General features: G+C 72.2%; 50 protein-coding genes, 1 tRNA gene and 1 pseudogene (1 of these 52 only partly in view). 29 read left to right on the forward strand and 23 right to left on the reverse strand.

Going from position 1 to position 56,946, the window contains the following annotated elements; translation table 11 throughout:
* Window positions 1-156: 156 nt before the first annotated feature.
* From HHX33_RS36640 to HHX33_RS36650, 5 genes and pseudogenes are all read left to right on the forward strand, one after another.
* Window positions 157-315, forward strand: a complete 159-nt coding sequence (locus HHX33_RS36640; protein WP_259402974.1) for a hypothetical protein — start codon at window positions 157-159, stop codon at window positions 313-315.
* A gap of 8 nt (window positions 316-323) precedes the next feature.
* Entirely contained in the window at window positions 324-620 is a 297-nt protein-coding gene (locus HHX33_RS36645) for an ROK family protein (protein WP_310741571.1), read from the forward strand.
* A gap of 388 nt (window positions 621-1,008) precedes the next feature.
* Window positions 1,009-4,767 (forward strand): ThuA domain-containing protein, encoded by a 3,759-nt coding sequence (locus HHX33_RS28930; RefSeq protein ID WP_182877375.1) that lies wholly within the window; start codon window positions 1,009-1,011, stop codon window positions 4,765-4,767.
* 199 nt (window positions 4,768-4,966) lie between these two features.
* Window positions 4,967-5,560 carry an OmpL47-type beta-barrel domain-containing protein gene (locus HHX33_RS28935; protein ID WP_182877376.1) on the forward strand — a complete coding sequence of 198 codons (594 nt, stop codon included), beginning with the start codon at window positions 4,967-4,969 and terminating at the stop codon, window positions 5,558-5,560.
* Between the two features lie 89 nt (window positions 5,561-5,649).
* Window positions 5,650-6,711: pseudogene (locus tag HHX33_RS36650) on the forward strand (ThuA domain-containing protein).
* A gap of 170 nt (window positions 6,712-6,881) precedes the next feature.
* Here HHX33_RS36650 and HHX33_RS28950 read toward each other — a convergent pair.
* A tRNA-Pro gene (locus HHX33_RS28950) sits at window positions 6,882-6,955 on the reverse strand.
* A gap of 89 nt (window positions 6,956-7,044) precedes the next feature.
* Here HHX33_RS28950 and HHX33_RS28955 point away from each other — a divergent pair.
* A complete protein-coding gene (locus HHX33_RS28955; RefSeq protein WP_182877379.1) occupies window positions 7,045-7,491 on the forward strand; it encodes a hypothetical protein in 447 nt (148 codons plus the stop codon).
* Window positions 7,492-7,587: 96 nt separating this feature from the next.
* On the opposite strand, the gene HHX33_RS28960 is transcribed toward HHX33_RS28955, so the two are convergent.
* The gene (locus tag HHX33_RS28960) at window positions 7,588-7,929 is read right to left on the reverse strand and encodes a DUF6458 family protein (RefSeq protein WP_111700664.1); all 342 of its coding nucleotides are present in this window, start codon (window positions 7,927-7,929) and stop codon (window positions 7,588-7,590) included.
* Window positions 7,930-8,047: 118 nt separating this feature from the next.
* On the opposite strand from HHX33_RS28960, the gene HHX33_RS28965 reads away from it, so the two are divergent.
* The 5 genes from HHX33_RS28965 to HHX33_RS28985 all read left to right on the forward strand — a co-directional run bounded on the left by HHX33_RS28965 (window position 8,048) and on the right by HHX33_RS28985 (window position 13,958).
* Window positions 8,048-8,749, forward strand: coding sequence for a hypothetical protein (locus tag HHX33_RS28965; RefSeq protein ID WP_220502329.1), 702 nt, complete (start codon window positions 8,048-8,050; stop codon window positions 8,747-8,749).
* Complete coding sequence (locus HHX33_RS28970) at window positions 8,746-9,753, forward strand: hypothetical protein (RefSeq protein WP_182877380.1); 1,008 nt, start codon at window positions 8,746-8,748, stop codon at window positions 9,751-9,753. Before HHX33_RS28965 ends, HHX33_RS28970 begins: the two co-directional genes overlap by 4 nt.
* A 7-nt stretch (window positions 9,754-9,760) precedes the next feature.
* On the forward strand, window positions 9,761-9,955 hold the full coding sequence (locus tag HHX33_RS28975; protein ID WP_111700666.1) for a hypothetical protein: 195 nt from the start codon (window positions 9,761-9,763) through the stop codon (window positions 9,953-9,955).
* A 284-nt stretch (window positions 9,956-10,239) separates the two neighbouring features.
* Window positions 10,240-11,973: an ABC transporter ATP-binding protein gene (locus tag HHX33_RS28980; protein WP_182877381.1), complete on the forward strand. Its 1,734-nt coding sequence runs from the start codon at window positions 10,240-10,242 to the stop codon at window positions 11,971-11,973.
* Window positions 11,970-13,958, forward strand: a complete 1,989-nt coding sequence (locus tag HHX33_RS28985; protein ID WP_182877382.1) for an ABC transporter ATP-binding protein — start codon at window positions 11,970-11,972, stop codon at window positions 13,956-13,958. The genes HHX33_RS28980 and HHX33_RS28985 overlap by 4 nt, the downstream gene beginning before the upstream one ends.
* A 28-nt stretch (window positions 13,959-13,986) precedes the next feature.
* On the opposite strand, the gene HHX33_RS28990 is transcribed toward HHX33_RS28985, so the two are convergent.
* The 7 genes from HHX33_RS28990 to HHX33_RS29020 form a co-directional block, all read right to left on the reverse strand.
* Window positions 13,987-15,261: an MFS transporter gene (locus HHX33_RS28990; protein ID WP_182877383.1), complete on the reverse strand. Its 1,275-nt coding sequence runs from the start codon at window positions 15,259-15,261 to the stop codon at window positions 13,987-13,989.
* On the reverse strand, window positions 15,258-16,592 hold the full coding sequence (locus HHX33_RS28995; RefSeq protein WP_182877384.1) for a glycosyltransferase: 1,335 nt from the start codon (window positions 16,590-16,592) through the stop codon (window positions 15,258-15,260). Before HHX33_RS28995 ends, HHX33_RS28990 begins: the two co-directional genes overlap by 4 nt.
* Window positions 16,589-18,895 (reverse strand): prolyl oligopeptidase family serine peptidase, encoded by a 2,307-nt coding sequence (locus HHX33_RS29000; RefSeq protein WP_182877385.1) that lies wholly within the window; start codon window positions 18,893-18,895, stop codon window positions 16,589-16,591. Before HHX33_RS29000 ends, HHX33_RS28995 begins: the two co-directional genes overlap by 4 nt.
* Window positions 18,892-19,689: a 4Fe-4S cluster-binding domain-containing protein gene (locus tag HHX33_RS29005; protein ID WP_220502330.1), complete on the reverse strand. Its 798-nt coding sequence runs from the start codon at window positions 19,687-19,689 to the stop codon at window positions 18,892-18,894. The genes HHX33_RS29000 and HHX33_RS29005 overlap by 4 nt, the downstream gene beginning before the upstream one ends.
* Window positions 19,690-20,099: 410 nt before the next feature.
* Window positions 20,100-21,398, reverse strand: coding sequence for an NAD(P)/FAD-dependent oxidoreductase (locus tag HHX33_RS29010; RefSeq protein ID WP_182877386.1), 1,299 nt, complete (start codon window positions 21,396-21,398; stop codon window positions 20,100-20,102).
* Window positions 21,399-21,413: 15 nt separating this feature from the next.
* Window positions 21,414-21,830 (reverse strand): ATP-binding protein, encoded by a 417-nt coding sequence (locus HHX33_RS29015; RefSeq protein WP_225311330.1) that lies wholly within the window; start codon window positions 21,828-21,830, stop codon window positions 21,414-21,416.
* A 122-nt stretch (window positions 21,831-21,952) separates the two neighbouring features.
* Window positions 21,953-22,732 (reverse strand): SigB/SigF/SigG family RNA polymerase sigma factor, encoded by a 780-nt coding sequence (locus HHX33_RS29020; protein WP_117409372.1) that lies wholly within the window; start codon window positions 22,730-22,732, stop codon window positions 21,953-21,955.
* A 189-nt stretch (window positions 22,733-22,921) separates the two neighbouring features.
* Between HHX33_RS29020 and HHX33_RS29025 the strand changes: the two genes are divergently transcribed.
* Complete coding sequence (locus HHX33_RS29025; RefSeq protein ID WP_310737877.1) at window positions 22,922-23,278, forward strand: STAS domain-containing protein; 357 nt, start codon at window positions 22,922-22,924, stop codon at window positions 23,276-23,278.
* A gap of 120 nt (window positions 23,279-23,398) precedes the next feature.
* Here HHX33_RS29025 and HHX33_RS29030 read toward each other — a convergent pair whose 3' ends face one another.
* Window positions 23,399-24,109 carry a GAF and ANTAR domain-containing protein gene (locus tag HHX33_RS29030; RefSeq protein WP_117409374.1) on the reverse strand — a complete coding sequence of 237 codons (711 nt, stop codon included), beginning with the start codon at window positions 24,107-24,109 and terminating at the stop codon, window positions 23,399-23,401.
* A 122-nt stretch (window positions 24,110-24,231) separates the two neighbouring features.
* Between HHX33_RS29030 and HHX33_RS29035 the strand changes: the two genes are divergently transcribed.
* The 4 genes from HHX33_RS29035 (at window position 24,232) to HHX33_RS29050 (ending at window position 28,796) form a co-directional block, all read left to right on the forward strand.
* Window positions 24,232-24,405, forward strand: a complete 174-nt coding sequence (locus HHX33_RS29035; RefSeq protein ID WP_182877388.1) for a type II toxin-antitoxin system Phd/YefM family antitoxin — start codon at window positions 24,232-24,234, stop codon at window positions 24,403-24,405.
* A 129-nt stretch (window positions 24,406-24,534) separates the two neighbouring features.
* A complete protein-coding gene (locus HHX33_RS29040) occupies window positions 24,535-26,340 on the forward strand; it encodes a SpoIIE family protein phosphatase (RefSeq protein ID WP_259402977.1) in 1,806 nt (601 codons plus the stop codon).
* Window positions 26,341-26,488: 148 nt separating this feature from the next.
* Complete coding sequence (locus HHX33_RS29045; protein ID WP_182877389.1) at window positions 26,489-27,541, forward strand: glycosyltransferase; 1,053 nt, start codon at window positions 26,489-26,491, stop codon at window positions 27,539-27,541.
* A 103-nt stretch (window positions 27,542-27,644) separates the two neighbouring features.
* Window positions 27,645-28,796 (forward strand): glycoside hydrolase family 16 protein, encoded by a 1,152-nt coding sequence (locus HHX33_RS29050; RefSeq protein ID WP_182877390.1) that lies wholly within the window; start codon window positions 27,645-27,647, stop codon window positions 28,794-28,796.
* A gap of 166 nt (window positions 28,797-28,962) precedes the next feature.
* Here the strand turns inward: HHX33_RS29050 and HHX33_RS36655 are convergent, their stop codons facing one another.
* On the reverse strand, window positions 28,963-30,192 hold the full coding sequence (locus tag HHX33_RS36655) for a PucR family transcriptional regulator (protein WP_182877391.1): 1,230 nt from the start codon (window positions 30,190-30,192) through the stop codon (window positions 28,963-28,965).
* An 83-nt stretch (window positions 30,193-30,275) separates the two neighbouring features.
* Between HHX33_RS36655 and HHX33_RS29060 the strand changes: the two genes are divergently transcribed.
* The 5 genes from HHX33_RS29060 to HHX33_RS29080 all read left to right on the forward strand — a co-directional run bounded on the left by HHX33_RS29060 (window position 30,276) and on the right by HHX33_RS29080 (window position 34,193).
* Complete coding sequence (locus tag HHX33_RS29060; RefSeq protein WP_117409389.1) at window positions 30,276-31,187, forward strand: proline dehydrogenase family protein; 912 nt, start codon at window positions 30,276-30,278, stop codon at window positions 31,185-31,187.
* Window positions 31,187-32,860: an L-glutamate gamma-semialdehyde dehydrogenase gene (gene pruA, locus HHX33_RS29065; protein ID WP_182877433.1), complete on the forward strand. Its 1,674-nt coding sequence runs from the start codon at window positions 31,187-31,189 to the stop codon at window positions 32,858-32,860. The genes HHX33_RS29060 and pruA overlap by 1 nt, the downstream gene beginning before the upstream one ends.
* Before the next feature lie 112 nt (window positions 32,861-32,972).
* Window positions 32,973-33,260 carry a type II toxin-antitoxin system Phd/YefM family antitoxin gene (locus tag HHX33_RS29070; protein ID WP_182877392.1) on the forward strand — a complete coding sequence of 96 codons (288 nt, stop codon included), beginning with the start codon at window positions 32,973-32,975 and terminating at the stop codon, window positions 33,258-33,260.
* Window positions 33,257-33,529, forward strand: coding sequence for a type II toxin-antitoxin system RelE family toxin (locus HHX33_RS37475; RefSeq protein WP_182877393.1), 273 nt, complete (start codon window positions 33,257-33,259; stop codon window positions 33,527-33,529). Before HHX33_RS29070 ends, HHX33_RS37475 begins: the two co-directional genes overlap by 4 nt.
* Before the next feature lie 94 nt (window positions 33,530-33,623).
* Window positions 33,624-34,193: a hypothetical protein gene (locus HHX33_RS29080; protein WP_182877394.1), complete on the forward strand. Its 570-nt coding sequence runs from the start codon at window positions 33,624-33,626 to the stop codon at window positions 34,191-34,193.
* 4 nt (window positions 34,194-34,197) lie between these two features.
* Here the strand turns inward: HHX33_RS29080 and HHX33_RS29085 are convergent, their stop codons facing one another.
* The 3 genes from HHX33_RS29085 to HHX33_RS29095 are packed head-to-tail and all read right to left on the reverse strand — an operon-like array spanning window position 34,198 to window position 36,806.
* Window positions 34,198-35,247 carry a hypothetical protein gene (locus HHX33_RS29085; RefSeq protein ID WP_182877395.1) on the reverse strand — a complete coding sequence of 350 codons (1,050 nt, stop codon included), beginning with the start codon at window positions 35,245-35,247 and terminating at the stop codon, window positions 34,198-34,200.
* Between the two features lie 35 nt (window positions 35,248-35,282).
* Window positions 35,283-36,014 (reverse strand): SpoIIE family protein phosphatase, encoded by a 732-nt coding sequence (locus HHX33_RS29090; RefSeq protein ID WP_182877396.1) that lies wholly within the window; start codon window positions 36,012-36,014, stop codon window positions 35,283-35,285.
* On the reverse strand, window positions 36,015-36,806 hold the full coding sequence (locus HHX33_RS29095; protein ID WP_182877397.1) for an alpha/beta fold hydrolase: 792 nt from the start codon (window positions 36,804-36,806) through the stop codon (window positions 36,015-36,017). It lies immediately after the preceding gene.
* 103 nt (window positions 36,807-36,909) lie between these two features.
* Between HHX33_RS29095 and HHX33_RS29100 the strand changes: the two genes are divergently transcribed.
* Complete coding sequence (locus tag HHX33_RS29100; RefSeq protein ID WP_182877398.1) at window positions 36,910-37,359, forward strand: DUF4383 domain-containing protein; 450 nt, start codon at window positions 36,910-36,912, stop codon at window positions 37,357-37,359.
* A gap of 72 nt (window positions 37,360-37,431) precedes the next feature.
* A complete protein-coding gene (locus HHX33_RS29105; protein WP_117409384.1) occupies window positions 37,432-37,848 on the forward strand; it encodes a CBS domain-containing protein in 417 nt (138 codons plus the stop codon).
* A 120-nt stretch (window positions 37,849-37,968) separates the two neighbouring features.
* Here HHX33_RS29105 and HHX33_RS29110 read toward each other — a convergent pair whose 3' ends face one another.
* From HHX33_RS29110 to HHX33_RS29120, 3 genes are all read right to left on the reverse strand, one after another.
* Window positions 37,969-39,069: an ROK family protein gene (locus HHX33_RS29110; protein ID WP_244302276.1), complete on the reverse strand. Its 1,101-nt coding sequence runs from the start codon at window positions 39,067-39,069 to the stop codon at window positions 37,969-37,971.
* Window positions 39,070-39,262: 193 nt separating this feature from the next.
* Complete coding sequence (locus HHX33_RS29115; protein ID WP_182877399.1) at window positions 39,263-39,784, reverse strand: hypothetical protein; 522 nt, start codon at window positions 39,782-39,784, stop codon at window positions 39,263-39,265.
* A gap of 74 nt (window positions 39,785-39,858) precedes the next feature.
* On the reverse strand, window positions 39,859-42,252 hold the full coding sequence (locus HHX33_RS29120) for a ThuA domain-containing protein (RefSeq protein WP_182877400.1): 2,394 nt from the start codon (window positions 42,250-42,252) through the stop codon (window positions 39,859-39,861).
* Between the two features lie 366 nt (window positions 42,253-42,618).
* Between HHX33_RS29120 and HHX33_RS29125 the strand changes: the two genes are divergently transcribed.
* Genes HHX33_RS29125 through HHX33_RS29135 form a run of 3 tightly spaced genes read left to right on the forward strand, consistent with a single transcriptional unit; the run spans window position 42,619 to window position 44,334 of the window.
* Window positions 42,619-43,029, forward strand: coding sequence for a hypothetical protein (locus HHX33_RS29125; protein WP_182877401.1), 411 nt, complete (start codon window positions 42,619-42,621; stop codon window positions 43,027-43,029).
* A 22-nt stretch (window positions 43,030-43,051) separates the two neighbouring features.
* Window positions 43,052-43,522: a DUF6789 family protein gene (locus HHX33_RS29130; RefSeq protein WP_182877402.1), complete on the forward strand. Its 471-nt coding sequence runs from the start codon at window positions 43,052-43,054 to the stop codon at window positions 43,520-43,522.
* The gene (locus tag HHX33_RS29135) at window positions 43,519-44,334 is read left to right on the forward strand and encodes an SDR family NAD(P)-dependent oxidoreductase (RefSeq protein WP_182877403.1); all 816 of its coding nucleotides are present in this window, start codon (window positions 43,519-43,521) and stop codon (window positions 44,332-44,334) included. The genes HHX33_RS29130 and HHX33_RS29135 overlap by 4 nt, the downstream gene beginning before the upstream one ends.
* A gap of 136 nt (window positions 44,335-44,470) precedes the next feature.
* On the opposite strand, the gene HHX33_RS29140 is transcribed toward HHX33_RS29135, so the two are convergent.
* Entirely contained in the window at window positions 44,471-45,343 is an 873-nt protein-coding gene (locus tag HHX33_RS29140) for an LLM class F420-dependent oxidoreductase (RefSeq protein ID WP_182877404.1), read from the reverse strand.
* A gap of 101 nt (window positions 45,344-45,444) precedes the next feature.
* Window positions 45,445-45,870 carry a PPOX class F420-dependent oxidoreductase gene (locus HHX33_RS29145; protein ID WP_182877405.1) on the reverse strand — a complete coding sequence of 142 codons (426 nt, stop codon included), beginning with the start codon at window positions 45,868-45,870 and terminating at the stop codon, window positions 45,445-45,447.
* Between the two features lie 532 nt (window positions 45,871-46,402).
* On the opposite strand from HHX33_RS29145, the gene HHX33_RS29150 reads away from it, so the two are divergent.
* Window positions 46,403-48,634 carry a M4 family metallopeptidase gene (locus tag HHX33_RS29150; RefSeq protein ID WP_182877406.1) on the forward strand — a complete coding sequence of 744 codons (2,232 nt, stop codon included), beginning with the start codon at window positions 46,403-46,405 and terminating at the stop codon, window positions 48,632-48,634.
* 107 nt (window positions 48,635-48,741) lie between these two features.
* On the opposite strand, the gene HHX33_RS29155 is transcribed toward HHX33_RS29150, so the two are convergent.
* From HHX33_RS29155 to HHX33_RS29170, 4 genes are all read right to left on the reverse strand, one after another.
* Window positions 48,742-51,558, reverse strand: coding sequence for an ATP-binding protein (locus HHX33_RS29155; protein WP_182877407.1), 2,817 nt, complete (start codon window positions 51,556-51,558; stop codon window positions 48,742-48,744).
* Window positions 51,559-51,721: 163 nt separating this feature from the next.
* Entirely contained in the window at window positions 51,722-52,459 is a 738-nt protein-coding gene (locus HHX33_RS29160; RefSeq protein WP_182877408.1) for a lysophospholipid acyltransferase family protein, read from the reverse strand.
* Window positions 52,460-52,536: 77 nt separating this feature from the next.
* Entirely contained in the window at window positions 52,537-54,303 is a 1,767-nt protein-coding gene (locus tag HHX33_RS37480; RefSeq protein WP_182877409.1) for a thiamine pyrophosphate-binding protein, read from the reverse strand.
* Complete coding sequence (locus HHX33_RS29170) at window positions 54,300-55,073, reverse strand: cyclase family protein (protein WP_182877410.1); 774 nt, start codon at window positions 55,071-55,073, stop codon at window positions 54,300-54,302. Before HHX33_RS29170 ends, HHX33_RS37480 begins: the two co-directional genes overlap by 4 nt.
* A gap of 200 nt (window positions 55,074-55,273) precedes the next feature.
* On the opposite strand from HHX33_RS29170, the gene dhaK reads away from it, so the two are divergent.
* Both dhaK and dhaL read left to right on the forward strand, forming a co-directional pair.
* Entirely contained in the window at window positions 55,274-56,266 is a 993-nt protein-coding gene (gene dhaK / locus HHX33_RS29175) for a dihydroxyacetone kinase subunit DhaK (protein ID WP_182877411.1), read from the forward strand.
* A 98-nt stretch (window positions 56,267-56,364) separates the two neighbouring features.
* Window positions 56,365-56,946, forward strand: partial view of a dihydroxyacetone kinase subunit DhaL gene (gene dhaL, locus HHX33_RS29180; RefSeq protein WP_117409035.1) — the 5' portion only. Its footprint extends 45 nt past the window's final position; only the first 582 of its 627 coding nucleotides appear in the window; its start codon is at window positions 56,365-56,367; the stop codon falls past the right edge of the window.

Raw genomic sequence — 56,946 nt, forward strand, 5'->3', positions numbered from 1 at the left:
CGGGCGCGACGGTCATCGACGCTCCCGACGTCGTGGACGGAAACCTCGTCTCCTGCCGCGGCTGGCCCGACATGCCGCAGTTCGGCCGGGTGATGATGGAGGTCTTCTCGAAGTCCGTCAACTCCGCCTCGGCATGAGCACACCTGGCCTGTTCCGGTGACGACTCTTCGGACCGTCACAGTCGACGGCTCCCCCGTCCACGTCCTGGAGAGCGGCACCGGGCCCGCGGTGCTGATGCTGCACGGCTCCGGACCCGGTACGACCGGATCCGGAGCCTGGGCCACGACCGCACAGGCGCTGGCGACCGGCGCATGATGCAGGCGGTGGCGCAGGTCGGCCAATGGCTCGGGCTCGGCGGCTCGATCGTGGCCAACCTGTTCAACCCGCGACTGATCGTCATCGGGGGCTACTTCGCCTCGCTGGCGGAGTGGCTGCTGCCCCACGCGCAGGATCAGCTGCAGCGGCTCGTGGTGGCCGCCCCCGCCGCCCAGTGCCGATTCGTCGCCTCCACGCTCGGCTTCGGCGCCGCTTCCCGCGGCGCCGCGAGCATGGTGGTCAACCGGATCATCGACGACCCGACCACGATCATGGATTCACTACCCCGGCCGACAGCCTACTGACGGCCCCCACAGACCTGGAGGCGGCACCTCTCCAGCAACCCCTCGTATCCACAACCAACGCCAACAAGCGGCAACAAGCGCGGCGGCGCGCGCCTTGCCTGACGTCCCCCCGGTCAGGAAAGGGTTTCCCATGTCACCACGTCATCGAACGTGGGCCAGGCTGCTCGACGCAGCCCTGCCAGAAAACGGACGACGCCCGAGACGTCGCACCGCGACCACGATGGCCTTAGCCCTCACCGCCCCTTTCATCACGCTCCTCGCGACGCCGGTGAGCGCCGAGGCCCCCACGGCGGCTGAGCCCGCTTTCAGCGCTGCAGCGGCGCTGCTGCAGCCGTCCGCGTCTGCCGCCAAGGCCGCACCACCAGACGCCGGCTTCAAGGTACTCGTGGTGCGCAGCACCCAGGACGCGGTGTCGTCGGCCGGCCTGGCCGCGATCCGGGATGCGGCCAGGCCCGGTGATTTCACGGTCGTGGCGCCCGAGCCCGCTGACGTGGGCGACCATTTCACGAAGAAGAAGCTGAAGCAGTACCGCGCGGTCGTGTTCTTGGACACGGGTCACGCGAGCCCGCTCACGGACGCGCAACGCGCGAACTTCGAGAGCTACTTCCGCGACGGCGGCGGCTTCGTCGGCGTCGGCTCGGCGGTCGAGACCGACGAGTCCTGGTCGTTCCTGACTGACCTCCTGGGGACGCGTGCGTCCGGCAGGACCGACGTGCAATCGGGTGACGTGAAGGTCGCCGACCGCGTCCACGACGCGACCAAGGATCTGCCGCAGCTCTGGTCGCGGACCGATAACTGGTACAACTTCACGAAGAACGTCCGCGGTGTGTCACACGTCCTCGACACCGTCGTCGAGGACCCGTTCGGGCCGCAGCCGCAGGGCGCCAACCTCGACGGGATCGCCGGGGGCACGATGGGCGCCGATCACCCGGTCTCGTGGTGTAAGGACTTCCAGGGCGGCCGCTCGTTCTACACCGGCCTGGGCAACACGGCCGCGAGCTTCGACGCCGGCCTCACCAAGCACCTCAAGGGCGCGATCGGCTGGGCCGCGGGCCAGGCCGACCCGGTCTACAGCGATTGCGGCGCGACCGTGCTGGCCAACTACCAGCAGACGAAGATCGGCTCGCCGCCGAACCTGCAGGAGCCGATCGGCTTCGACCAGCTGCCGGACGGCCGCGTTCTGCAGACGGACCGCCTCGGCTCGCTGCGCATGCACGACTCGACCACGGGCGTCACCACGGTCGTCGCCAACTTCGCCGATCCGAGCCTGCCGATGACGCAGCAGATCTACTCCGCGGGCGAGGACGGGCTCTATGGCCCGGCGGTCGACGCCAACTTCGCGACCAACAAGTGGGTCTACCTCTACTACTCGGCGAAGGAGGTCACCGACGTCAAGCTGAGCGACGGATCGGTCGTCACCCAGATCACGCCGAACACCACCCCGCCGAACGTGGCGGCGTCCAAGACCGCGTGGGATCCGTACGTGGGCTATTTCCAGCTCAGCCGCTTCAAGTTCGTCGACGCCACCGACAGCGCACCGGCGCACCTCGACATGGGCTCCGAGCAGCAGATCATGCGCGTGCCGGTCAACCGCCAGGAGTGCTGCCACGTCGGGGGCGACATCGACTTCGACAAGCACGGCAACCTCTGGATGGTCACCGGCGATGACACGCCCGCAGGCGGCATCAACGCCGGCGGCTACGGGCCGTACAACTCGCAGAAGACCGACGAGCAGCAGACCGTGCGCGTCACCAACGCGACGGGCGGCACGTTCACGCTGACCTTCGAGGGCCAGACGACGGAGCCGATCGCGTGGAACGCGGATCGCGATGCGATCGACGCGGCGCTCGAGGCGCTCTCGAACATCGAGGCGGATGAGATCCAGACCAGCGGCGGCCCGGTCAACACGTCGAACGTCAACGTGTTCTTCCGCCGCGGCAAGCAGCAGTCCGATCAGCCGCAGATCACCGCCGACGGCGCCGGCCTGACCGGCACCGCCACGCCGGCGATCGCCACCAACACGGCGCAGGCGGGCGGCTGGTACCAGCGGCTCACCGGTGACTCGCGCCGCACCGCGCTGAACACCAACGACCTGCGCGGCAAGGTGCTGCGGATCAAGGTCAAGGACGGCGACATCTCCGCCGCCGACGCCAACAAGGCCGACTTCGGCTCCGGCACGGGTGCCTACTCGATCCCGTCGGGCAACCTGTTCCCGCTGGTCGCGGGCGCGCCGCAGGAAAAGACGCGGCCGGAGGTCTACGCGATGGGTTTCCGCAACCCGTTCCGGATCCAGGTCGACGAGAACGACGTGGCCTACGTCGGCGACTACTCGCCCGACGCCCAGACACCGCAGCGCTCGCACGGCCCGGCGGGCACCGGCCGCTACGAGATCGTGCGCAAGCCGTCCAACTACGGCTGGCCGACGTGCTACAAGCGCGACCTCGCGCACTACGAGTGGAACTTCCACGAGTTCGCGCCCGGCACCACCACCGCGGGCACGCCGCTGAACAACCCGCCTAAGAAGTTCGACTGCGACGGGCCGACGCAGCGCAACGACTCGCTGTGGAACATTGAGGGCGGTCCGACGGTCGAGCCGGGCCTGAGGGACGTCCCGCCGGTCACCGACCCGGACATCTGGTACTCCTACCGCGACAACAACACGAGCGCGCCGCTTGGCACCCCGTGCGAGGCCCAGTACGCGCCGACCCCGGGCCCGATCGCGCCCGGCTCGACGACCGAATGCCCGCGGCTGTTCCCCGAGCTGTACACCGGCGGCGTCGGTCCGCACGGGGTCACGAAGTACCACTACGACCCGGAGAACCCGAACCCTCACAAGTTCCCGCCGTACTACGACGACTCGGTGATCATCAGCGAGTGGACGCAGGACACGCTGCGCGAGGTCAAGCTCGACAAGCAGAACAACCACGTCCAGAAGATCAACAACTTCCTGGATTGCGGTAGCCGTGCGAACGCCGGGGCAGGCAGGTTCCGGTTCGAGTGCGACAACCCGATGGACTTGCAGTTCGGTTCTGACGGCGCGTTCTACCTGCTGACCTACGGCAACGGGTTCAACGTCATCAGCCCCGACGCGGGCATGTACAAGTGGGAGTACGTCAAGGGCAAGCGCGCGCCGAAGGCCGTGCTCACCACGGACCGCACCGACGGCTCAACGCCGCTGACCGTGAACTTCTCCAGCGCCGGCTCGCTGGATGAGGATCCCGGCGACTCGATCCGCTACGAGTGGAACTTCGGCGACGGCTCGGCGATCGAGACCGACCCGAACCCGACACACACCTACACGCGGTCCGGCCGCTACACGGCCGTGCTGACCGTGCTCGACTCGTCCGGCAAGCAAACCTCGACCAGCACCGTGATCACCGTGGGCAACACGAGCCCGACGGTGGTCGTCAATACGCCGGTGGAGGGCGGGACGTTCGCGTTCGGCGACGACATCCCGTTCTCGGTCACGGTCACCGACCCCGAGGACGGGACGGTGAATTGCTCCGAGGTGCAGGTGACGTTCGTGCTCGGCCACGACGCGCACGGCCACGCCGAGGAGTCCGTCAACGGCTGCTCGGGCGTGCTCCACACGGAGGCCGACGACGTCTCGCACGGCGGCAACGTCTCCGGCGTGATCCAGGCGCGCTACACCGACCACGGCGGTCCGGGCGGCGTTCCGCAGCTGACCACGACCGGCCAGCACCAGATCCGCCAGAAGCACCAGGAGGTGGAGTTCGTCGTCAACCAGTCCGGCACCAACACGGCGAACAACACCGACGGCGGCGCCGGCGTGCACCGCGGCAGCCTGGGCTCGGGCGACTGGCTCCAGCTCAACGGCCCATTCAACCTGACCAACATCGATTCGATCACGTTCCGCGTTGCGGACGCGGCGACCGGCCGCACGCCCGGGTCGCCGCTGGCGGCAATCGAGGTCCGTCAGGACTCGATCACCGGGCCGATCCTGACGACGGCCAACCTCGTGTCCACCGGCGGGACGGGAACCTGGACAAGCCAGACGTTCCCAGTCTCGATGTCCGGGACGCATGAGCTGTTCCTGGTGTTCCGCTCGGTCACGGGTGGCGCCACGGGCGGCAACCTGTTCAACCTCAACTGGGCCGAGTTCGTCGGCGCGGGCATCGGCACCTAGCGAACACGCCCGTGCCGACGAACCCGAGTTCGTCGGCACGGGCATCCGCACCTAGCGAACCCGCCCGTGTAGCGGCAAGAGGGAAGACACTCATGCGAAGAATATTTCGCACATCGGCAGTGGCACCTTCCTGACGGCGGCCGCACTCATCCCCGCGGCACCGTCGTGGGCACAGAAGACGACACCGCCGACGATCAACGTGGCGACGCTGTCGCCCTCTGCGCCGACCGGCCAGAACAACTGGTACCGCGGCCCGGTGACGCTGAACGTGTCCGCGACCGACGACGTCGGCATCGCCAAGTTCCAGTACTCGCTCAACGGCGGCACCGCCTACATCGACGTGCCCGTCGAGGGGGCACCGGCGTCGGCCACTGCGTCGGCGGTGATCACGCAGGAGGGCAACACCAGCGTCCGGTACCGCGCGGTCGACACGGCCGGAAACGTCGCGGCGTTCCGCTCGATCTCGGTCCGGATCGACACGCGCGCGCCGGCTGCATCGTACCCGGCGATCACCGACGGTCACGTCGGTCACGTCGCCACGCTTATCCCGACGCGCACGGACCCCGCCCCCGGCTCGGGCGGAGGGGCTGTGCTGAACATGTACCTCGACGGCAAGCTGGTCCCGCCGTTGCCGGTGCAGACCTCCGACCTGTCGCTCGGCGTGCACACGCTCGCGACGCCGGTTCGGCCAAGCGCGCGAGCCAGGTCCTGCACGAGTTCGTCTCGATCGCCGGCGACCAGATCGCGCCCGGCTCGGCCCGCAGCACACTCGTGGGCGATGCGCGTTACCTGATCGGCCAGCTCAACGGCCGGCTCGCGCCGGAGCCCGCGACGGGCCTCGAGTCTGAGCCCGCGGAGGGCCCGAAGTTCATCCCGGACCCGGTGCTCGCCCCGCTCCCGCACAACCCGGACGCCGGCTACAAGGTCCTGGTCTTCTCCAAGACGACGGGCTTCCGGCACGACCACATCCCGCACACCGTGGCCGCGATCCAGAAGCTCGGCATCGCGCACAACTTCAACGTCGACGTCTACGACCCGCAACTCCCGACCGTCACGCTGCCCACGAGCCCGTTCCTGAGCCTCGACACGCTCAAGCAGTACGACACGATCGTCTTCGAGTCCAACGTCGGGCACCCGGGCCCGCTCAATCCGATCACCGAGCAGCCGAACTTCGAGGCCTACATGCACCAGGGCGGCGGCTATGTCGGCATCCACGGCGCCGCCGACTCGTTCGAGATCGGCACCTGGCCGTGGTACGGCGACCTCGTGGGTGGGTTCTTCACCAACCATCCGAACGGCTAGAACGGGTTCGGCCAGTGCGGCAGCTGCATCCACACCGAGGTGGTGACCGAGGACAACACGCACCCGGCGACCGCGCATCTCCCTGACCGGTGGATGACTGTCGACGAGCTCTACAACTTCGACCGCAACATGCGGGCCGACGTGCACACGCTGCTGAGCCTCAACGAGGACAGCTACCAGCGCAGCCTCAACAGCGGCAACGCGGCCACCAACCCGCTGCGGCTGATGAACGGCGACCACCCGATCGCGTGGTGCCAGAACTGGGGCGGTGGCAAGGCGTTCTCGAACATCCTCGGCCACTTCCGGACGCAGTACTACGACGACTCGTTCATCTGGATCATCCTCGGCGGGATCGAGACGACCGCCGACCGCACGGGCGCCAACTGCTCGTCCTACCGCGAGACCAGCCTGCTGATCGAGGCCGACCGAGCGGCCGGCCTGCTGACCGCGGCCGCCGCCGATGCCGCCCTGGACATCGCGCGGGACAGCTACCTGGCAACCAACTACACCACCGCCATCCCGGCGCTGAACTCGATCGTCGACCTGGCTAACGACAAGGCCTCCGGCGACGCTGCGGCGCGTTCCGAGCTCGCGCGGCAGGCGCGCGCGCTGCGGGAGTGGATGCAGAACCTCAACCGCTGACCCGTTCACGCGGCGGGGGCGGTAGATCGCCGCTCCCGCCGCGCTGATGTGGACCGTCCATCTCGCTCGGTTCCGTGTCTATCGACGACAATCACTCAGTTGGTCACTCAGCAAACAGAAAAGGGCCCGTCTCACTGAAGAGATCTAGGCCCTGACCTGCTAAAAATCTGTCGGGACGGCGGGATTTGAACCCACGACCCCTTGACCCCCAGTCAAGTGCGCTGCCAAACTGCGCTACGTCCCGTGGCCCGGTCGCCCGGGCACATGCAAACCTTAGCGCAGTTTCCGGCTGTGTGCGTACATGACCGGCCGGGTGCGCCTAGGCTGGTGATCATGTCGAGGAAGACGCGCATCGACCAGGAGGAGCTCGCACGGCTGGCCGCTGAGGGATGGACGAACGCACGCCTCGCCGACCACTTCGGCGTGACGGAGTCGGGCATCCTTCAGGCGAAGCGGGCAGCGGGGCTGTCGAAGCGCATGACGGACCACAGCCGCGCTCTGCCGTGGACGCTCCGGCGTGAGCACAGCCAGAGCGGCCCGGCCACCAACCTGCGCAATCTTTCGGCCGTGGCCCAGGGCCGCCATATCCCTGCGGACAAGCTCAACACCGCCGTACGCTGGGCCACCCGGCTGGTGGACAACGGACTCGACATCGCGTACGACCCCGAGCGGGGCTTCCACGAGGTGCCCGCCGGAGCCGACTCCCATATCGCCCGGGTTCTCGCCGAAGCCCGCCGAGCCACCGAGCAGGCCCAGGAAGCGTCGGGCCAGACCCGCTGAGCGATCGGCCGGGCCCGGGAGGCGGGGACCAGGCCGGCAAGGGACCGTGACATCCGTGCGTCCACGCACGCGTCCCGGCAGGTCCTCGCGTACGGCTCACACGCCGTCGCGCGGAAGGGGTGTGGTCTCCTCGCGCACGTGGACGCGGCGCTCCCCCGGGTGGACGGTGCTGTGCGTCTCGGTCTCGCGCACGTGGGTGGTGTGCGGCTCGGCGGCCGGGTCCACGGTGTACATCGTGTCCGGCTCGATGGTCTCCACCGTCTCCTCGGCCACCCGCGGCCGACGGGTGTAGCGACTGGTGAGCACCATTCCGGCGATGCCCACGAGCATGAGAATCCACCCGATCATCTGCAGGTCGATTCCAGGAACGTCCCATTTGACGGCGAACGCGAGAACCGCGCCGACCGCGATGAAGGCGAGACTGGCCCCGAAGCCCATGGCAACCTCCTCTGCTGGTCAACGGCCCTTTACCCGCAGAATCCGCGATTACGCAATGCGTGAAGCGCGTATTCCCGGGCAGTGCGGATGAACAACGCACTCACCCCTGGAGGCAGATATGACCGCCGTAGCATGGGTGGCCGTCGCGATCGTCGCCGTGCTGGTGATCCTGGCAGTCGGCTACCTGGTGTCCGCGCGCAACCGCCGGCGCCACCTGCAGGACCGCTTCGGCCCCGAGTACGACCGGGCCGTACGGGAGAGCGACAGCCGCAAGGAGGCCGAGCAGGAGCTGCGCGCCCGTGAGGAGCGCCACGCCGAGCTGGACATCCGCCCGCTCGACCCGCAGACCCGGAACGAGTACTCGCGGAAGTGGACCGACGTGCAGGAGCACTTCGTCGACGCTCCCGGGTTCGCCGTGACCGAGGCGGACGCCCTGGTCACCGCGGTCATGGCGGAGCGCGGCTACCCCACCGACGACTTCGAGCAGCGGCTGAGCGACCTGTCGGTGGCCCACGCGACCACGCTGGACCACTACCGCAACGCTCACGAGATCAGCAGCCGGGCCGCCCGCCAGGACGCCACCACCGAAGAGCTTCGTCAGGCGATGGTCCACTACCGGGCGCTCTTCCAGGAGCTTCTCGGCGACGACGCCGACGCACCTGTCAGCAGCCGCGCGAACGGCCACGTCGGCACCCGTGTGAACGGCCACGGGGACGGCGCCGCGGGGAACGGCACCGCCCACACGACCGACGAGTACGACGACTACGACGGCGTCCGGGTGAACGGCCGCCGGACCGACGTGCGGAATGCGGGGCGATGACCATGCGGACGAACCGGTACGACCAGCGCGACGAAGTCACCGAGCAGCGCGACGAGATCACCGAGCAGCGCGACGAGGTCACCGAGCAGCCGACTCCCGAGACCCCCGAACCCCTGGAGGAGGAGGCCCGCCGCGAGCGGGCTCTCGATGACGCCAGGCGGGACGAGCACGAGGGTCCCGGCCCGGTCTACGCGCCCAGCGACGCCTACGTCGCCGGCTACCGGGACGGCTCGGTCCAGGACACCGCCGGTGACGCCGCGTACGGCGACGGCACGGTGCGGGACACCGTCGACGACCCTGACTACGCGAACCATGCGGACAGGGACGAAGCGGACCGCGCCGACGACCGCTACCGGGACGCGCACGGCCGGGCGGGCGACGACGTCCTCACGTCGTCCGACGAGTCGCTCCGTGAATCGCACCATGACTCACACCGGGACTCCCGCCGGGACGGCGTCGAGGGCGACGTCCTCGTCGCGGGCACCCCGGCCGGGTACGAGCCCGCCGGCTACTCCACCACCGGCGGCGACCACACGGCCGGAGCCCACGAAGACCGGCGGAGTCACGTGGACCACGGCGTCACCGGCGACGTGGCCACCCCCGGCGCGGACCGGGACGCCCTGACGCCCACGGGCACCGCCGCCGACGGGCCGGTGGCCTACCCCACCGGCACCACCTCGGACGGCACCACCCCGGACACCGCCGGAACCCTCGACGGACCGGTGGCCTACCCCGCCGCGACCACGAACGCCACCGGCACGGCGGCCGTTCTGGACGAGGCGCTGGAAGGCCGGTGGCGGGAGATCAAGTCGGGGTTCGTCGACGATCCCCGTCAGTCGGTCGAGCAGGCGGACGCGCTGGTGGAGGAGGCCCTGTCGGCCTTCACCTCCCGCCGTGAGGCACTGCTCGGCCAGTGGAAGGACAACGAGCGGGGCGACACCGAGGCGCTGCGCCTGGCCCTGCACGAGTACCGCACGTTACTTGCCCAGTTGACCCGGAAGTGAGGTAACAATGCTCGCCATCGCCGCGGCGGTCGTCTTCGGGATCGCCTTCCTCCTCGACCTCCTCAACGCGAGTATCGGCATCGGCATGACCGCGCTGATCGCCCTCGGCCTGTGCCTGCTCGCCCTGCACCAGGCCGGCGTCGGCACCGCGGGCGTCAACTCCTGGCGCGGCGGCTGGCGCGGCGGGCGCGTCCGCCGCTGAACCGGGCGCCCGCCCCTGGCCATACCCCTGTGAAGGACTCGGCGGGTCTCGCGGGAGACACTCCCGCGAGACCCGCCGGAAACCCGGTCGGTGACGGCCGGCCCGAACCTCGGCAGCGCCCCGTCCGGCAGCGCCCGGACGGCCCCGCCTTCTTCGCGGCAGACGAGCGATGGCCCTGTCCACCCCTGCCGGAAAACCAGGCGTGAGCGAACCAGCTGCTCATATACCGTGTTGCGCATGATTGCGCCCCTCCCGCGCCGCATCCCCCGTCCCGGACCAGAGCCGTGCTGAACCGGCTGCTCCGCGCATACCTGCGGCCCTACTCGCCCGCGCTCACCGCGGTCGTGCTGTTCCAGCTCGTCGGCACCATCGCCTCCCTCTACCTGCCGAGCCTGAACGCCGACATCATCGACCACGGGGTGGCCACCGGCGACACCGGCTACATCCTGGCCACCGGCGGCTGGATGCTGACCGTGTCCCTCGTGCAGATCGCCTGCTCGATCGCGGCGGTCTACTACGGCGCCCGGGTGGCGGCCGGGTTCGGCCGGGACGTCCGATCGGCGGTCTTCCACCGCGTGAGCGGCTTCTCCGCCCGGGAGGTCTCCCAGTTCGGCGCCCCCTCGCTGATCACCCGTAACACCAACGACGTGCAGCAGATCCAGATGCTCGTGGTGATGACCTGCACGATGCTGGTCGCCGCGCCCATCATGGGGGTCGGCGGCATCATCATGGCCCTGCGTCAGGACGTCGGGCTGTCGTGGCTCATGCTGGTCTGCGTCCCGGTGCTGCTGGTCTCGATCGGTTCCATCGTCTTCCGCATGGTCCCGCAGTTCCGCGCCATGCAGACCCGGATCGACACGGTCAACCAGGTGCTCCGTGAGCAGCTTGCCGGCATCCGCGTGGTGCGGGCCTTCGTCCGGGAGCGTGAGGAGACCCGCCGCTTCGCCGAGGCGAACGACGCGTTGACGGGGACGGCGCTGCGTGTCGGGCGGCTGACCGCGCTCATCTTCCCCACCGTGATGCTGATACTCAACGCCTCCAGCGTCGCGGTGCTGTGGTTCGGCGCCGCCCGGGTGGACAGCGGCGAGATGCAGGTGGGCGCCCTCACCGCGTTCCTCATGTACCTGATGCAGATCCTCATGTCGATGATGATGGCCACCTTCATCTCGATCATGATCCCGCGGGCCGCGGTCTGCGCGGAGCGCGTCGCCGAGGTGCTGGACACCGAGTCGTCGGTGCGTCCGCCCGAGCGGCCCGTACGGCACGTGGACCGCCGGGCCGAGCTGGAGTTGCGTGATGTCGAGTTCCGTTATCCGGGCGCGGCGGCACCGGTGTTGTCCGGTGTCTCCTTCCGGGTGACGGCGGGACGGACCACCGCCGTCGTCGGCAGCACCGGATCGGGGAAGACGACCCTGGTCTCCCTGGTGCCCCGGCTGTTCGACGTGACCTCCGGCGCCGTGCTGATCGACGGCGCCGACGTGCGCGACCTCGACCCGCGGATGCTCTGGACGCGCATCGGCCTGGTGCCGCAGAAGCCGTACCTGTTCACCGGCACGGTCGCGAGCAACCTGCGCTACGGCAAGCCGGACGCCACCGACGAGGAGCTGTGGGAGGCGCTGGAGGTCGCCCAGGCCCGCGACTTCGTCGAGGCGATGCCCGAGGGCCTGCAGGCGCCGATCTCCCAGGGTGGCACGAACGTGTCCGGCGGACAGCGGCAGCGCCTGTCCATCGCCCGCGCGCTGGTCGCCAAACCGGAGATCTACCTGTTCGACGACTCGTTCTCGGCTCTCGACCTCACCACCGACGCCCGGCTGCGCGCCGCGCTGCGCCCGTACACGGCCGGCGCGGCGGTGGTGATCGTCGCCCAGCGGGTCTCCACCATCGCCGACGCCGATGAGATCGTCGTCCTGGACGACGGCGTCGTCGCCGGTGTCGGCACCCATGACGAGCTGCTCGGCTCCTGCCCGACGTACGTCGAGATCGTCGAGTCCCAACTGACCGCGGGGAGTGCGGCATGAGCGACCGGCCCACGGCACCCGTACGACCGCGGCCGATGGGAGGCGGCGGTTTCGGGCCCTTCGGCGGCGGTCAGATGCCGGCGGAGAAGTCGCTCGACTTCGGCCCCTCCGCCCGGCGGCTGCTGCGGCGGCTGAGCCCGGAACGGCCGAGGATCCTGGCCGTCATCGGCCTCGCGGTGGTCAGCGTGGTGTTCTCCGTCATCGGCCCGAAGTTGCTCGGCCGCGCGACGGATGTGATCTTCAGCGGGGTGATCGGCGCCCGGCTGCCCGCGGGGGCGACCAAGGAGCAGACCGTGCGGGCGCTGCGCGCCTCGGGCCACGGCGACTTCGCCGACATGCTCGCGGGGATGGACGTCGTGCCCGGTCACGGCATCGACTTCGGCGCGCTCGCCACGGTCCTCGCGTGGGTCCTGGGGCTCTACGTGGCGGCGTCGCTGTTCATGTGGCTGCAGGGCCGGCTGCTGAACGACGTGACGCAGCGCACGGTGTTCCGCCTCCGGGCCGACGTCGAGGACAAACTGCACCGGCTTCCGCTGAGGTTCTTCGACGGTCAGCCGCGCGGCGAGCTGCTCAGCCGGGTCACCAACGACATCGACAACGTGTCCCAGACCCTGCAGCAGACGCTGAGCCAGTTGCTCACCTCGCTGCTCACCGTGGTCGGCGTGGTGGTCATGATGTTCCTCATCTCACCGCTGCTCGCGGTGATCGCCCTCGTGACGATACCGGTCACGATGATCGTCACCGGGCAGATCGCCAAGCGCTCGCAGAAGCAGTTCGTCGCCCAGTGGGCCCACACCGGCACGATGAACGCCCACATCGAGGAGGCGTTCACCGGTCACGAGCTGGTGCGGGTCTTCGGGCGGGGCCCGGAGGTCGAGGAGGTGTTCCGGGAGCGGAACGAGGCCCTGTACAAGGCGAGCTTCGGCGCCCAGTTCATCTCCGGGATCATCATGCCGACGATGATGTTCATCGGGAACCTGAACTACGTCGCCATCGCGGTCGTCGGTGCCGTGCGGGTCGCCGGAGGGTCCATGAGCCTCGGCGACGTCCAGGCGTTCATCCAGTACTCCCGGCAGTTCACCCAGCCGCTGACCCAGGTCGCCTCCATGGCCAACCTGCTGCAGTCGGGGGTGGCCTCCGCCGAGCGGGTCTTCGAGCTGCTGGACGCCGAGGAGCAGGAGCCCGACCCCGCCGCCCCGGTGCTGCCCGGCACCCGGCGGGGACGCGTCGAGTTCGAGCACGTGTCGTTCAGGTACGACCCCGAGCAGCCCCTCATCGAGGATCTGTCGCTGGTGGCCGAACCCGGGCACACGATCGCGATCGTCGGCCCGACCGGTGCGGGGAAGACCACGCTGGTCAACCTGATCATGCGCTTCTACGAGCTGGACGCTGGCCGCATCACCCTCGACGGCGCCGACATCACCGCGATGCGCCGCCACCACCTGCGCGCCCAGATCGGCATGGTGCTTCAGGACACCTGGCTGTTCGGCGGGACGATCCGCGACAACATCGCCTACGGCGACCCCCGGGCCACCGACGAGGAGATCCAGGCGGCCGCGCGGGCGACGTACGTCGACCGGTTCGTCCGCACCCTGCCCGACGGGTACGACACCGTGATCGACGAGGAGGGCGGCAACGTCAGCGCCGGCGAGAAGCAGCTGATCACCATCGCCCGCGCCTTCCTCGCCAACCCGTCCCTGCTCATCCTCGACGAGGCCACCAGCTCGGTCGACACCCGCACCGAGGTCCTGGTGCAGCACGCGATGGCCGCGCTGCGCAGCGACAGGACGAGTTTCGTCATCGCCCACCGGCTGTCCACCATCCGCGACGCCGACCTCATCCTGGTGATGGAGGCGGGGAGCATCGTCGAGCACGGCACCCACGACGAGTTGCTCGCCGCCCGGGGCGCCTACCACCGGCTGTACTCCGCGCAGTTCGCCGGCGCCCTGGCCGGTGACGACGCCACCGCCGCCGAAGTGGGGTGACCGGTCCCGGCCCGCTCCGCGCTTCACGTCACCGCTCGGCCACCGGTTCGCGGTCAGGCGCGGCGGGCGCGGCGGGCACGGGCGCCTCCGGGGCGCCTTCGAGCCCGCGCAGCGTGGCACTCGTCGCGGCAAGGGCGCAGCACACGACGAGCGCGCCGCCGATGGCGAGCAGCGCGCCGACGCCGCCGGCCCGGTCCGCCAGGACACCGCCCAGCAACGGCCCGAGCGGGGCGAGGCCCATGGTCGCCACCCGGAGGAGCGAGGTCAGCCGGCCCATCATCGCGTCCGGGACGAGCGTCGCCACGAGTACGCGCAGAACCACGTTGAGCGCCGGAGCCGCGATCATCGCCAGGATGAGCGGGACCGCCGGCCAGTAGGCGCCGAACGGGAGGGTGGTCGCGCAGACGGCGAGCGCGAACACGCCGACCACCACCAGCATCAACTTGCCGGGCGGCAGCAGGGCGCCGATCTTCGCCGACAGGGCGGCGCCGAGCAGACCGCCCAGCCCCAGGCCCGCGAGAACCATCCCGGTCACCGCGGGGTCACCGCCGCGGGAGCCCACCAGCACGACCACCGGTAGCAGCAGCGCGTTGGCGGCGAGGTTGGAGACCAGGGAGAAGATCAGCCCCGCCCGCAGCGCGGGACGGCGCCACAGCCAGCGGCCCGCCTCCGCGATGTCCGCCCGCATCCGGGTCCTGCCGGAGTTCTCGGCGTTCCCGGGCCGTCGCGGGACCCGGGCCAGCAGCACGCACACCATGGAGACCACGTAGGTGACCGCGTCCACGGCGAAGGGGACGACCCGGCCCAGGCCGAACAGGAGCCCGCCGAGCGGCGGCCCCGCGAGGACCGTCGCGTGGCCGCGCGCCTCGTCCTGCGCGTACGCCGACATGAGCCGGCTCGCGGGGACGATCGCGCGGATCGCCGCGTCGCGGGCGGGCCGGAAGAACGCGTCCGCGGCCCCGTTCGTCATGGCCACGGCGATCAGGTGCCCCATCGTCACCCGGTCGGCGAGGACCGCCGCCGCGAGGGTGGCCAGAGCCACCGCCCGCACCCCCTCGCTGCAGAGCAGGATCCGGCGCCGGTCCCACCGGTCCACCCACACCCCCGCGGGGAGCGAGACGAGGATCCCGGTGGCGATGCGGCAGGCGGCGGTGAGCCCGGCCAGCGCGGCGGAGCCGGTGACGGCCAGGATCAGCAGCGGCAGGGCGAGCCCGGTCAGCGAGGAGCCCAGCTCCGACGTCACCGAGCCCAGCCACAGGAACTGGAACCGCAGGTTGCGCCGCAGGGGCGGGGGTTCGCTCATGGGCCACCTCTGCCGGTGCCGACATCGACGGGAGCGTCGAGGGCGGGAGTCCACGCGCCGCCCCGGACAGGTACCGGCACAGTGGACGCGACGCCGGTTGGGACCGCGCCGGAAGACGCGGCACCGGACGCGGCACCGGGAGGGCCGGCACCGGTATGCGCGGCACCGGGCGCGACCGCCCGCTCCGACGAGGCGGCGGCGACCACCGCGTCGGCGGCGGCCGCGGCGCCTCCTGATGCGTTCAGGCGCGCGCCGAGCGCCCGCACGCGCTCGCCCAGCCCGCCCGCGTACGCGGTGCCGAGCGCCGCGACTCCGTCGCCCGCCGGTCCCGGGCCCGGGGGAAACCCGACCGCCACCCCGGCCCGTACGCACGCCTCGGACAGCAGCGGCTGCTCCGAGCCGATCGGCGCGACCGCCAGGGGCTTTTCCCGCATGAGCGCGGCGAGGACCGGAGACGAGGTGCCGTTCGTCAGCACCAGGTCCGACAGCTCGATCAGGGGGCCCATCCAGGGTTCGCGCACCACGACGACGTCCGCTACCGGGGCGGGCCGCGGCTCGCCGGAACGGCCCCGCTCGACCACCGCCTGGAACGGGCCGCCGGTGAACGTCGTGTTCAGCCGGGGCCACATGCTCTCCCCGCCGAACACCCGGCCCAGATGCACGTACACGACGGGTTTGCCGATCCGGCGCACCCGCGCGGTGAGCCAGTGCAGTGCGGCCGGGTCGGCGGCGGGCTCCCACGGGCACGGCCCCACGTGGCGCACGCCCTCGGGCAGCTCCGCCCCCGGATGCTCCAGCGCCGGGTCGCCGCGGAGCAGCAGGCCCGAACCGATCAGCGGGAGGTCCCGCCGCCGGTCCCGGCGGGGCGGCAGCCCGGCCCGCTCCCGCGCGAGCTCGTATCGGCGCAGCAGCTCCAGCAGCCGCTGCTCCCGCATGGCGGCGCGCCCGTGCCGCTCCCCCTCGCCACCCCGGCCGTACGTCCACAGGTGGGCCGCGAAGCCCAGCACCACCACCGGCAGGTCGAGCGCCTCGGCGGCGAGGAGCGCGCCGTGGCACAGGATCGAGGTGACCAGCGCGTCGGCCCGGACCTCGCGGGCCGCGCGGACCACGGCCCGATACTGGGCGGCGCCGGTCTCGCCCCACCAGGCGACCGAGAAGGCGCGGGCTCCGCCGTACTCGTGCGCGTCCAGCGCGGCGAAGCCCGCCTCGCCCACGACGCCGGCCGCACCGGGCCGGACGAGGGGGAAGACGGCGTGGCGGAGCCGCCGGCCGACCGCGAGGGCGGGGTAGAGGTAGCCGGCGTCGCTGAACGGGCAGAGGAGGACGTTCACGGCAGGCCCACCGGGTCGAGGCCGCAGTGCCGCGCGAGGAAGGCGACGACGTCGGCGAGCAGCCCGAGCTTCGCCGACACCGACCTGGCGCCGTGACCGACGCCCCGGTCCAGCCGGTGCAGCACGGGGCCCGGACCGGCCGACGCGTGCTGCAGCAGCGCGCACATCTTGCGCGAGTGGCCCGGGTCCACCCGGGTGTCGCCGTCGGCGACGGCGAACAGCACCGGCGGGTACGGCAGGCCCTCCCGCACCCGGTGGTAGGGCGAGTAGGCCAGCAGCGCGCGGAACTCCCCGGGGTCGCGCACGGTGCCGTACTCCGCCCGCCAGCTCGGGCCCATGCCCAGCCGCTCGTAGGCGAGCATGTCCAGCAGCGGCGCGACGCAGACGACCGCGGCGTACTTGTCCGGATGCTGGGTGAGCGCCGCGGCGGCGAGCAGGCCCCCGTTGGACTCCCCCAGGACGCCGAGGCGGTCGGGGGCGGTCCAGCCCTGCCCGATCAGCAGGTCGGTGGCGGCGTCGAAGTCGTCGAAGACGTTCTGCTTGCGTACGCCCGTCCCGGCGCGGTGCCACTCCTCGCCCTCCTCTCCCCCGCCGCGCAGGCACGCGATCGCGTAGACCCCGCCGGCCCGGACCCAGGCCAGCGCCTGCGGCGTGTAGGCGGGGGTCATGGAGATGCCGAAACCGCCGTATCCGGTGAGGATCGCCGGGCGCCTGCGGTCCGGCACGCCGTGCGGCGAGAGGACGAACATCCGCACCATGACGCCGTCCCGGGACGGGAACGCGACCTGCGTGGTCGTCACCGAGCCCGGCTCCGGCGACGGGAGAGGGGCCGCGCGACAAACCGCGGGAGAACCCGGGACGGACGCCGGGGAGACACCCGGCGGGTGCGGCGGGACGGGTGCCCGCGGCAGAGAGGCCATGACGGGCGCCGCCGGGCACGGCCAGACCTCCAGCGTCCCCGTACGGGCGTCGTAACGCAGCACCGTCGGCGGCGTGACGTGGTCGTGGTAGCCGAACCACACCTCGTGCCCGTCCTCGGGCCGCGTGGCGAACCGGCCGAGGGTGCCCCTGCCCGGCAGCGGCACCTCGGCCAGTTCCCGGCCGTCGGCGAGGTCGTGCAGGGTGATCTCGGACACGGCGTGACGGGTCCAGGAGACCAGCGCGAGCGGACGCGGCAGCGCCGGGCCGCGCAGCGGCGCGAAGTCCTCCAGCACCGCGTCCGGCCGCTCCGGGATGAGCGTGCGACACCGTTCCGCGCCGGTCTCGGCGCCTGCGGTGTCTCCGGCGGTGCCGGGGGCGGTGCCGACGGGGGTGGTCACCACGATCCGTCCCCGGGGGGCGTCCAGATCCGTACGCAGCCAGATCGGGTCGCCGGGCGCCGTGCCGGGGGCGATGCGGAGCCTGCTGCGGGCCGGCGTCCCCGTCCGCACGGCGCGCAGCCGGGGCCGGCCGGGGGCGCCGCCCAAGCCGCCCAAGCCGTCCAAGCCGTCCAAGCCGTCCAAGCCGTCCACGTCTGTCAGGTCGGCCAGCCACAGATCGGTCGCGGGACGGGTGCCGACGGTCGACGAGACGCTCAGCCAGCGGCCGTCCGAGGTGAGGGCGACGGTGTGGAAGCTCGTCTTCTCCCGGCCCTCGCCGAAGACGAGCACGTCGTCGTCCGGGTCGGCGCCCACCCGGTGCAGAAAGACGCGCCGGTGGTAGCGCTCCTCCCCCGGATTCAGGCGGGGATGCAGCCGGCGCACGTAGTAGTAGGCCCGGCCGCCCGGCAGCCACGCGACCGGGGTCCGCCGCACCCGGTCGACGGGGCCGTCGACCACGGCGCCGGTGGCGACGTCGATCACCCGGAGCACACAGTCCTCCATGCCGGCGGCGGACACCTGGAAGGCGAGCAGGTCGCCCTCGACGGAGGGATGCCACGCCTCCAGCACCGTGCGCCCGCCGGGGTCCAGGGCGAGCGGGTCCACCAGGGGCCGTACGGCGCCGTGTTCGGCGACCAGCAGCACCGGGTGTTCCGCGCCGGGCTCCCGGTGGGTGAAGAAGACGCGGTCGCCGCGGGGGCGGGGCACCGACGACAGCGGGAACGCGTGCAGGCGGGCCAGCGCCACCTGCCACTTCTCCAGGTGCGGCCACGCGGCCCGCTCGGCGTCGAACAGCGCGCCCTGGGCCGCGACCCACGCGCGGGTCCGCTCGTCGCCGGAGTCCTCCAGCCAGCGGTACGGGTCCACCACCACGTGACCGTGGAACACCTCGGTCCGGTCCTCCCGGGGAGCCGTGGGGTACTCCCCCGTACGGCCCTCGGTCATGCCCGCAGCCGGCCGGTCGCGCTGAGGTGGTCGAGGTGCGCCGCGTCCACCCGGTCGCGGAACCCCGCCGCCGCCCGCGTGTCGTCGGCCCGCCCGTACGTGTCCTCGCAGGTGAACCATCTGTCGTCGGTCCGCTCGCGGGGCAGGTAGCCGTCGCGGGCCGTGCCCACCCGCCACTCGGGCCTGCCCGCGGTGGTCCAGGAGCTGTACAGCGCGCCGTCGGGATTGACGACCGCGCCGTACCTGCCGTCCCGGTAGGAGCACGCTTTGCAGGGCCGCCGGACGCGGGGACGGGGCACGGCGAAGCCGAGGTCGATCGCGCGGCGCAGCCCGTAGCGGGCGGCGCGGTCGAGCAGCTCACGGCAGCCTCGCGGGTTCATCAGCGGCTCTCCCCCGAAGATGGTGAGGACGAGGCCGTCCAGCCCCGACTCCGCCTGCCGCCGCCCCACGAACGTGAGGATCTCGGCGATGACGCCGGGGGTCAGCCTGACCGAGGCGATGCGCGGCGGCTTGGTGCCGCCGCCGTCCTGGTCCAGGTTCTGGAAGCAGTAGGCACAGCCCAGGTTGCACGCGGTGGCCGTCAGCACGGTCAGGGAGTAGCTGCGGCTGGGCCGTACGGTGAACAGCCCCTGCTCGCGGAGCCCGCGCTCGACGTCCGGGCGCAGCGTGCGCGCCGGGGTCAGATGCCCGTCCCCGAGCCGGGCGATGCCGCCCGGGCCCAGGAGCCACCAGCCGCGCTCGCCCCGGATCAGCCGCGGGGGCGCCTCGCCCTCGCGGTTGCTCCCTTCGATCACCGGATCCTCCAAGCGGGGACGACGAGGATGCCCGGCCTCACGGAGGACCGGGCCGAGACGTGCCCGGGCGGCGTGACGGGCGCCGGGGCGTCCTGAGGATGTCCGGCCGCGCCGGTCGGCCCGGCCGCCGGCTCACCTAGCCCTGCTCGATGTGGATCCCGTAGCAGTCGGGACCGTCTTCGGACTCCTCGTCGGAGTGCGCGACGACCTCGGGGGCCTCCTCGTCGGTGATCTCCGGCTCGACGCTCGGGTTGTCGCTCGCCTCGGGTATGACTGCTCCTCGCCTTCCAGGGGGCCGAAGCCACTCACCAGGGAAGACCCCACGGTAGGGAAGGCCAGTTCGGCGCTGGTATGGCGACGGCATGGAGCCGCCATGGCACCGCTCGTGAGCGGCGCCGAGGCGGCGACGCTCAGGAGCGGGCCGACAGGGTGAACTCCTTGCGCGGTTCCTCGATGGCCCCCAGCGACACGATCTCCCTGGGGAAGAACATCCCGAGCGTCCAGTCCATGAGGATCCGGGTCTTCTTGTTGAAGGTCGGCATCCGCGTCAGGTGGTACGTGCGGTGCATGAACCACGCGGGGAACCCCCGGAGCTCCCGCCCGTAGATCTGCGCGACGCCCTTGTAGAGCCCCAGGCTCGCCACCGACCCCGCGTACTTGTGCCGGTACGGCCGCCGGGGCTGCCCGCGCAGCGTCGCCAGCACGTTGTCGGCGAGCGTCCTGGCCTGCCGTACGGCGTGCTGGGCGTTGGGCGGGCAGAACTCCCCCGGCCGGGTGAGGTCGGGGACGGCGGCGCAGTCTCCGGCGGCGAAGGCGAAGTCGGTCCCGTGCATGCGCATCGCGGCGTCGACCCTGACCCGGCCCTTCTCGTCGACCGGCAGGTCTCCGGCGCGCACCAGCGGGTGCGGCTTGACGCCGGCGGTCCAGACGAGGGTGTCGGTGTCGAACTCCTCGCCGTCGCTGAGCACGATGTGGCAGCCCTCGGCCGACTTGAGCATCGTCTTCATGCGGACCTCGATGCCCCGCTCACGCAGCTGCTGGGCCGTCCACCTGCCCATGTCCGGCCCCACCTCGGGCAGGATCCGGTCGGTCGCCTCCACGAGCACCCAGCGCATGTCCGCGCGGCTGATCCCCTCGAAGTACTTGCAGGCGTCGGCGGCCATGTCCTCCAGCTCCGCCAGGGCCTCCACCCCGGCGTATCCCCCGCCGACGAAGACGAAGGTCAGCGCCCGGCGCCGGACCTCGGGGTCGGGTGTGGAGGCGGCCACGTCGAGCCTGCCGAGCACGTGGTTGCGCAGCGCGATGGCCTCTTCGATGGTCTTGAACCCGATGCCGTTGTCGGCCAGGCCGGGCACCGGCAGGAGCCGTGAGATCGACCCGGGGGCCATGACCAGGTAGTCGTACGCGATGGTGAGAGCGGGTCCCTCGTGCGGCTCGAACTCCGCCTTGCGGTCGGCCAGCCGCACCTGGGTGATCCGTCCGCTGAGGATCTGGCACCGGTTCAGCACCCGCCGGAGCGGGACGACGACGTGCCGGGCCTCGATGTTGCCGGCCGCGGCCTCCGGCAGGAAGGGCTGGTAGGTCATGTAGGAGTCGAGGTCCGCGACGGTGACGAGCGCCTCGCCGCGGCGGAGTCTGCGCTGCAGGCGCAGTGCGGTGTACATGCCGACGTATCCGCCGCCGACGATCAGAATCCGTGGGACAGCCATGGCCGTCCCCTACCCTCACTCCAGGAGGAAACGCATCACCACGGTGCTCCCACCGGGTCCGGCGGTGACGCGGAGGTCGTCGCTCAGCAGGCGGGCCACCCACAGGCCCATGCCGCTGGTCGCGTTCTCGGGCGGCGGGTCGTGGCCCGGCACGGCCGGCGGACGCCACTCGCGGCCGTCGTCGTGGACCGCCACCACCAGGGCCGGCCCCTCACGCCACAGTCCCAGCCGGGCCTTCGTCGACCCGTGTGTGACCGCGTTCGTGGCGACCTCGTTGAGCGCCACGAGGAAATCGCCCAGCGCGTCTTCCGGCATGCCGCGGCGCTGCGCCTCGGCGGCGGCGAACTCCCGCAGATCAGGAAGATCGGCTAAGGAGAAGGTACGCTCCCTCGCCGCTCCGGTGACGTGCGCGGGAACGCCGTCATCTTTCACGCGGTACACGCCTCCCGCCGCCAATTCGGGCTATCTAAGGACCTGTGGGCTGTGGGCAGGACGAAGATACCTCGGAGCACCGCCTGAACACAGGCGGTGCTCCGGGTATCGTCGCGATCTCCTCATCCCGCGACGAGCTCCGCCCGAAGCTGGTCGAGGGTCTTGCGGAGGATCCGCGACACGTGCATCTGCGAGATGCCGAACTCCGCCGCGATCTCGGCCTGCGTCATGTTGCCGTAGAACCGCAGCAGGAGGATGTTCTTCTCCCGTTCGGGAAGAAGGTCGATGAGAGGCTTCAGCGCTTCCTTGTCCACGAGGGTGTCGAGCGCGTCGTCCTCTTCGGGGATCACGTCGCCGAGCGCGGCGGCGTCGTCGTCCGCGCCGATCGGCGCGTCCAGGGAGAGAGTGCTGTACGCCGCGGAGGCGTCCATGGTGAGGAGCATGTCCTCCTCGGACAGGCCCATCTTCTTCGCGAGTTCGGCGACGGTGGGGAACCGGCCGAGCTCCTGGGTCATGTCGGCGACGTGCCGGTTCAGCTCGGCGCGGCGCTCCTGGTAGAGGCGGGGCACCCGGACGGCCCAGGTGCGGTCGCGGAAGTGCCGCTTGACCTCACCCGTCATGGTGACCATGGCGTACCCGCGGAAGCTGTGACCCAGGGTGGGGTCGAAGCCGTTGATGGCCTTCATGAGGCCGACGTACGCGGCCTGAAGGAGGTCTTCCATCGGCTCGCCCCGATTGAGGTACCGCCGGGCGATGTCCCTCGCCATCGGGCGGTGCATTTCGACGATCATTTCACGGAGGCGTTCCCGCCGGGCCTCGGACACGTCGTCCCGGGTGAGCTCGTCCAGGAGCTCCTCGGCGGTCGGATTGCTGGCGGTCTCTGCACGGACCTCGGCAGCCATCTGCGCAGTCCCCTCGTATTTCTTCTCGCGAGGGCGCCTACGCGGCTGGGGTGACCAGGCAGAAGGCACGCCTCGCTACAGTATCGAGACGAGGCCCTCTGCTGGACCTCTGCTTCAGTATATTGCCGCAAAGTCGGGAGTTTCACCACCCCTTCCGCGCCAGTAATGTTGCGGCAGAGGAGGCGCGAGGTGTCGAACAACGGATTGCTGTCCCTGTCGTCGAGCATGGCGGGAGACATCGTGGTGATCCACGTGAACGGCGTCCTCGACGCCACCACACGTGATCAGTTCTCGGACTTCCTGGACGCGGCGGCCGACGACCACGGCCCCGACATGGTCCTCGACCTGGGCGGCGTCACGTTCATGGACTCCCGGGCGCTCGGCCTGATCGTGCATCACTGGCAGCGCTCCACCACCGCGGGCGGCAACTTCGCGCTGGTCTCCGTGCAGTACCCGAACTCCAAGGTGATGTGGGTGACGGGCCTGTCCCAGCGGCTGCCGCTGTTCGACACGCTCGACGAGGCCCTGGCCGCGTTCGCCGCCTGAACCGCCGAACCGCCCAAACCACCCGAGCCGTTCGCACCGCTGTGCCGTTCGGGCCGCCGGAGGGCCGGCCGCCCGCCGCCCCGCGCCCGTGCCGGGCCGCGGGACCATCGGGACAGGTGATCACTCCGGCGCCGCTCCCCCGTGCTTCTGCTGGTGCTCGGTGACGAGGAGCCGGGCCAGGTCGGCCACCTTGACCTGGTGGTGCTGGGACACCCGCCGGAGCTCCTCGAACGCCTCCTCGGCCGAGCAGCCGCTCTTGGACATGATGATTCCCTTGGCCTGGTCGATCACCGAGCGGCCGGCCAGCGCCTCCTGCATCTGCGCCGCGCCGGTCAGCACGTCGTCGAACTCCCAGATGTTGGCCAGCGCCACGGTCACCTGCTCGCGCAGCAGGGCCATCAGCGAGCCCCCGGAGGTGAAGACGCCGGGACGCACGCCGTACAGGCCGATGATCGCGACGGCGTTGTCGACCGCGACGGGCACGACGAGGACCGAGCGCACGCCGTGCCGTACGGCGGTGGCGGCGTAACGGGACCAGCGCGACTCGCGCATCACGTCGGGGATCGACACCGGGCGTCCGCTCGTCAGCGCCTCCCTCGACGGGCCTTCCCGCAGGTCGCGCTCGCGGTCGATGAGCGTGGTGAGCTCGCTGTGGGAGGCGGCGAGCAGCACCCGCTCCTCCATCCACAGCTCGGCGGTGCCGCCCGCGCAGCCGGGCACGCCCCGCGCGACCGCTTCGGTGATCCCGCGCAGGACGCTCTCTGCGGACGTGCCTTCCGTCACACGGCCGAGGGCCGCGAGGTCACGCGCGAGGATGGACGTTGTCTCCATGGTTGAAAGACCATTCCCATAGGTTCGGGGTTAATCCACGCCGGCCCGATATGCCGGCCGGGTGCCGGTAAGGAGCGGAATCCATGCCTGGGCTGCACGGTTCCAAGTGTACCGTTGGGACCATGCCTGAACGTATGAGCGTCCGGGAACTCCGGGACAACCTGGGCCGCCGCATCGACCTCGCCCACTACACCGGCGAGGCGACCATCGTGGAGCGGAACGGCGAACCACGTGCCGTCCTCGTCTCCTACGCCTCGTGGGTCGAGCAGCAGAACCGTCCCGCCTCGGCCAGGTGACCGATCCGCCGCTGCGCCGAATCGCTGTACCCGCCCCGGTAGTCGATAGAGTCCGCTTCACCCCGGCGTGAAGGCCGCGGAGCACTGTGGACGAATCCGGTAGCGTCTACGTCGAGAGAGGGGGGCAGCTTGCCCGACACCGCCGAACTCGAGCGCGCGCTGAGCGGGCTCGCCGACCGCATCGCCACGCTGCGGGAGGATCCCGACCCGGCCGCGATGCTACGCGAGCTGGACGCCGCGGAGGAGCTGCTGCGCAAGGCCGTGGCCGAGGTGGCACGCAGCCGCAGGCGCAGGGACGGCGGCAGTCAGCGCGAGCAGAAGCTGCTGCGCCAGGTGTTCCGCGCACTGCCGATCCCCGTGATCATCATGGACACGGGCGGCACCGTGCGCCGCATCAACAACGAGACCACCCGCCTGCTCGGCAGCCCGGCCGGCTACCTCATCGGCCGCGCCTTCCCGCTCCTCATCGACGTGGCCGCCCGCGCGGCGTTCCGCCAGCGCCTCGCCGCCGTGCTGCACGGCGAGGACAGCGTCTCGTTCCCGACCCGCCTGGCGCACCAGGGCCGCGCCCACAACGTACGGCTGGTGCTGAGCCGCCTGCGGATGCCGGGCGAGCCGCAGGAGATGCTCGCCGGAGTCGTGCTGCCGACGGAGGTCCAGCTTCCGGAACCGGCGGCGGAGGCGGACGTCCCCGACGACACGGACCTTCTGGCGGCGGCGCGGCGGCACGAACTGCTGTCGCGGCTCACCCGGCTGCTGCTCGACGAGGAGAGCCTGCGCGAGCCGGTCGCCCTGCTGCGCGCGGCGCGGCTGCTGGCCGCGGAGACGGCCGACTGGGTGATCGCGGACGTCGCCAGGGACGGCGAGCAGGTCAGGTCGGTCGTCATCGGGCCGAGCGACCAGCCGGTCGGGCGGCTGCAGCGGACGGTCGAGGAGGCCCCGCCCGCCGCGGCGCCGGTCGTCGGGCAGGTGCTGACCACGCACAGCGGCGTCGTCCACGAGATGCTGAGCGACGACTCGCTGCTCGGCGGCGACGTGCTGCAGGCGATGCGCGCCGGCTCCCTGCTCAGCGTGCCGATCCGGACCGAGGAGGAGGTGCGCGGTGTGCTCACGCTGGTGCGCCTGCGCGAGCGGCCTCCGTTCGGCCTGGCCGACCTCGGCCTGCTTGAGGAGGTGGGCCTGCACCTCGGCCTGGCGATGCAGGCGCAGCGGGGCTTCCAGCGCCGCTCGCAGGCAGCCGACACGTTGCAGACCGGGGTGCTCCCCCGGACGCTGCCCGACATCCCCGGCTTCGAGATCGCGGCGGTCTACCACCCCGGCTCCGGCATGCGGGCGATCGGCGGCGAGTTCTACGACGTGTTCCCGGTCAAGAACGGCTGGGGCTTCGTCGTCGGCAGCGCGGCCGGGCGCGGCGAGGAGGCGGCGTCGGTGACCGCGATGGTCCGCAACGGGCTGCGCGTGCTGAGCGTGTGGGAGGACGACCCCGGAGAGGCGCTGCGCAAGGTCAGCGACGCGCTCGTCGCACAGAACACGGGCCTGTTCGTGATGGCCGCGGCGGGCTTCGTGCGCGGCCGGAAGGTACGGCTGGCCTCCGCGGGCCACCACCCGGCGGCGCTGGTCCAGCCGGGCGGCGGCGTCCGCTTCTCGGAGGGCGGCGGCGTGCCGCTGGGCTTCGAGGAGGGATCGGTCCCCGCGACCGAGGACCTCACGCTGTCGGCCGGGGAGACGCTGGTGCTCTACAGCGACGGCCTGGTGGGCTCGCAGAGCCCCGCCGGGGACAACTACGGCGAGGATCGGCTCACCGAGGTCCTCGCCCGCTGCGCCGGCCAGCCGCCGAGCACGGTCGTCAAGGCGATCGAGGAGGACCACCGGGGCTTCTGCGGCACGCACGCCGTCGACGAGATCACCGTGCTCACGCTGCGCCGATCCCGCTGAGCCGGACATCCCCGGGGCACGGGAGATCTCATGATTTTTCCCGATTAGGCGTTTAGCGCGAATCGGAGTAAGGTAAACATCATCTACATCGATCGTGCCTAGGACGCAGGCACACCTTTTCAAGCGCCTTCCTGTCTTGAGGTGTGCCATGGATATCGCGATCGTCTCCGCGCACGAACTTACTCCCGACACGCCCGCCATCGCGCGTGAGCTGGCCAGGGGCCACCGGGTGACCGTCTACACGCGGTCGAGGACGAAGGTCGACGGCGTCGAGCACGTGCCCGCCGGACCCGACGTGGAGCTGTCCGAAAGCGACCTCCTCCCCTACATCCCCGACTTCAGCGCCGGCCTGGCCCAGCGGTGGCGGGAGCACCGGCCGGACATCATCCACGCGTACTCGTGGTCGAGCGGCCTGGCCGCGATCGCGGGCTCGGAGGGCCTGGACGTGCCGGTCACCCAGACCTTCCACAGCCACTACGACGAGAGCCGGACCCCCGCGCCGGTGCGCCGGCTGGAGTGCGCGATCGGCCGCCGGGCCAGGGCGGTCATCGCCGCCTGCGCCGACGAGGAGTCCGAGCTGATCCGGATGGGCGTGCCCCGCCGCAACATCTCGGTCGTCCCCCACGGCATCGACGTCGAGCGCTTCCGCCGTCAGGGCCCGGCCTTCCCCCGGGGCGAGCGTCCCCGCCTGCTGCACGTGGGTCACGTGGGAGCGGAGTACGCGGTGCACGCGCTGCGGGCCGTGCCGGAGGCCGACCTGGTGATCGCCGGCGGCGACGACCAGAGCATCGAGCGGTTGCGGGCCCTCGCGGGCGAGCACGGCCTGGCGGACCGCGTGCAGATGCTCGGCATGGTCCCGCACACGGCGATGCCCAAGCTCATGCGCAGCGTCGACCTGGTGCTGTCGCTGCCGCCGACCGTCCCCACGGGCACGGCGGCGCTGGAGGCCATGGCGTGCGGCATCCCCGTCATCGCCTCGGCGTCCGGAGCCCACCTCGACTCGGTGGTGGACGGCGTGACCGGTTTCCTGACCCGGCCCGACCGCCCGCTGGAGATCGCGCACCGCATCCGCCGCCTGCTCGGCGACGCCACGCTGCGCACGGCCATCGGGTACGCGGCGGCCGACCGCGCCCGTTCCCGCTATTCGGTCGAGCGCATCAGCATGGAACTGCTCCGCGTGTACGAGAAGACGTGCGCCTGACCGGCAAGCGGCATTACCAGTTCCATCCCGTTATAAATGTCAATTCCTGTGGTTAACTCGGCTCATGTCACTTCATGGACCTGGTTCAGCTGTGGCGGCGGCGATGCTCATCGTCGCCGCCACGGCATGTTCGAGCGGGGACTCCACGAAGGTGTTCAACGCGGGCGGTGAGTCCGCGGCGCGGCCCCCCGCCTCCTCCCCCGACCTTCCCGGCTCGGCGCCCAACGCGGCCGGAGCGGGCGCCACCCGGACCTCCGGCCCCGGCGCCGCCGGATCCGGCGACGAGGCCTCCACCGGCGACAGTGCCTCCAAGGGCACTTCCAGAACCTCCTCCGGCGCCTCGGCTGAGGCCGACGGCCGGTCCGTGCACGAACTAGGCGACGAGGCCGCGGAGACGGCCGCCGAGAAGATCGCGGACGAGCCGGTCGGCCTCGGCGCCCCCGCCCCCTCTTCCGGGCCGGCGCCGCGCCCGTCGCTCGTCCAGCGGGCGACGCCCACGGCCGGGCCGGGGGCCAGGAACGCCGGCAAGACCACCAGCAAGACCCCGGACGAGACCGATTCCCCGATGCGCCCCGCCCAGCCGGCGCACACCGGCCCCCGGCAGGTGGACATCGTCCAGCCGCACGACGCCTCCGACGACCCAGTGATCACCGACCGGACGGGCGGGACCGCCACGGGGAGCCGGAGCGCCGGCGACGGCAGGGCGGCCGGGTGGAGCGGCCCGGTCCTCACCGAGGACTTCGGCGACCAGCTCGACCCGTCCGGCTGGACGGCCACCGGTTCGCGCGGAGCGGGCGGCATCGGCGGCGGAGCGCTGCGCCTGACCGGCGGGACCGGCCTGGCCGGCAGACTCACCCAGCAGTACGGCCGCTGGGAGGTGCGCCTGCGCGCCACGGAGGGCTCGGGCACCCCGGTGGTGTCGCTACGGCCGGGTGGCGGCGGCGCGGAGATCGGGCTGGCCGCGATCGGCGACCCGGGACGGCAGGCGGCCGACGCCTTCGTCACCGTGGACGGCGGAGACCGCACCCACGGCGCGCTGCGGGCCGACTTCACGCGCTGGCACACGGTCGCCGTCGACTGGCTGCCCGACCGGGTGAGCGTCTGGCTGGACGGCGCCCGGGTCTGGGACCACACCGGCCGCGTCCCCGCCCAGCGGATGGGCCTGTCGCTGCGCAACGTCTGCGAGGGCTCGGCGGCCTGCGGCGGGACGCTGTTCGTCGACTGGCTGCGCGTCTACCGGGCCGCCCAGCGCTGACGCCCTGGCCGCGTACGGCACCGGCGCCCCGGCGGCGAACCCCTGGCCCGGCCCGGGACGCGGGAGACGCGCCGGGACCGGAGGCGCCGCGCGGGACCGGTGGTGCGACGTGCGGACGTGACGTGGAACGGCCGGCGCGACGGCAGGACGCGGCGGTGCGGGCGGGTCAGCCGCCGCCGAGGAGGGCGGCGGCCTTCAGCGACAGGTGGAGCAGCAGGCGGTCCTCCCCGTCGGCGAGGTCGAGCCCGGTGAGGTGGCTCGCCTTGTCGAGCCGGTAGTACAGCGTCTGCCGGTGCACGCCGAGCGCGGCCGCCGTCTCACCGGCGTGGCCCGCGTGGTCGAGGTACGCCTCGACGCTGGCCGCGATCCGGGGCGTGAGGGCGGCCGACTCGGCGGCGAGGCCGGCGAGGTCGCGCGGGGACAGCCGGACCAGCAGACGGTAGACGCCGAGCGTGGCCCAGTCGGCGACCGGGGCGTGCCGCTCGGCGTGCTCGGCCACCCGCAGGGCCAGCAAAGCCTCGCGCCAGCTCTCCCACGCCTCGCGAGGGTCGTCGCGGGGGCCTCCGATCCCGGCGGCGAGGCCGTACAGGCCGTGCAACAGCCCCGCGACCCGGGCCGCCTGCGCGGCGGGCGCGAGGATCGCGAGGACCGCCCCGCCCATGCCCGGCACGCCCGCCCCCGACACGCCCGGCCCCCGCACAGGCGACCCGAACACGGCCGCCCCCGGTTCGCCCGTTCCCACCCCGCCCGTCTCGGGCCCACCGATCTCCGGCCCGCCTGTCCCGAACGCGCCCACCCCGAGTTCCCCTGTTCCGGGCCCACCTGTTCCGGGCTCGATCACGTCGGGGTCGGCGAGCACGCCGCGCGGCAGCGTCCGCGGCAGGGTGGGCGGCAGGCCCGCGTCCTGCGCCGGAGTCCGGACCGCGACGGCCGTCACCGGCCCCTCGGCCACCACCCCGGCGGCGGCGCGGGCCGCGGGGTCGGCGGAGAAGAACTGGCGCAGCGGGGCGTACCGGCCCCGGGCCTGCGCCGCCAGCAGCGCGGCCACCCGGCCGACCAGGGGCCCGACGGCGGCCAGCCGCTCGTCGGTGAGCTCTCCCGACTCCAGCGCCCACAGGTATCCGTACGTCACCCCGTCGTGCCGCAGCGGCACGCACACCCGGCCGAGCACGCCGGGCAGCCCGGGGATCCGCACCGGCCCGGTCGCCGTCGCGATGCCGTACGCCTCGAAGTGGGCGCGCACCTCGTCGGAAGCGCGCCTGCGCAGGATCGACTCCTGCCGGACGCTGTCGATGTCCCCGCTCTGCGCGCCGTACGCCAGGAGGTTGAACGATCGGTCCTCAAGCGTCACCGACGCGCCGAGCAGCCGGGAGATCTCATCGACGATGTCTTGCATGCTGACATTGTTGTGCATTTGTCCAAGAATGCTGTGGCGGATGTCCGTGGAACTTTGGTGACGTGCGGATTTAGCCTGTGGCCATGCTCGGTTCCCTGCTTCTCGCGGGCTCACGCAGCCCGCTCGCCCGCCGGGCCGTGTCGGGCCTCCCGCTCACGCGCAAGGTCGTCGACCGCTTCGTGGCCGGGGAGTCCGCCACGGACGCCGTCGAGGCGGCGCGCCGCCTGACCGGTTCGGGGCTCTCCGTCACCATCGACCATCTGGGCGAGGAGGTCCGCGACTCCGGGGCCGCCGTCGCCGCCGCCAAGGCCTACGTCTCGCTGCTGGAGGCGCTGCGGCCGCTCGGCCTCGGCGACCGCGCCGAGGCGTCGGTCAAGCTGTCGGCCGTCGGGCAGGCCCTCGATCCCGGCCTGGCCCTGGAGAACGCGCGGCAGATCTGCGCCGCGGCGCGGGAGTGCGGCTCCACCGTCACCCTGGACATGGAGGACCACACCACCGTCGACGCGACGCTCGGCGCGCTGCGCACGCTGCGGGAGGACTTCCCGGAGACGGGCGTCGCGATCCAGGCGTACCTGTTCCGCAGCGAGGCCGACTGCCGCGACCTCGCCGGGTCGCGGGTGCGCCTGGTGAAGGGCGCCTACGCCGAACCCGCCTCCGTGGCCCACCAGCGCAGGACCGACGTGGACCGCGCGTACGTGCGGTGCCTGCGGGTGCTGATGGCGGGCAGCGGTTATCCCATGGTGGCCACGCACGACGACCGGCTGATGGCGATCGCCGAGTCGCTGGCGGTGAGCGCCGGGCGCGGACCGGATGACTACGAGTTCCAGATGCTCTACGGCATCCGGGCCGACAGGCAGGCGGCGCTGGCCGCGGCCGGGTCGCGGGTGCGCGTCTACGTCCCCTATGGCGACGACTGGTACGGCTACTTCATGCGCCGCCTCGCCGAGCGCCCGGCCAACGTCGCCTTCTTCCTTCGCGCTCTGAGGGGTGGATGATGGATTCGATCACCGAGGTCCCGGTGCCGGCGAACGAGCCGGTGCACGGGTACGGGCCCGGCAGCGCCGAGCGCACTGCCCTGGAGACCCGGATCAAGGAGCTGGCCGGGGCGTCCCTCGACCTCACGATGACGATCGGCGGCGAGCGGCGCATGGCCGGCGGCGCCCCCATCGACGTCGTGCAGCCGCACAACCACGCAGCCGTGCTCGGCCGTACGGCCGACGCGACCGCGGCCGACGTCCGGGCGGCGGTGGACGCGGCGCTGGAGGCGGCGCCGCGCTGGCGGGCCCTGCCGTTCGAGGAGCGCGCGGCGGTCTTCCTGCGGGCCGCCGAGCTGCTGAGCGGCCCGTGGCGGGCCACGCTGAACGCGTCGACCATCCTCGGCCAGTCGAAGTCGGCGCAGCAGGCCGAGATCGACGCCGCCTGCGAGCTGATCGACTTCTTCCGGTTCAACGTCTCCTACGCCCGCCGGCTGCTCGCCGAGCAGCCGCAGTCGTCGCCGGGGGTGTGGAACCGGATGGAGTACCGCCCGCTGGAGGGCTTCGTCCTGGCGATCACGCCGTTCAACTTCACCTCCATCGCGGCCAACCTGCCGGCCGCGGCGGCGCTGATGGGCAACGTGGTGGTGTGGAAGCCGTCCCCGACGCAGCAGTTCTCGGCGCACTTCACGATGCGGCTGCTGGAGGCGGCCGGGCTGCCGCCCGGTGTGATCAACATGGTCACGGGCAACGGCGCGGCCGTGTCCGAGGTCGCGCTGCCGCACCCGGAGCTGGCCGGGATCCACTTCACCGGGTCGACGGCCACCTTCCAGCACCTGTGGCGCACGGTCGGGGAGAACATCGCGGGCTACCGCGGCTACCCGCGGCTCGTCGGCGAGACGGGCGGCAAGGACTTCGTCCTCGCCCACCCCTCCGCGGAGCCCGGGGCGCTGGCGACCGCGCTGCTGCGGGGGGCGTTCGAGTACCAGGGCCAGAAGTGCTCGGCGGCGTCCCGGGCGTACGTGCCGCGCTCGCTGTGGGCGCGCATGCGTGACGACTTCGTCTCGGCCGCCGAGTCGCTCACCGTCGGCGACGTGTCGGGCGACCTGTCCACGTTCATGGGCGCGGTGATCGACGCGCGGGCGTTCGCCAAGCACCGCGAGGCGATCGACCGGGCTCGCTCGACGGACTCGATCAAGGTCCTGACCGGCTCCTACGACGACTCGGCCGGCTACTTCGTGCGGCCGGCGGTGCTGGAGTGCGCCGACCCGGCCGACGAGGTCTTCGTGAAGGAGTACTTCGGCCCGATCCTCGCCGTCCACGTCTACGACGACGCCGCCTACGACGCCATGCTCGACCAGATGGAGAGTGCCAGCCCGTACGCGCTGACGGGGTCGGTCATCGCCCAGGACCGGTACGCCGTGGAGGCGGCCACGGAGCGGCTGCGCTTCGCGGCGGGCAACTTCTACGTCAACGACAAGCCCACCGGGGCGGTCGTCGGGCAGCAGCCCTTCGGCGGGGCCAGGGCCTCGGGCACCAACGACAAGGCGGGCTCGATCTTCAACCTGATCCGGTGGGTCAACGTCCGCACGGTCAAGGAGACCTTCGTACCGCCGGTGGTCGGCGGGCCGTACCGGGGTGACGTGCCGCAGGGCGGCTGGCAGCAGCCCGACCTGGGCACCCTCGGTTACTGACCGCGCCCCCTCCCCCGCCGCCGCTACAAAGCCGGCGGGGGATAAGGGCCCCCTGAGTGCGTGCTTGGCCCGTATTCTGGCCAGGATTTCGGCCAAAGGCTAGCATTGTCCTATGGAGATAATCCCGATCAGTGAAGCGAAGGACCGGCTGACCGAACTGGCCGACCGGGCGGCCCGGGAGCACGACCACTTCACTCTCACCAGGAACGGCAGGCCGCACGCGATGATCGTGTCCGTGGCCGAATGGGAGTCCTTGCAGGAGACCCTGGAGATCCTCGCCGATCCCCAGATTCGCGCCGACCTGGTCGAGGCGAAGGCCGCTGAGGCGCGAGGCGACGTGACGACCGAGGAAGAGATGTCCGCCGTCCTCGCGGCTCGCCTCGGACGGGCGAGCGCGTGAGCGACCGCTACAACGTCCTCCTCACTCCACCGGCCCGCCGGGCTCTCGCCGCGGGTCTTCCGGAGGAAGTGGCGGCCGCGGCGTGGGAACTCATCACCGGTGCGATAGCCCGAGAGCCGTGGCGAGTGGGCAAGCCCTTGCAGGAGCCGTACGAGGGCCTGCTCGTCGCCCGGCGCGGAACCTACCGCGTGGTTTACCGCATCGACGAGGACAAGCGCACGGTGACCGTCCAGTCGATCAGGCGCCGCCGGGACGCCTACCGCTTCTGAGCGGCGCTGCCGGAGATTGGGTGTTTCGGGAGGTAGGAGGCGCGTTTTCGGGTACCGAGGGCGAAAGACGCTCCGCGAGCGAGCCGAGGTCGACATGCGTAGGTTCCTGGCAGCTCTTCTCATCGGGGCCGCGACCCTGACAGCCGCCTGCTCCGACATCAAGCAGGACTGGTACACCCAGACGATTCCGCAGAACGAGGGGGCGAACGCCAACCTGCGCGGTCTGCTGCTCCGCAACGCGTTCGTCATCGGCCCGCAGACACCGGCCTCGCCCGGCGCCGACATGCCGATGTACCTGATGCTGCTGAACGAGAGCGGGCGCTCCGACCGGCTCGTGTCAGTGGACACCGGCGGCGTCTTCCGGGAGGCCCGCCTGCCGGCCGGCGGCCTGGAGATCCCCGGCGGGAGGTACGTCGGCGGCACGGCGCTCCCCCAGGTGCTGCTCGCCGGCCTCACCCGCCCGCTGACCGCCGGCACCGCGATCCCCGTCACGTTCCGCTTCCAGAACGGAGGCGAGACGCGGGTGAACGTACCGATCCTGCCGCCGGGACAGTGGAGGGCGACCTACTCCCCCTGGCCCGGAGTGCCGGAGCCGTCGCCCGCCCCCTCGCCCACCCGCTCGCCGACCCCTCTGCCCACGGGCGCGCCGCCCACGTCGGGCTGACCGGTCAGCGGATCGCCGGATTCGCGACGATGATCTCCTCGGCGACGGCGCGCAGGCGGGGGAGGTAGGCCGTCACCTCACGGGCCCGGTGCCGAAGCGCGTCAGGCGACCCGGCGCCCAGGTCGGCCGCGAGGTCCGCGAACCCCGCCGCGTGCCCCGTCTCCTCCGGCGCGTCCACCGCGAGGATCTTCAGGCACCGGGCGTACGTCGCGGCGATCCAGAAGACGGCCTCGCGGTGCAGCCTCCGCAGGAGGAGGTCGCGGCTGCCGTCGACGGCCACCGGCCGGGCCGCCCCGGTGATGTCGGAGGAGAAGGGGAACGGCGTGCGGGCCACGGCCGCCGCCGCGTCGAACGCGCTCGTCATCGAGGCGAGGTGGCCGCCGATCCGCTCGCGGGTCAGGTGCGCGCAGCCGAGCAGGCCCAGCAGTTCCTCGTAGACCTCCATCCGGCCGTACTCTCGGAGCAGGTCGCGGACGGCCGGGTAGCGCAGCCGTACGGTGGGGTTGCGCAGACCGGCGGTGAGAAGCACGTGCGTCGTGATCCCGGCGGGGAACAGCCAGGCCGTGACCTGGTCGTGGAACGGCCGGTCCGGGTCGAGCGACGCGAGGCCGCCGGTGATCCTGCGCTCGGCGTCCTCGCACCGCAGGCGGACCCACCGCCGTTCGGCGAAGCCGGCCGACACGGCGGCCCGGAGGCGGGCCAGCCGTCCGGTCGGGTCGGCGATCAGGGTCGCGGGGTCGTCGGCGCGGAAGGCGCCCGCCAGGTGGCAGGAGGCCAGCACGTCCGGCGCCGAGGCGATCTGGTTCCAGGACAGGTACGTGACCTCCACGAGCACCCCCTCGAACGCGATCTTCCCGAGCTTGGGGGGCGCGACGGGATCGGTGACGACCACCGTCACGTCGACGTCCGACGTGGGCGGCAGCAGCGCGCCGGGGTCCGCCCAGGCGGCCGACCCGGTCAGGAAGGCCCCGGCGAAGTTCGCGGCGGAGGCGGCCTCGGCGGCGACCCATCGGGCCGCGGCGGCCCGCGCCTCCCGGACCCGTGTCCCTCGCATGAGCCACAGTGAACCACAGGGACGGACGGCCGGGATCAGATGGGGATCTTGAGCACGATGACGGCGATGTCGTCGCGGGGCAGCCCGGACTGGAAGGCGACGGCCTCGTTCACGATCGCCTCGGCGATTCCCGCCGCCCCCATCGCGCGGGAGGCGCCGAGCAGGCGCCGCAGCCGTTCCTCGCCGTACATCTCCTTGTCCCTGCGTCCCTCGACGACGCCGTCGGTGTAGAAGAGGACCGCGTCGCCGGGGGCGAGGTCGACGTCGACGTCGGTCAGCCTGACCCTGGGCAGCAGGCCGAGGACGTTGCCGGGCCGCCCGATCTCACCGACCGCGTCCCCGCTCGCCCACAGCGGGTACGGGTGACCGGCCAGGGAGACGGTCAGCCGGAAGTGATGGCCGACGGGCGCGAGCCGGCCGTACACGGCCGTCACGAACCGGCCCGCCCGCTCGCGCAGCAGGGTCCGGTTGAGCGCGGACAGCACCGGCAGCCGGGTGCCGTCGGCGCGGCGCACGTCGACCGCGATCTCGCGGACGACCGACTGCATCGCGAGCAGCGGGGAGAAGTGGGTCTCGTAGAAGATGCGGTCGCCGACGGCCAGCAGGTTCTGGATCCGCATGCCGCCGGTCAGCTCACCGGGGTCGTATCCGGTGAGCTCCAGCAGCGTCCGGTTGACCCGGATGATCGTCCCGTCGGGGAGGATGGACAGGTATCCGCACGGCGCGTGCTCGTAGAGCTCCTCGAAGTCGTCCTCGACGCCGCTCACCTAGACGAAGGCCTTGATGGCCGCGATGGTCTCGCCGGGCGCGCTCAGGTTGGGGCAGTGCCCGGTCGCCCGCATGAGCACCAGCTCGCTGCCGGGGATCGACTCGTGGACGAACCTGCCCACCTCCACCGGGGCGATCACGTCCTGGGCGCACTGCAGGATCAGGCAGCGCACCGGCACCCGGGACAGGTCGGCGCGGTTGTCGGACATGAACGTCACCGTCGCGAACCGCCTGGCGATCTCCGGATCGGTCCGGCAGAAGCTGTTGGTCAGCTCGGCCCCCAGCTCGGGACGGTCGGGGTTGCCCATGATCACCGGAGCCATGGCGCCGGACCAGCCGAGGTAGTTGCTGTCGAGGGACTCCAGCAGTTCCTCGATGTCGGCCGCGCTGAAGCCGCCGACGTAGCCCTCGTCGTCGATGTAGCGGGGTGAGGGCCCGACCATCACCAGCGCCCCGAAGCGCGCCGGCTCCCTGATGGCAGCCAGCGCGCCGATCATCGCGCTCACCGAATGGCCGACGAAGACCGCGTCGGTCAGGCCGAGCTCGGCACAGACGTCCAGGACGTCCTGCGCGTACCCCTGGAGGGAGGAGTAACGCTCGGGCGAGTAGGCCGACAGGTCGGAGTCGCCCGAGCCCACGTAGTCGAACAGGACGATCCGGTAGTCGTCCTCGAAGGCGGGGGCGACCAGCCGCCACATGTTCTGGTCGCATCCGAACCCGTGGGCGAAGACCATCGGCCGCCCGTCGGGCCGACCGGTCACTCGCACGTTGTTGCGCACCATCACACTCATGACGCGCCAGCAAACCAATCCCGTCATGGGCGATTCGGGGGCGGCCGTGTACGTGGCGCGGTCACGGGTAGGCGGCGTGAATCCCCTAGGCAACGGAGGCGTCATGGACACCATCTCCTCCAGGACCACCGCACGCACGCCCGTGCAGACGGCCGCCCTGGTCGTGGGCGTCGTGTTCCTCCTGGTCGGCGTCCTGGGCTTCATCCCCGGGATCACCCGGAACGTGGACCAGCTGCAGTTCGCCGGGCACCACTCCGACGCCATGCTGCTCGGCGTCTTCGAGGTGTCGATCCTGCACAACATCGTGCACCTGCTGTTCGGCGTGGCCGGTGTGACGCTGGCCCGCACCTGGGCGGGCGCCCGCTCCTACCTGATCGGCGGCGGCGCCGTCTACCTGGTGCTGTGGCTGTACGGCCTGCTGGTGGGCCACGACAGCGCGGCCAACTTCGTCCCGGTCAACAACGCCGACAACTGGCTGCACCTGTTCCTCGGCCTCGGAATGGCCGCCCTCGGCTTCCTGCTGACCCGCCGCGCGGTCCACGACCGCATCTGAGCATCGCTCCGCGGCCGGCCTCCCGGCCGCACCCGACACCGCACCCGACACACACGGAAGAGAGGAGAAGGCATGACGACCGCTCGCGACATCATGACTCCCTGGGCGGAGTTCGTGCGCGCCGACGAGACCGTCTACGACGCCGCCGAGAAGATGGCCCGCCTCGACGTGGGCTCGCTGCCTATCTGCGGCACCGACGACCGGCTCAAGGGCGTGCTGACCGACCGCGACATCGTCGTGAAGGTGCTGGCCCGGGGCAAGGACCCCAAGTCGTGCCAGGCCGGTGATCTCGCCCAGGGCGAGGCCGTCACGATCGGCGCCGACGACGACGCGGCGGAGATCCTCGACACGATGGCCTCGCACAAGGTCCGCCGCCTGCCCGTCATCGACGGCAACAAGCTGGTGGGCATCATCGCGCTGGCCGACGTGGCCCGCGCCCTGCCCGACGTGCCCGTCGGCGACCTCGTCGACGCGATCAGCACCGACTGACGCAGGCCGCCGTACGGCGGACGATCGCGAGCCCCGGCTCTGTGAGCCGGGGCTCCGCGTGTCCGGCACGCCTCCGGCCCGCCCGCGACCGAACGGCGCGCCGAGGGAGAGATCGGTGGCTCAGCGGGGCACGCCGTACGCCTCGTCGCTCACGAGCCTGGCCGCGCCGATGACCGCGGCGTGCTCGCCCACGTCGCTCAGCACGATGGGCAGGTTCTTCGTCGCCAGGGGCAGCGAGCGCCGGTAGATGACGCTCCGGATCTCGGCGAGCAGGACGTGGCCCAGCACGGCGAGCCCGCCGCCCAGCACGATGAGGCTCGGGTTGAAGAACGACACCAGGCCCGACAGCACCTCGCCCACGCGCCGTCCGCCGGTGCGCACCAGCTGGAGGGACGTCGCGTCGCCAGCCGCGACCGCCTCGGCCACCGCGGCGGCGTTCAGCGTCCCGTCACGTTCGAGAAGCTCCCCGAGCATGGGCGAACGCCCCGACCTGACCGCTTCGAGGGCGTCGCGGGCCAGCGCCTCGCCGCCGAAGGTCGCCTCCAGGCATCCGCTGTTGCCGCACGCGCAGACCGCGTCGGAGTCGGCGACCTGGATATGCCCGATGTCTCCCGCGCAGCCGTCCATGCCGCGATAGAGCTCGCCTTTCGCCACGATTCCGCACCCGACGCCGGCGCCGATTTTGACGAACAGGAAGTTCTCGACCGTGCGCGCCGCGCCCGCGTGTTGTTCGCCGAGTGCCATGACATTGACGTCGTTGTCCAGCACGACCGGGCATTCGAACCACCGGCCGAGAAGATCGCGAACGGGGTATCCGTCCCATCCCGGCATGACCGGCGTCGCCACGGTGATTCCGCGGCGGAAGTCGACCGGGCAGGGGACGCCGACTCCGACTCCGAGCGGCCGGTCCACTCCCGCCTTGGCGAGCAGCCCGCGAGCGCGCTCCGCCGCGAGTTCGAGCACCGGTTCGGGACCTTGGCGCACGTCGCACTCAGTGCGTTCGAACGCGACGATCCGCAGCCTGCCGTCGGTGATCGCGACGGACACCGCGCCGGTGTCCACGGCGATCGCGACGAATCTGATGTCGCCCGCGATATCGATGACGGTCGAACGCCGCCCTCCGCGGGATGCGGCCGGGCCGATTTCGGCAATAAGGCCCATGGCCGTCAGCCGGCCGAGTTCCGCCCCCATCGTCGTACGTGACACTTCGAAGTGGTCCACCAGCTCAATGCGGGATCGAGGACCGGCATCACGTAATCGCGTGAGTATTCTGGCCTGCAGTTTCGTTTCGGGGCGGCCTGGGACCGATGTATCCACCCGATAAGTTTCTCACCAGGCGCGCGTGGCTTGTCACTCGGCGGGAACGGGAATTCGCGCGTCAATGCGTGACGCGGGACCCATTCCGGCGTGATCGTCAGCCCGCCTCGCCGTGCTCGGCGACCTGGCCGAAGGTCCTGTCGCGGGCCAGGTCCGACAGTCGCACCGTGTCCACTCCGTCGCAGACCAGTTCGGTCGAGGCGATCGCGGCCCGCACCGCGGGCGTGTCCGGCCCCGGCAGGGCCACGGTCGCGGTCTGCAGGTACGTCCACTCACGCAGCGCCTTCAGCGACGCCTCGGGCAGCCGGGCCGAGTAATCGATCACCAGGGCGTCGTCCTTGACGAGCAGGTGATCGAGGCTCGTCCTGGTGGGGATGTCCTCGTCGGACGGTTCGTAGAAGGACTTGGCCGGATGGGTCCAGGAGGTCACCTCGCCGGGGGCCGTCCGCGGCCGCAGGTCGCACGTCACCGGAGACCCCGCCGTGCCGGCCGCGGGCCCGCTCGCGGCACCGGCCGCGGACGCGTCGGCGGAGGGGGCGGCGGAGGTGGCGCCTCCGCACCCGGCGCAGAACGCGAGCGACGTCACGGCGAGTGCGACCCGGGTGAGGGCCTGGCGCATGGATCACTCCTGGTTCTCGTCGGAAAGGCGCCGGTGGCCCGGGCGCGTCGCGCGCCCGGGCCACCGGGAGGGGGTCAGCGCCCGCTGACCTTGAGGGAGGCCGAGCGGGAGACGACCTCGCCGGTCGGGTCGGTGATGCGGACCCGGTACTCGGAGTCCGCGACCTCCGGCGCCGCCGTGACGGCGATGGCGAAGGACGTCTCGCCGGTCATGTTGGTCCAGTCGGCCGAGCCCGGCGACTTCACCTGCCACTGGTAGGCGACGTTCCGGCCCTCGGCCGGCGCGGAGAAGACCGCGAGCTCGCCGGCGCCCACGGCCGTCGTCTTCGGCTGGGACACGAAGCCCAGGTGGACGCTCTTGCCGTCGAGGGTCCTCATCCAGGTGACGAGCTCGTGGGCCCGGTCCCGGAGCACGCTGTGCGCGCGCCCGCCCTGGCTGGAGTCGATCAGCCGGCGGAGGGTGGTCGCCTGCGTGAGCGCGTCGGCGTAGTCCTTCACCAGGTAGGCGTCGTACGACGCGGTGAGCGCCTGGTTCAGGTCGGCGGCCAGACCGGCGTCGATGGAACCGTCCGCGGTGCCGGCGGCGACGAGCTTGCGCACTTCGTCGTGGCTGACGCAGTTCGCCTCGGTCCGGCCCGCGGCCCACTTGATGCCCTCGAGCATGTTCTTCTGGAACAGCGGGTCGAGGGTGTTCTGCCAGTTGTGGAGGAGCGCCTGGGTGAAGGAGCGCCCGCCGTCGTAGTTCTGGCACCAGGAGATCGGGTGGTCGGCGCCCTCGACCCGGCCCGCGCTGGCGCCGATGCTGCCGACGTACGTCGACTCGTTCAGTGTCTGCAGGACGTGCGTCTTCTGGCGCGGCAGGCCGACCCAGTTGTAGAGCTCGTCGACGATCTTCAGCCGCTCCGGGAACTGACTGGTGGCCGGGTTGGTGTCGTCCTCGGTCACCAGCTCGCCGATGTTGCAGGCTCCGCAGGTGTTCTGGAGACCGCTGCCGTTGGAGCCGTGGTTGTCGAACTCGCCGCCGGCCAGGCCCTTGTACCAGTCCCACCCGTGCATGGAGTCGGTGGCGCCGTGCAGCGCGACGAAGCCGCCGCCCTGGTTGACGAACTGCTTGAGCACGGCCTGCTCGTCGACCTTGACGTTCGGGTCCGCCTGAGTGGGACGGGCCGTGGAGAACACGCCGTTGCCGACGCTGGAGACGCCGATGACCACGTCGTACTTCGACAGGCGCTCGATGCTCTCGAACGGGTTCGGCACCGACACGTCGGGGCTGAGGTAGTCGTAGACGTCGACGTCGAAGTTGTTGGCCCGGCCCATGTCCTGGATCACGGCCATGGTCAGCGGGATGTGCTCGTGCCGGAAGGCGCCCGGCTGGTTGCCGAAGAGGAGAACCCGGAACTTCGGCTTCTTGTTGACCACGGACGCGGTCGGGAGCCGGAAGGGGGCGCGCTCCATGCCCGGCGCCGCGCTCACGGTGACGCCGGTGGCGACGTCGGGGTGCTTGACCCCGCGCAGTTCCTCCACCAGGTAGGCGGCGTCCTTCACGAGGGAGTCGCGCATGTAGCCCTCGGGCACGACCTGAGCGGCCAGCGCGCCGAAGCTCGTCAGGGCGGACACCGCGGCGTCGCCGCCGGCGTCGGCCTGGGCGAGCAGCGCGAGCAGGCGGTCGCCGTTCGACGCCGAGACCTTGCCGGCGGAGACGTACCGCTGGACCAGGGCCCGGACGTCCCCGACCGAGGTGGTGATCTGGAAGGTCAGGGTGTACTTCGCGCCGTTGCCGGCGGCGTCTCCGAGCGCGACCGCCCAGGTGTGCACGCCGACGGACAGGGTGGCCGGGTCGAGCGGCAGGGGGTAGGCCCACTTGCCGTCGATCCACATGTCCCGCACCGCGGCGCCACCCGACCCGGGGGTGGGGTCGGTGCGCGTCGGGGTGATGGAGGCGGCGGCCGCGCTGTGCGCCACCTTGCCGCCGGAGACGCCCGGCCAGGCCGCGACCGGCGGCTTGGTGTCGATCCGCACGCTGATCGTCTTGGCCGCCGAGGCGTTGCCGGCGGCGTCGACCGCGACGTAGCGGACCGTGCTGTTGCGGTCGCCCTTGACGACGTAGGTGGCCGTGCCACGGTTGCCGCTACGCACAGCCGGCACGGTGACGGCGGCGTCCGTGCCCACCGTCACGACGAACGACGCGACGGCGTCGTCGTCGGTCGCGGACAGGTTCAGCGTCACCTCGTCGTTGATGAACCAGCCACCGGCGCCGGTGGTGGTCGACGGGGTGTAGGCGGTGTTCGTCGCGCCGTTGTAGTTCGGCTCGGCGATCGGCGACAACGTGGCCGTGTCGAGGACGGGCGCCGCTCCGGACTCCGCGGCGGCGGCGGGGCCCGTGGAGCCGAGCACCAGGGCCGGCACCGCAAGCGCAGCGGTGGCGAGGGCCGCTCGCGACCGCAGTCCGGATCGTGTGCGTGAGGACATGTCACTCCTATGTCGGGACAGAAGCGCATCGCGCCTTCGGACGCCGACCCCACGAGCGCCGACCCGGTGAGGTGGTGATCTACGGTTAACGCGACGACTCTCGGAAGTGTGAGCTGCGCCTCACATCTTTGTCAATAACATGTCCTAACTTTCGACGATTTCGAGGAAAGTAACGAGTGCCAGTGAAATAGTTCATTGGAACGTGTCAAATCTCTCCTCCTGCGCCGAACGGAAGAGGCCCCGGGACCCCGATCGGTGGCGAGCCGACTCCTGTTTGAGGCTGCCCATGGGGGTATGTCGGCTCTGCGGCGAGGACCGCGGCAGGTGTCCGGCCCGCCGGCCCTGGCACGACGCGGGGGGGAAGTGATGACCGACGACACCGGCGCGGGCACGCCGCGCCGTTTCACGTTCGACTTCGATCCCCGGTTCGCTCCCCTGCTGTCCGTCGTGGGCGTCCGCCCGGAGACCGCCGGGGTCCTGGTGGGTCCCGGCACACTGCGCGTGCGCTTCGGGCCCTGGGTGGTCGAGACCCCGCTGGCCAACGTCGCGGGCGTGGAGACCACCGGGCCCTACTCGCCGCTGCGGGTGATCGGGGTCCACATGTCGCTCGCCGACCGCGGGCTCAGCTTCGGCACGAACGCCCGCCGGGGCCTGTGCGTGCGGTTCCACGAGCCGATCCGCGGCGGCGAGCCGTCCGGGCTGCTGCGCCACCCCGGGCTGACGGTGACGGTCGACGACCCCGAAGCGCTGGCGGACCGGCTCTCCCAGCGCCTGTGACACAACCCCGGAAGGAGACTCCGTGATCCGCCGACTCGTCCGGGGCGCCGCCGCCGGCGCGCTGTCCACGCTCACCATGAGCGCGGTCATGCTCGCCGGGCAGCGCGCCGGGCTCATGCCGGGGCAGCCGCCCCGGCACATCGTCAGGGCGGCCCTGCCGGGCCACCGGCACCGGCCCAAACGCGGGGAGAAAGCCCTCGGCGCCCTCGCGCACCTGGGCTTCGGCGCCGCCACCGGCGCGGCGTTCGGCCTGCTGACCGGGAACCGGAGGCCCACGGTGCGGCTCGGGGTGGGCTACGCCCTGCTGGTCTGGCTGGGCGCCTACCAGGGCTGGGTGCCCGCGCTGAACATCCTGCCGCCGGCCTCGCACGACCCCGCGCCCGGCCGTCCGGCCGTCATGGCCGCGGCCCATGTCGTGTACGGCGCCACGCTCGCGCTCGCGGTCGACGCCATGTGCCGGGCGGGCGGAACAGCAACCGAGGAGGACAGATGACGACGCCGGACAGGCAGCTCGCACTCGTGACGGGCGCCTCCAGTGGCATCGGATACGAGCTCGCCAGGCAGTTCGCCCAGCACGGCTTCGACGTGGTGGTCACCGCGGAGGACGAGGAGCTGGCGAGCGCCGCCGAGTCCCTGCGGGAGTACGGCGGGCAGGTGGTCGCGGTACGCGCCGACCTCACGCGGTACGACGAGGTCGAGCGGCTGTGGACGGAGACCGTCGCGGTCGGGCGTCCCCTCGACGCCGTGGCGGTCAACGCGGGCGTCGGGGTGGGCGGCGAGTTCGCCCGAGGCACCTCGCTGGAGGCCGAGCTCGGGCTCATCGAGCTGAACGTCGTCTCCTCGGTCCACCTGGCCAAGCGCGCCGTCGCCGCCATGACCTCCCGGGGCGCGGGGAGGATCCTGTTCACCTCCTCGATCGCCGCGCTCATGCCGGGGCCGTTCGAGGCCGTGTACGCGGCCAGCAAGGCGTTCCTCCACTCGTTCGCGGAGGCGCTGCGGAGCGAGCTGAGGGACTCGGGCGTCACCGTCACCTCGCTCATGCCGGGACCGACGGACACCGAGTTCTTCGAGCGGGCGGGGATGCAGGACACGAAGGTGGGCGCGGGCCCGAAGGACGACCCGGCCGAGGTCGCCAGGCAGGGCTTCGACGCGCTGATGAAGGGCGACGACAAGGTCATCGCCGGTTCGTTCACGAACAAGGTCCAGGGCGTGGCGAGCAGGATCGCCCCCGACCGGGCCAAGGCCGCCATGCACCGCCGCATGGCCGAGCCCGGCACGGGCGACGCGTCTGGGGACGAGGAGTAGAGGACCCCGGGGCGCGGTGAGGCCGCGGTGCGGGATCGGACGTTCCGTCCCGGCACCGCGGCCTCACGGCGTCTTCCACCACGCCTGCCGGCGTCGGTACGGGGTCCGTCCGGGGCGGCGGGGCCGGCGCTCCGCGTCAGAGGGCCGCGGCCACCGGGACGACCCGCTCGCCGAGGATCCGCAGCGGGTCCAGCCGGTGGACGTCCACGACCGCACCGAGCGCCTCGCTGAACCCGAGCTCGGCGAAACGCCCGAGGTCGTCGATGACGCGCTGGACGTTCTCCCCCTTCTCCCCCACGTCGTACCGGTAGTAGACGGTCTTGACGATCTCGTCGTAGTCGCGGCCCTCGGCGTCGCAGTGGGCCCGCAGCACGTCGAGCTTCCTGGCCAGGTCGGCGGTGGGGAACAGGTTGCACGCCTGGGCGTACCGCGCGACCAGGCGCAGGGTCTTCTTCTCGCCCCCGCCCCCGACGAGGATCGGCGGGTGCGGCCTCGACAACGCCTGGGGCGAGTTGAGCGGGCGCTCCAGCCGGTAGTGCCTGCCGTCGTAGGGCTTCTCGTCGCCGCCCCACATGCGCAGGCAGATCTGGATCGTCTCCTCCAGCCGTTCGAACCGCTCGGCCAGCGGCGGGAACGGCAGGCCCAGACCGCGCGACTCCTCCTCGTTCCAGGCCGCGCCGATGCCGAGCCAGGCCCGCCCGCCCGACAGCACGTCGAGCGTGGTGACGATCTTCGCGAGCAGCCCGGGCTCGCGGTACACGGTCCCGGTGACGAGCGTCAGCAGCTTGGCCCGGGACGTGTGCCCGGCCAGGTAGCCGAGCGTCGTGTAGGCCTCCAGCATGTCGTGCTCGGCCGGCCCGACGACGCCGATCTGGAAGAAGTGGTCCATCACCGCGACGGTGGCGAAGCCCGCGTCGTCGGCCGTCCTGGCGATCTCGGCCAGGTCCGTGCCCAGGGTCGCGGGACCCCCGGGGTAGGTGAAATCAGGGATCTGCAGTCCGATCTTCACAAGCACCTCCTGTTACATGCTTACACCGATACGCCGCAGGGCGCGCCGGAAGCGGCGGCGGTGCGTCGCGCGTGGTCGGGTAAGCGCTGGTGCCAGGAGGGTCAGGCCGTCATCTCCTTGTACGCGACGACCTTGCGCACGCTCAGGCGCACGAGGACGGCGCCGGGGACGCTGTAGCGCTCGCCGAGCTCCTCCGCCTGCTCCTTGCCCACGTAACGGCCGCCGATCTCGGCCGCCCACCGCCGCACCTCGTCCAGGTCGTCCGACAGCGACGCCTCGCCCTCGAACATCACGAACGAGTACGGCGGACGCTGGTCGTCCACGCAGAGGGTGGCCCGGGGGTCGCGGCGCAGTTCCCTGGCCTTGACGCTGCTCTCGTGGGTGGTGAAGACCACGTCGCCGCCGTCCAGGGTGAACCAGACGGGGGTCGCGTGCGGACGCCCGTCCAGCCTGGTGATCGCGAGCGTGCCCGTGCGCGTCTCCGCCGTCGCGAACTCGCGCCACTCCGCCTCGGTCATCTGGTCCATGGTCCGAAAGTAACGTCCGCCGGGCCGTCCGGGTATCAGCGCGCTCTCACCGCACGGCGGCCCTCTCACGGACCCGTCTCGCCGCACCGTGCCCACTCACCGCACCATGCTCACCCCTTTCCCGGCTTTCCGTATATGTACGGATACTTCTACGGATATTCAGGCGCTGATCACGGCTCTAGCGTCACGGCAGAGGCCGCCACCCCCCAGCCGGACCCCGGCCCACCACCACGGACCACCGCCCGGACCGACACCAGGGACCGACACCAGGGACCACCGCCCCGGACCACCGCCCCGGACCGCCACTCCGGCCGCGACGACAGAGCAAGGAGCACCGTGACGTGACCTCTTCCTAGGTCCCGGATGACGCGGGCGGGCCATCCTCGCCCCGGCTCCCCGGAACCACGCGTTTCTCTCCTCACCCCCCGAATCCCACCGTGTCCGCCGCCCGGCCTCTCCCCCGGCGGCGCGACCGCCGTCGCCCGCCCACCCAAGCGGACGCGGCGTGGGAGGCAGAGAAAGGACGACGCCCATGAGGCGTGGAGCACTGCTCGCAACGGCCGCCGCGCTGGCCCTGACCGGCCTGGCCGCCCCCACGACCGAAGCCGCCGCCAAACCCCCTCCAGGCAGCCAGGAGCAGGTGCGGTCCGCCGCCGCCGACCCGGCGCAGCGCGCCGCGGCCGCGGCCGACCAGGCCGTCGCGAGCGGCCTGGACGACCTGCGCGTGACCCCCAACGAGAGCTATCGGCGCAGCGCCGTGACGGCGGGCGCCGGCGGCATGTACTACGTCAGCTACGAGCGCACCTACAAGGGCCTCCCGATGGTGGGCGGCGACGCGGTCGTGGTCGCCGACGGCAACGGACGCGTCCGCGACACCACGGCGGCCTCCGGCGCCACGACCCTGGGTGTGCCGACCTCGCCGTCGGTGAGCGCCGAGAGCGCCACGGAGAAGGCGAAGACCGTGCTGACCCGGGTCGACGACAGCGCCGCCCCGCGCCTGGTGGTCCTCGCCTGGGGCCACAAGCCGCGCCTGGCCTGGGAGGCCGTGGTCTCCGGCCTCGCGTCCGGCCGGCCGAGCATCCAGCACGTGTTCGTCGACGCGGCCACCGGTGAGATCGCCGACTCCTACGACCAGGTCAGGGAGGGCAGCGGCACCGGTTACTACTACGGCGCGGTGACCATCAACACCAGCGGCTCCGGCACGTCGTACTCGATGACCGACTCCACCCGCAGCGGCCTCAAGTGCGGCGGGCAGAACGGGTCGGCCTACACCGGCACCGACGACGCGTGGGGCACCGGCAGCGGGACGAACCTGGAGACCGCCTGCGTGGACGCGTTGTACGCCGTCCAGCGCGAGTGGGACATGCTCTCCAGCTGGCTCGGCCGCAACGGCATCAACGGCAGCGGCGGCGGCTTCCCCACCCGTGTGGGCCTGTCCGACGTGAACGCGTACTGGAACGGCAGCTACACCAACTTCGGCCACTCGCAGGACAACGCCCGCCAGGCCACCTCGATCGACGTGGTGGCGCACGAGTTCGGCCACGCCATCTTCCAGACCACCCCGGGCGGCGCCGGTTCCGGCAACGAGAACGGCGGCATCAACGAGGCCACGGGCGACATCTTCGGCGCCCTCACCGAGGCGTACGCCAACAATCCGAACGACGCGCCGGACTACCAGGTGGGCGAGCTGGTCAACCTCGTCGGCAGCGGGCCGATCCGGTACATGTACAACCCCTCGCTCGCCGGCGACCCCAACTGCTACTCCTCCTCGATCCCCAGCACCGAGGTGCACGCCGCGGCCGGCCCGCTGAACCACTGGTTCTACCTGCTCGCCGAGGGCTCCTCGCCGGGCGGCGGCAAGCCGAACAGCCCGATCTGCTCCGGCGGCCCCTCGTCGGTGACCGGCATCTCCATCCAGAAGGCCGGCAAGATCTACATGGGCGCGCTGCAGCGCAAGACCTCGACCTGGAAGTACGCGGGCATCCGGTCGGCGTCGCTGGCGGCGGCGGTCGAGCTGTACGGCGCGAGCAGCGCCGAGTGCGCGGCCACCAAGGCGGCCTGGAACGCGGTCGGCGTCCCGGTGCAGTCGGGCGAGCCGAGCTGCAGCGCCTCGGGCAACGACTTCTCCCTGTCGCTCAGCCCCACCGCGGGCACCGTGACCGCCGGCCAGTCGGCCACCACGACCGTCTCGACGTCGACCACCTCGGGTAGCGCGCAGACCGTCGCCCTCACCGCCTCCGGGCTTCCGTCCGGGGCGACCGCGTCCTTCAGCCCGTCCTCGGTGACCTCGGGCGGCTCCTCCACCCTGACCATCGCCACCAGCGCGTCGACGCCCGGCGGCACCTATCCGGTGACGATCACGGGCACCGGCTCGTCGGGCGGCCACACCGCGACGTACACCCTCACCGTGTCGGGCACCTCCGGCGGACGCACGTTCACCAACGGCACGGACTACACCATCAACGACCTCACGACGATCACCAGCCCGGTCACGTCGAACGCGAGCGGTAACGCGGTGTCCCCGGTCCAGCTCAGCGTGACCATCTCGCACACCTGCGCCGAGGACCTGCGGATCAGGCTCCAGGGCCCGAACGGCACCTGGTACACCGTCAAGTCGAGCGGCGGCGTCAGCTGCACGTCGTTCGGCACCCGCACCTACTCGGTCGCGGTCACCCAGCCCGCGGCGGGCACCTGGACCCTGGAGGTCAGGGACCAGTACACCCTCGACACGGGTTATCTCGACTCGTGGAGCATCACCGTCTGAGCGACGGCCATGAGGACCCCCGGGACCGGCTCCACCGGTCCCGGGGGTTCCCGCGTTCCGTGGCCTCGACGGCGGGTCTCGCGCGGTTCGTGCCGGGCCGGACGTGGTCAGGCGGGCGGCGCGATCTGGGTCCGCGAGCGGACGCCGAGCTTGCGCAGCACGGTGGCGACGTGGGTCTCCACCGTGCGCGTCGACAGGAAGAGCACATCGGCGATCTCCCGGTTGGTCCGGCCGAGCGCGACGAGCCGGGCCACCTCCTTCTCCCGCTGCGACAGCCCACCGGCCTTCCTCCCCCGCCCGCCCGGCAGCCGGACCTCCACGCCGATCTCGCGCAGCAGCCGCCGGCAGCGGGCGGCGTCGTGCGTCGCGCCGAGGCGGGCGTACCGCTCGGCCGTCTCCCTGAGCGCGGGGGTGGCGACTCCGTCCCCGAGGGCGAGCCGGGCCCGCGCCTCGCCCTCCGCCGCCCGCGCCGCGGCGTACGGCTGCGGCAGGACCCCGTACGCCCGGCGGGCACGGGCGAACAGGCCGGCGGCGTCGGCGTGCCGGCCCTCCGCCGACGCGAGCGCGGCCAGCGCGGCGTCGAGCGCGGCGTGCGCGGCGGGGGCGACCCGGCCCGCGATTCCTCCGGCGTACTCGGTCGCCAGGTCGTGCGCCGCGCGCAGCCGGCCGGCCGCGGCGAACGCGGTCACGGCGGACGGCACCAGGGTCGCACCCCACACCCACACGCCCTTGCGGCGCAGCCGGACGACCGCCCGCTCGGCCTCCGTCACCGCGGCGTCCACCCTGCCGCGGGCGAGGTGCAGCTCGACGAGGCCACCGGCGGCGGCCGCCACGACCGGGGCGTGCCGCGACTCCGGCGCGTCCAGCCCCGCGTTGTGGAAGTGCTTGAGTGCCTCCTCCCACTCGCCCGTCGCCAGGGCGAGCAGGCCGAGCACCAGCCAGAGGTCCACCGCGATCAGCGGGGTCTCGGTGGCCAGCTCCCCCAGGGACGCCGCCCGGTCGCGGAGCCCGTCCCAGCGTCCAGTGAGCCACTCCCTGCGGATCGTGGAGGCCTCGACGAGATAGGCGGGATACTGCGCGCCGGTCTCCAGCGCGAGCCGCCGGCCCTCCCGGGCGAACCGCTCGGCCGCACCGTAGAGCCCCAGCGTGGTCGCCGAGTCGTGCAGGTTGCAGAACGCCCGGGCGGCCTCCCGCCGCACCTCCGTGACGGGGTCGGCGACCGGAAGCCGGGCGGCGACGGCGAAGGCGTCGGCGGACCCGATCGTCATCTCGAAGGAGGCCCGGTTGGCCAGCACCGCCGCCGCGAGCTCCGGGTTGTCGGCGGCGGCGACGAGCGCCTCGGCGCGGGCCATCCATCCCGCGTGCTCCGACACCGGTTCGTCGCCCCACTCCGGCATCGCCAGGCTGGCCCAGCCGCGCGCCGCCAGCGTCGGGCGGTCGCTCAGCTCGGCGAGGGCGGCCGTCATCTCCGGCCGCCCGGCGGCGACGTCGCCGGCCTGGTTGGACAGCACCAGGCCGAGGTTCAGACGCACCTCGCCGCGTACGTCGCCGGACAGGAACTCGCCGCGCAGCAGGTGACGGAGCAGCCGTACCACCCGCTGGTGTGACAGGCCGGTCGCGGCGAGCCGGCTCAGCATGAGGGCGAGCGGGCCGCGGGCCGGGGCGGGCAGGCCGGGATCGTCGAGCATCCCCTCGATGACCTCCACGGCCAGGGCGGTGTCGCCGAGCGCGGCGGCCTGCCGGGCGGCGGCCGTGCCGTGGCCGATCCAGGCCGCGGTGTCCCCGGCGTGCCGGGCGTGGAACGCGAGCTGCACCAGCGGCGGCGACTCCATCGCCCCGAGCGCGGTCATCGCCCGGTCGTGCGCCGACCTGCGGTCGGGGCCGGGAACGGCGTCGTAGACGGCCTGCTGGGCCAGCGCGTGGCGGAAGCCGTACCGGCCGCCGGGGTGCTCGTGCAGCACCCCGGCGCGCAGCGCCTCGCCCAGCCCGGCGGAGTCGCCGCTCACCGCCGCGATCAGATGCTCGTCCGCGGGGAGCCCCAGCACCGCCGCCGCCTGCACCGCGCCCACCGCCGCCGGGGACAGGCAGGCCATCCGCTCCGCCATGGCCTCACGCAGCAGCAGCGGCACACCGGCACGTTCCAGGGCGTCGGGCTCCTCGACGCCGGGCAGCGAACGGACCATCTCCTCCACCACGAACGGGATGCCGGCCGTGCGCTCGTACAGCCGCGCGACGAACCCGGCCGGCAGGTCGGAGCGCTCCAGCAGCGCGCCGGCCAGGCTGCCCACGCCGGACACGTCCAGCGGGGTCAGCCGGACCGTCAGGTGCGCGGTGTCGGGCTGGTGCCGGTAGGCGAGGCCGAGCGGCGGCCCGGGCGGGCCGCCCTCATCGCGCCTGCGGGTCACCACGACCGCGAGTCCCTCGGGCGGCTGGCCGCTCAGGAACCGCAGCAGGTCGCGGGTGCCGTCGTCGGCCCAGTGCAGGTCCTCGATCACCAGTACGGCCGGTCCGACGGCCGTCAGCAGGGCGCGTATCCCCCGGAACACCCGGTGCCGTTCGGCCCGCGGATCGTTCAGCGGCTGCGGCGACGGCGGCAGCGCGCCGGCCAGCTCGGGCAGGTGCCCGCGCAGCGCCCCGGTGACCGGGTTGAGCCGGTGCGCCGCCGGGAGCCGTCCCCTGATGTCCCGCAGCGCCTCGAAGACCGGCCCGTACGGGAAGGGCTCGCGGATCTGGTGGCAGTAGCCGAGCAGGACGGCGCGGTCGCCGCGCGGGAGCCGATCCAGCGCGGCGCGGACGAGCCGGGTCTTGCCGATGCCCGCCTCGCCCTCCACCAGGACCACCGCGGGCGGGCGGGCCATCGCGTCGATCAGGGTCGCCAGCTCGGGTGCGCGCCCGACCAGCGGGGACGAGGGCACGATGCTCATGCACGGCTCCAAGGTGACGGTTGCGAGGCCCCCGAGCCAGTTATCCCCGCCCCTTGACCCATGGTCAAGCCTTGTACGTAACAGCCTTGTTGCGGAAGCGGTCATATCCCGCGCAGCGGTGTCACACCGGCGGGCGGGCCCGCCGGTGACGGCGAGCCTCGGGCTACCTCCGCCGCGAGCGGTCGGCCGCGTCGAGCGCGGCGGCCTCCTCGGGGGTGGGGGCGGTGCCGCCGAGATGGGCCGGCTGCCACCACACGCCCTCCGGCCGGTCGGGATAGGTCCGCTGGGCCTCGTCGAGCAGGTCCGCCATCCGCCGGCGCAGGTCCGCGGTGAGCCCGGCGATGTCGTCGCCGATGCCGGGGCGCAGGGGCTCGCCGACCAGGATCGTGATCGGGACGTGCCGCTGCAGCAGCCGGCGGGGCCGCCCCTTGGTCCACAGCCGCTGGCCGCCCCACAGGGCGACCGGGATCACCGGCACACCCGCCTCGGCCGCCATCCGGATCGGGCCGCTCTTGATCTCCTTGAGCGTGAACGACCGGCTGATCGTCGCCTCGGCGAAGTTGCCGACGATCTCGCCGTCCTTCAGGGCGCGTACGGCGGCGTCGTAGGCGCCCGCGCCGGCCGACCGGTCCACCGGGATGTGGTGCATGCCGCGCATCAGGGGACCCGACACGGGGTGCTCGAAGACCTCCTTCTTCGCCATGAACCGGACCAGCCGCCCGGCGGGGTGGGCCGCGAAGCCGGCGAAGACGAAGTCGAGGTAGCTGACGTGGTTGCTCACCAGGACCGCGCCGCCGCCGCGAGGGATCCGCTCCGTGCCCTCCATGTGGAACCTGAGGTCGAGCAGTCTGAAGGCGGTCAGGGCGGTCCGCAGAACCGGCGGGTACACGATCTCGGCCATGCCTGAAACCGTAACCTACTCAGGCGTAACTTCTACGGCCGCCCGTTCTCCTCGGACGTGTCACGCGGGACCGCGCCTCAGTGCCCGCGGAACGCCTCCTCCAGCCACCACGCGGGGGTGTCGGCGGTGACCTTCGCGTGGACGACGAGCGGCTTGTCGCGCGGGCCCTTCAGCCAGGCGGCGACGCCGGCCAGGTCCTCCTCCGTCCGCACGGTCACCGCCTCGCACCCGAAGCCCCGGCCGATCCCGGCGATGTCCACGGGCGGGAAGGTGACGACGCCGAGCGGGAGCCCGTGCGGGGCGAAGTGGTGCACCTCCGCGCCGTACTCCTCGTCGTCGTAGACGACGATCATCATCGGCAGGCCGAGCCGTACGACCGTCTCCAGTTCGGCGATGCCCATCAGGGCGCCGCCGTCGCCCAGCGCGGCGACCGTCACGCGGTCGGGCCGCGCGAGGGCCGCCCCGATCGCGGTGGCGAGGCCCAGCCCGATCGACTGGAACGCCTGCGTGAAGCAGAACGCGCTGCCGTCGGGCACGGTGAGGAACATCGAGGGATAGCCCATGAAGTTGCCCGAGTCGACGGCCACCAGGCGCTCCTCCGGGAGCAGGTCGTCGAGCCCGATCGTCAGCGTGCGGGGGTCGATGCGCCCCCCCGCGCTGGTGTCCTCGTACGGGACGTCGCGCCAGCGCCCTTCCCGGGCGATCCGTGCGGCGACCTCGGGGGTGCGGTAGCCGGACGCGGGCTCACCGCGGCCCCCGGGCCCGGCGAGCAGGGCGCCGACCGCCCGCGCGGTCTCACGGACGTCGCCGACGACGCCGAGGTCCACCTCGCGGTACACGCCGAGGGCGTCGGGGTCGAGGTCGACCTGGACCACCTTGGCCTCCGGCCCGATGAGCGTGCCGTGCCGGGTGGTCCACATGGTGAACGAGCACCCCCAGCCGACGACGAGGTCGGCCTCGCGGATCAGCTCGGCCGCGAGCGGGGTGGCGAACCCGCCGCTCACGTCGAGGTCCCAGGGGCTGCCGTGGAAGTGGCCCTTGGCGACCGCCGAGGTGGCGAACAGCGCGCCGACGTGCTCGCCGAGCGCCTCCAGTTCGCGGCGGGCGCCCCGCGCGCCCCGCCCGGCCACGAAGACCGGGCGTCTCGCCCCGGCCAGCAGCCGCGCGAACCGGGTGAGCGTGTCGGACGGCTCCGCCGCGAGCCCTTCCGGCTCCCCCTCCTCCGCCTCCGCGGCCGCCTCGGCGGGCGGCTCCAGGGGGAACGTGAGCCCCCAGGGCGCGGGGACGCGGCTCGCCACGCCGCGGTGCGCGCCGCCCCGGCCCGCCACCAGCTCGCGTACGGACCCGGCGACCTCTTCGGGAAGCTCCTCGGCCTGCACGTCCAGCGGCAGGTTGAGCACCACGGTGCGCCGCCCGAGCAGTGCGGCGAGGAAGGCCATCACGGTGTCGTCCACGACCGTCTCGGCCGACCCGATCCGGGCGCAGTGCGCGCCCACGGCCTCGGCGAGCGCGGTCTGGTCGATCCGGAAGTTGGAGGTGGGCGAGGTCACCTCCGGGGCGAGCACCAGCAGCGGCGTCCGGCTCTTGGCCGCCTCGGTGACGCCGGTCAGCGCGTTGGTCAGGCCCGGCCCCTGATGGACCGACACGACCGTGACCGTGCCGCTCATCCGCGCGTACGCGTCGGCCATCGTGGCGGCGCCGCACTCGTGCCGCGCCGCGACGTACCGCACGCCGTGCTCGGCGAGCGCGTTGGTGACGTGGAAGTTGCCGCTGCCGACGACGCCGAAGGCCGCCCTCACGCCGAGGGAGGCGAGGACCGCGCCGACGGCCTCCGCGACGTTCACCGCTCCACCAGCGCCAGCACGCGGACCGGACTGCCCGAGCCGCCGACGATCGGCAGCGGGCCCGCGATCACCACCGCGCCGACCGGCGGCAGCCGGTCGAGGTTGCGCAGCTGGGTCAGGCCGTACTTGCCCGCGCCGAGCAGGTACGAGTGACAGGGGAACGCGGGGTCGAAGGAGTACGCGGCGCCCGCGTCGGTGCCCACGGTCTCCACGCCGATGCCCGCGATCGGCGTCTCCTCGGCGAGGAACCGGGCGCAGTCGGCCGACATGCCGGGCGTGTGCGGGCCCGTCTCGTCGGCATTGAGGAACTCCCCCTGGTCGTGGGCGCGTACGTCCCAGCCGGTGCGGTAGAGCAGCCAGCCGCCGTCGGGCAGCGGGCCGTGCTCGGACTCCCACGCCTTGACGTGGTCGATCTCCAGCAGGAAGTCGGGGTTGTCCGCCGACTGAGCGCTGAAGTCCAGCACGACCGCGGGGGCGATCAGCCGGGCGGGGGCGACCTGCGACACGTCCTCGCCGTCACGCCCGGTCACCCAGTGGACCGGGGCGTCGAAGTGCGTGCCGGTGTGCTCGCCGGTCGTGAAGTTGTTCCAGTACCAGGCCGGGCCGCGGTCGTCGTACCGGCTGATCTCCTGGAGCGTGAACGGCACCGTCTGGCCGAACGGCTCCGGCAGGGCGAGGATCGGTGTCCGCTCGCTCAACGGCGCGGTGAGGTCCAGGACGTCGATCCCCCCTCCCCGGATGCCGTCCACCAGATCCCGCAACACCGACATTCCGCCTCCCCAACAGTCAGGACACCCCCTGCCGATCCTCCTACACCGCAACCCCCGAACGCCATATGACGCTCTTTACACAAGCGGAGCCGCGGACGACGGCCCTTGACGCGGCCGGTCCGCGCGGACGAAGGTCGAGGACGGGCCGATCAGGCCTGCGGCGGCGCGAGGAAGCGCGTGGAGGAACGAGGGAGACGTCTGTGAAAAAGCTGATCAACGGCGCCGGCTCGCTCGTCTCCGACGCGCTGCGCGGCATGGCCGCGGCCCACCCCTCGCTCCGCGTGGACCTGGAGAACGCCGTCGTCTTCCGTGCGGAGGGCCCCCGTCCCGGCAAGGTCGGGCTGGTCTCCGGCGGCGGCTCGGGGCACGAGCCCCTGCACGCCGGGTTCGTCGGGCACGGCATGCTCGACGCGGCCTGTCCCGGGGAGGTCTTCACCTCGCCCGTGCCCGACCAGCTCGTCGAGGCCACCAAGGGCGTGGACAGCGGGGCGGGCGTGCTGCACATCGTGAAGAACTACACCGGCGACGTGCTGAACTTCGAGATGGCCGCCGAGCTCAGCGGTGACGAGGGCGTCGAGGTCGCCACCGTGCTGGTGAACGACGACGTGGCCGTGCGCGACTCCCTCTACACGGCGGGCCGCCGGGGCACCGGCGCCACGCTGTTCGTGGAGAAGATCGCCGGTGCGCTGGCGGAGACCGGCGCGCCCCTCGCCGAGGTGGCGCGGGTGGCCCGGGAGGTCAACGAGCGGAGCCGGTCCTTCGGCGTGGCGCTGACGCCCTGCACCGTGCCGGCGGCGGGCAAGCCCACCTTCGAGCTCGGCGAGACGGAGATCGAGCTCGGCATCGGCATCCACGGCGAGCCCGGCCGCGCCCGCGCCCCGATGGGCGAGGCCCGGGAGATCGCCCGCATCGCCGTGGACGCGATCGCCGACGACCTGCCGCCGTCCGGCGAGACGCTGGTGATGGTCAACGGCATGGGCGGGACGCCGCTCATCGAGCTGTACGTCGTCTTCGCCGAGGTGGAGGCGTACCTTCGGGAGAAGGGCGCGACGGTCGTGCGCAGCCTGGTCGGCAACTACGTGACCAGCCTCGACATGCAGGGCTTCATGGTGACGACCTGCGCGCTGACCGGCGAGCTCACCCGGCTGTGGGACGCGCCGGTGGAGACGCCCGCGCTGCGCTGGGGCCGCTGACCGTCCCCGGCCGGGACGTGTGCCCCGGAACGCGCCTTCAGCTCGGTCCCGAGATCCCCTCTGAGATCCGTCCTGAGATCCGCCCTGGGAGCCGCTTCGTGAACACCGAGTTCTTCGCCGCCTGGATCGAGGAGATCACTTCCGCCGTACGGGCCGGGCGCGACCACCTCACCGAGCTGGACGCCGCGATCGGCGACGCCGACCACGGGACGAACCTCGACCGCGGGTTCACCGCGGTCGGTGAGGCACTGGCCGCCGCCCCGCCGGGGACTCCCGGCGCGCTCCTCGTGCTGACGGGCACCACGCTGATCCGCAAGGTGGGCGGCGCCTCCGGCCCTCTCTACGGCACCGCTTTCCGGGAGATGGGCAAGGCGTTCGGCGAGGCCACCGAGATCTCGCCGGCCGAGCTGAGCGCGGGTGTGGACGCGGCCCTGGCCGGCGTACGGCGCCTCGGCTCGGCGGCGGAGGGCGACAAGACGATGGTCGACGCCCTCGCCCCCGCCGCCGCGGCGCTGTCCCGGGCCGTACGGGACGGGCTGAAGCCGGAGGAGGCCCTGGAGGCGGCGGCCACGGCGGCGGCGGAGGGGGCGAGGGCCACGGTGCCGCTGCAGGCGCGCAAGGGCAGGGCGAGCTACCTGGGACCACGCAGCGTCGGGCACGAGGACCCCGGCGCGGCCTCG

This window comes from Microbispora sp. H10670 (assembly GCF_014161385.1).
Lineage (GTDB): Bacteria > Actinomycetota > Actinomycetes > Streptosporangiales > Streptosporangiaceae > Microbispora > Microbispora triticiradicis.

Excerpts from the sequence above, each read along its gene's own strand:
- HHX33_RS29115 (WP_182877399.1), bottom strand. The coding sequence starts at position 39,784 with ATGCGCCAGGCCCTCACCCGGGTCGCACTCGCCGTGACGTCGCTCGCG.
- HHX33_RS29120 (WP_182877400.1), bottom strand. The coding sequence starts at position 42,252 with ATGTCCTCACGCACACGATCCGGACTGCGGTCGCGAGCGGCCCTCGCC.
- HHX33_RS29020 (WP_117409372.1), bottom strand. The coding sequence starts at position 22,732 with ATGGCTGCCGAGGTCCGTGCAGAGACCGCCAGCAATCCGACCGCCGAG.
- HHX33_RS36655 (WP_182877391.1), bottom strand. The coding sequence starts at position 30,192 with ATGCAAGACATCGTCGATGAGATCTCCCGGCTGCTCGGCGCGTCGGTG.
- HHX33_RS28985 (WP_182877382.1), top strand. The coding sequence starts at position 11,970 with ATGAGCGACCGGCCCACGGCACCCGTACGACCGCGGCCGATGGGAGGC.
- HHX33_RS29145 (WP_182877405.1), bottom strand. The coding sequence starts at position 45,870 with ATGGACCAGATGACCGAGGCGGAGTGGCGCGAGTTCGCGACGGCGGAG.
- HHX33_RS29010 (WP_182877386.1), bottom strand. The coding sequence starts at position 21,398 with ATGGCTGTCCCACGGATTCTGATCGTCGGCGGCGGATACGTCGGCATG.
- HHX33_RS29035 (WP_182877388.1), top strand. The coding sequence starts at position 24,232 with ATGCCTGAACGTATGAGCGTCCGGGAACTCCGGGACAACCTGGGCCGC.
- HHX33_RS29105 (WP_117409384.1), top strand. The coding sequence starts at position 37,432 with ATGACGACCGCTCGCGACATCATGACTCCCTGGGCGGAGTTCGTGCGC.
- HHX33_RS28975 (WP_111700666.1), top strand. The coding sequence starts at position 9,761 with ATGCTCGCCATCGCCGCGGCGGTCGTCTTCGGGATCGCCTTCCTCCTC.
- HHX33_RS29155 (WP_182877407.1), bottom strand. The coding sequence starts at position 51,558 with ATGAGCATCGTGCCCTCGTCCCCGCTGGTCGGGCGCGCACCCGAGCTG.
- HHX33_RS29045 (WP_182877389.1), top strand. The coding sequence starts at position 26,489 with ATGGATATCGCGATCGTCTCCGCGCACGAACTTACTCCCGACACGCCC.
- HHX33_RS29125 (WP_182877401.1), top strand. The coding sequence starts at position 42,619 with ATGACCGACGACACCGGCGCGGGCACGCCGCGCCGTTTCACGTTCGAC.
- HHX33_RS28955 (WP_182877379.1), top strand. The coding sequence starts at position 7,045 with ATGTCGAGGAAGACGCGCATCGACCAGGAGGAGCTCGCACGGCTGGCC.
- HHX33_RS29160 (WP_182877408.1), bottom strand. The coding sequence starts at position 52,459 with ATGGCCGAGATCGTGTACCCGCCGGTTCTGCGGACCGCCCTGACCGCC.
- HHX33_RS29030 (WP_117409374.1), bottom strand. The coding sequence starts at position 24,109 with ATGGAGACAACGTCCATCCTCGCGCGTGACCTCGCGGCCCTCGGCCGT.
- pruA (WP_182877433.1), top strand. The coding sequence starts at position 31,187 with ATGGATTCGATCACCGAGGTCCCGGTGCCGGCGAACGAGCCGGTGCAC.
- HHX33_RS29170 (WP_182877410.1), bottom strand. The coding sequence starts at position 55,073 with ATGTCGGTGTTGCGGGATCTGGTGGACGGCATCCGGGGAGGGGGGATC.
- HHX33_RS29070 (WP_182877392.1), top strand. The coding sequence starts at position 32,973 with ATGGAGATAATCCCGATCAGTGAAGCGAAGGACCGGCTGACCGAACTG.
- HHX33_RS28990 (WP_182877383.1), bottom strand. The coding sequence starts at position 15,261 with ATGAGCGAACCCCCGCCCCTGCGGCGCAACCTGCGGTTCCAGTTCCTG.
- HHX33_RS29135 (WP_182877403.1), top strand. The coding sequence starts at position 43,519 with ATGACGACGCCGGACAGGCAGCTCGCACTCGTGACGGGCGCCTCCAGT.
- HHX33_RS29060 (WP_117409389.1), top strand. The coding sequence starts at position 30,276 with ATGCTCGGTTCCCTGCTTCTCGCGGGCTCACGCAGCCCGCTCGCCCGC.
- HHX33_RS29000 (WP_182877385.1), bottom strand. The coding sequence starts at position 18,895 with ATGACCGAGGGCCGTACGGGGGAGTACCCCACGGCTCCCCGGGAGGAC.
- HHX33_RS28965 (WP_220502329.1), top strand. The coding sequence starts at position 8,048 with ATGACCGCCGTAGCATGGGTGGCCGTCGCGATCGTCGCCGTGCTGGTG.
- HHX33_RS29095 (WP_182877397.1), bottom strand. The coding sequence starts at position 36,806 with ATGAGTGTGATGGTGCGCAACAACGTGCGAGTGACCGGTCGGCCCGAC.
- HHX33_RS29150 (WP_182877406.1), top strand. The coding sequence starts at position 46,403 with ATGAGGCGTGGAGCACTGCTCGCAACGGCCGCCGCGCTGGCCCTGACC.
- HHX33_RS29100 (WP_182877398.1), top strand. The coding sequence starts at position 36,910 with ATGGACACCATCTCCTCCAGGACCACCGCACGCACGCCCGTGCAGACG.
- HHX33_RS28960 (WP_111700664.1), bottom strand. The coding sequence starts at position 7,929 with ATGGGCTTCGGGGCCAGTCTCGCCTTCATCGCGGTCGGCGCGGTTCTC.
- HHX33_RS29050 (WP_182877390.1), top strand. The coding sequence starts at position 27,645 with ATGCTCATCGTCGCCGCCACGGCATGTTCGAGCGGGGACTCCACGAAG.
- HHX33_RS28970 (WP_182877380.1), top strand. The coding sequence starts at position 8,746 with ATGACCATGCGGACGAACCGGTACGACCAGCGCGACGAAGTCACCGAG.
- HHX33_RS29080 (WP_182877394.1), top strand. The coding sequence starts at position 33,624 with ATGCGTAGGTTCCTGGCAGCTCTTCTCATCGGGGCCGCGACCCTGACA.
- HHX33_RS29085 (WP_182877395.1), bottom strand. The coding sequence starts at position 35,247 with ATGCGAGGGACACGGGTCCGGGAGGCGCGGGCCGCCGCGGCCCGATGG.